Origin of the sequence: Lachnoanaerobaculum orale (genome assembly GCF_003862485.1) — a bacterium.
GTDB classification, from domain to species: Bacteria; Bacillota; Clostridia; order Lachnospirales; family Lachnospiraceae; genus Lachnoanaerobaculum; species Lachnoanaerobaculum orale.
Genome location: NZ_RRCM01000001.1, coordinates 1,255,341 through 1,297,364 on the forward strand (window position 1 = coordinate 1,255,341; position 42,024 = coordinate 1,297,364).

General features: G+C 37.2%; 36 protein-coding genes and 1 riboswitch (1 of these 37 cut by a window edge). Of the genes, 1 reads left to right on the plus strand and 35 read right to left on the minus strand.

Going from position 1 to position 42,024, the window contains the following annotated elements:
* The 35 genes from cbiD to EHW90_RS06260 form a co-directional block, all read right to left on the minus strand.
* A protein-coding gene (gene cbiD / locus EHW90_RS06095; RefSeq protein ID WP_124952003.1) for a cobalt-precorrin-5B (C(1))-methyltransferase CbiD crosses the window boundary here: on the minus strand, window positions 1-801 show its 5' portion. It extends 393 nt beyond the left edge of the window; 801 of the gene's 1,194 nt are visible here — the first part of the coding sequence; it begins with the start codon at window positions 799-801; its stop codon lies off the left edge, out of view.
* Window positions 798-2,333, minus strand: a complete 1,536-nt coding sequence (locus tag EHW90_RS06100) for a sensor histidine kinase (protein WP_124952004.1) — start codon at window positions 2,331-2,333, stop codon at window positions 798-800. The genes cbiD and EHW90_RS06100 overlap by 4 nt, the downstream gene beginning before the upstream one ends.
* 9 nt (window positions 2,334-2,342) lie before the next feature.
* Window positions 2,343-4,181, minus strand: coding sequence for an ATP-dependent helicase (locus tag EHW90_RS06105; protein WP_124952005.1), 1,839 nt, complete (start codon window positions 4,179-4,181; stop codon window positions 2,343-2,345).
* A complete protein-coding gene (gltX, locus tag EHW90_RS06110) occupies window positions 4,156-5,607 on the minus strand; it encodes a glutamate--tRNA ligase (protein WP_124952006.1) in 1,452 nt (483 codons plus the stop codon). The genes EHW90_RS06105 and gltX overlap by 26 nt, the downstream gene beginning before the upstream one ends.
* A 23-nt stretch (window positions 5,608-5,630) precedes the next feature.
* A complete protein-coding gene (locus EHW90_RS06115; protein WP_124952007.1) occupies window positions 5,631-6,308 on the minus strand; it encodes a response regulator transcription factor in 678 nt (225 codons plus the stop codon).
* 28 nt (window positions 6,309-6,336) lie between these two features.
* Window positions 6,337-8,121: an aspartate--tRNA ligase gene (aspS, locus tag EHW90_RS06120; RefSeq protein ID WP_124952008.1), complete on the minus strand. Its 1,785-nt coding sequence runs from the start codon at window positions 8,119-8,121 to the stop codon at window positions 6,337-6,339.
* 19 nt (window positions 8,122-8,140) lie between these two features.
* Window positions 8,141-9,400, minus strand: coding sequence for a histidine--tRNA ligase (gene hisS, locus EHW90_RS06125; protein WP_124952009.1), 1,260 nt, complete (start codon window positions 9,398-9,400; stop codon window positions 8,141-8,143).
* The gene (gene hemZ / locus EHW90_RS06130) at window positions 9,387-10,811 is read right to left on the minus strand and encodes a coproporphyrinogen dehydrogenase HemZ (protein ID WP_124952010.1); all 1,425 of its coding nucleotides are present in this window, start codon (window positions 10,809-10,811) and stop codon (window positions 9,387-9,389) included. The genes hisS and hemZ overlap by 14 nt, the downstream gene beginning before the upstream one ends.
* Window positions 10,808-11,470, minus strand: a complete 663-nt coding sequence (locus EHW90_RS06135) for an MBL fold metallo-hydrolase (protein WP_009444801.1) — start codon at window positions 11,468-11,470, stop codon at window positions 10,808-10,810. The genes hemZ and EHW90_RS06135 overlap by 4 nt, the downstream gene beginning before the upstream one ends.
* Window positions 11,470-13,758 (minus strand): RelA/SpoT family protein, encoded by a 2,289-nt coding sequence (locus EHW90_RS06140; protein WP_009444800.1) that lies wholly within the window; start codon window positions 13,756-13,758, stop codon window positions 11,470-11,472. The genes EHW90_RS06135 and EHW90_RS06140 overlap by 1 nt, the downstream gene beginning before the upstream one ends.
* 141 nt (window positions 13,759-13,899) lie before the next feature.
* Window positions 13,900-14,031 carry a hypothetical protein gene (locus tag EHW90_RS13620; protein ID WP_279221890.1) on the minus strand — a complete coding sequence of 44 codons (132 nt, stop codon included), beginning with the start codon at window positions 14,029-14,031 and terminating at the stop codon, window positions 13,900-13,902.
* A gap of 24 nt (window positions 14,032-14,055) precedes the next feature.
* Window positions 14,056-14,799, minus strand: a complete 744-nt coding sequence (locus EHW90_RS06145; RefSeq protein ID WP_124952011.1) for an ECF transporter S component — start codon at window positions 14,797-14,799, stop codon at window positions 14,056-14,058.
* 86 nt (window positions 14,800-14,885) lie between these two features.
* Window positions 14,886-15,002, minus strand: a riboswitch (FMN riboswitch).
* Window positions 15,003-15,082: 80 nt separating this feature from the next.
* Window positions 15,083-16,192 (minus strand): DUF4317 domain-containing protein, encoded by a 1,110-nt coding sequence (locus EHW90_RS06150; RefSeq protein WP_124952012.1) that lies wholly within the window; start codon window positions 16,190-16,192, stop codon window positions 15,083-15,085.
* On the minus strand, window positions 16,185-16,934 hold the full coding sequence (gene trmD, locus EHW90_RS06155; RefSeq protein ID WP_124952013.1) for a tRNA (guanosine(37)-N1)-methyltransferase TrmD: 750 nt from the start codon (window positions 16,932-16,934) through the stop codon (window positions 16,185-16,187). The genes EHW90_RS06150 and trmD overlap by 8 nt, the downstream gene beginning before the upstream one ends.
* Window positions 16,935-16,936: 2 nt before the next feature.
* Complete coding sequence (gene rimM / locus EHW90_RS06160; protein WP_124952014.1) at window positions 16,937-17,446, minus strand: ribosome maturation factor RimM; 510 nt, start codon at window positions 17,444-17,446, stop codon at window positions 16,937-16,939.
* A 74-nt stretch (window positions 17,447-17,520) separates the two neighbouring features.
* Complete coding sequence (locus EHW90_RS06165) at window positions 17,521-17,748, minus strand: KH domain-containing protein (protein ID WP_040457856.1); 228 nt, start codon at window positions 17,746-17,748, stop codon at window positions 17,521-17,523.
* A 12-nt stretch (window positions 17,749-17,760) separates the two neighbouring features.
* Window positions 17,761-18,003, minus strand: a complete 243-nt coding sequence (gene rpsP, locus EHW90_RS06170) for a 30S ribosomal protein S16 (RefSeq protein WP_124952015.1) — start codon at window positions 18,001-18,003, stop codon at window positions 17,761-17,763.
* A 66-nt stretch (window positions 18,004-18,069) separates the two neighbouring features.
* Window positions 18,070-19,425, minus strand: coding sequence for a signal recognition particle protein (ffh, locus tag EHW90_RS06175; protein ID WP_124952016.1), 1,356 nt, complete (start codon window positions 19,423-19,425; stop codon window positions 18,070-18,072).
* Between the two features lie 10 nt (window positions 19,426-19,435).
* Window positions 19,436-19,792 (minus strand): YlxM family DNA-binding protein, encoded by a 357-nt coding sequence (gene ylxM / locus EHW90_RS06180; protein ID WP_124952647.1) that lies wholly within the window; start codon window positions 19,790-19,792, stop codon window positions 19,436-19,438.
* Between the two features lie 74 nt (window positions 19,793-19,866).
* Window positions 19,867-20,295: a DUF6290 family protein gene (locus EHW90_RS06185; protein ID WP_124952017.1), complete on the minus strand. Its 429-nt coding sequence runs from the start codon at window positions 20,293-20,295 to the stop codon at window positions 19,867-19,869.
* 50 nt (window positions 20,296-20,345) lie between these two features.
* Entirely contained in the window at window positions 20,346-20,993 is a 648-nt protein-coding gene (locus EHW90_RS06190; RefSeq protein WP_124952018.1) for a DarT1-associated NADAR antitoxin family protein, read from the minus strand.
* A 283-nt stretch (window positions 20,994-21,276) separates the two neighbouring features.
* A complete protein-coding gene (locus tag EHW90_RS06195; RefSeq protein ID WP_124952019.1) occupies window positions 21,277-22,893 on the minus strand; it encodes a hypothetical protein in 1,617 nt (538 codons plus the stop codon).
* 95 nt (window positions 22,894-22,988) lie between these two features.
* On the minus strand, window positions 22,989-27,431 hold the full coding sequence (locus tag EHW90_RS06200; protein WP_124952020.1) for a PolC-type DNA polymerase III: 4,443 nt from the start codon (window positions 27,429-27,431) through the stop codon (window positions 22,989-22,991).
* 1 nt (window position 27,432) lies between these two features.
* Window positions 27,433-28,491 carry a flavodoxin-dependent (E)-4-hydroxy-3-methylbut-2-enyl-diphosphate synthase gene (gene ispG, locus EHW90_RS06205; protein WP_124952021.1) on the minus strand — a complete coding sequence of 353 codons (1,059 nt, stop codon included), beginning with the start codon at window positions 28,489-28,491 and terminating at the stop codon, window positions 27,433-27,435.
* Entirely contained in the window at window positions 28,488-29,525 is a 1,038-nt protein-coding gene (rseP, locus tag EHW90_RS06210) for an RIP metalloprotease RseP (protein ID WP_124952022.1), read from the minus strand. The genes ispG and rseP overlap by 4 nt, the downstream gene beginning before the upstream one ends.
* The gene (locus EHW90_RS06215) at window positions 29,522-30,661 is read right to left on the minus strand and encodes a 1-deoxy-D-xylulose-5-phosphate reductoisomerase (protein ID WP_124952023.1); all 1,140 of its coding nucleotides are present in this window, start codon (window positions 30,659-30,661) and stop codon (window positions 29,522-29,524) included. The genes rseP and EHW90_RS06215 overlap by 4 nt, the downstream gene beginning before the upstream one ends.
* 4 nt (window positions 30,662-30,665) lie before the next feature.
* Complete coding sequence (locus EHW90_RS06220) at window positions 30,666-31,466, minus strand: phosphatidate cytidylyltransferase (protein WP_124952024.1); 801 nt, start codon at window positions 31,464-31,466, stop codon at window positions 30,666-30,668.
* On the minus strand, window positions 31,466-32,173 hold the full coding sequence (locus EHW90_RS06225; protein ID WP_124952025.1) for an isoprenyl transferase: 708 nt from the start codon (window positions 32,171-32,173) through the stop codon (window positions 31,466-31,468). Before EHW90_RS06225 ends, EHW90_RS06220 begins: the two co-directional genes overlap by 1 nt.
* Window positions 32,174-32,268: 95 nt before the next feature.
* Entirely contained in the window at window positions 32,269-32,823 is a 555-nt protein-coding gene (frr, locus tag EHW90_RS06230) for a ribosome recycling factor (protein WP_009447475.1), read from the minus strand.
* A 41-nt stretch (window positions 32,824-32,864) separates the two neighbouring features.
* The gene (pyrH, locus tag EHW90_RS06235) at window positions 32,865-33,563 is read right to left on the minus strand and encodes a UMP kinase (protein WP_124952026.1); all 699 of its coding nucleotides are present in this window, start codon (window positions 33,561-33,563) and stop codon (window positions 32,865-32,867) included.
* A gap of 100 nt (window positions 33,564-33,663) precedes the next feature.
* On the minus strand, window positions 33,664-34,290 hold the full coding sequence (locus EHW90_RS06240) for a hypothetical protein (RefSeq protein ID WP_124952027.1): 627 nt from the start codon (window positions 34,288-34,290) through the stop codon (window positions 33,664-33,666).
* Between the two features lie 64 nt (window positions 34,291-34,354).
* A complete protein-coding gene (locus EHW90_RS06245) occupies window positions 34,355-35,080 on the minus strand; it encodes a ComF family protein (RefSeq protein ID WP_124952028.1) in 726 nt (241 codons plus the stop codon).
* Window positions 35,073-37,307 carry an SF1B family DNA helicase RecD2 gene (recD2, locus tag EHW90_RS06250; RefSeq protein WP_124952029.1) on the minus strand — a complete coding sequence of 745 codons (2,235 nt, stop codon included), beginning with the start codon at window positions 37,305-37,307 and terminating at the stop codon, window positions 35,073-35,075. The genes EHW90_RS06245 and recD2 overlap by 8 nt, the downstream gene beginning before the upstream one ends.
* 1 nt (window position 37,308) lies before the next feature.
* Entirely contained in the window at window positions 37,309-38,310 is a 1,002-nt protein-coding gene (mreB, locus tag EHW90_RS06255) for a rod shape-determining protein (protein WP_009447480.1), read from the minus strand.
* Window positions 38,311-38,469: 159 nt separating this feature from the next.
* Window positions 38,470-40,239: a DNA-directed RNA polymerase subunit alpha C-terminal domain-containing protein gene (locus tag EHW90_RS06260; protein ID WP_167456748.1), complete on the minus strand. Its 1,770-nt coding sequence runs from the start codon at window positions 40,237-40,239 to the stop codon at window positions 38,470-38,472.
* A 576-nt stretch (window positions 40,240-40,815) separates the two neighbouring features.
* On the opposite strand from EHW90_RS06260, the gene EHW90_RS06265 reads away from it, so the two are divergent.
* Window positions 40,816-42,024: IS1634 family transposase (locus EHW90_RS06265; RefSeq protein ID WP_124952648.1), on the plus strand; the 1,209-nt coding region annotated here is incomplete at its 3' end.

Sequence of the window (42,024 nt, forward strand, 5' to 3'; positions counted from 1 at the left end):
CCCCATATCTCCGCAAAGCACTATCTTTTTTGCATCATGTGATATGGCATAGTCAATACTCTCTCCGATAAAGTTACTGATAATTGCAACTGTAGAAGCGTCTGTAGCAAAATTTTTCTCCAAGTATTTCGCACCTATATTTCCGGGTGACATATATACGGTATTTGTATCCGAATTTTGTATTCTGAACTTTATATCCGCTTCTATCGTTTCAAGCAGCGCGGTCTTACTCATAGGCAAGACCATACCTGAAGTGCCGAGTATTGAGATACCTCCTATTACACCAAGCCTTTCATTAAAGGTCTTTTTTGCAACCTCCATACCGTTTTCAACCATAACTGTAATGTTTACTCTTCCGGTCAGGTTATTCTCTGCAAAAATTTTACTCAGATTGTCAATCATCATTTGCCTTGGAACAGGGTTTATGGCGGGTTCACCCTTTGGCAGCGCAAGTCCGTTTTTTGTAAATGTACCGACTCCCTCGCCCGCAAAAAAATGAAACTCAAGCTTATCGCCCTTTATAAATTCCAATTTAGTGCTTATCAGGATGCCGTCTGTAACGTCAGGGTCGTCTCCGGCATCCTTTCTTACACGACAGATATATTCGTTATTTTCCACTTTCGAGTACTCTATCGGAATACTAAGTGTTATGCCGTAAGGTAAATCCACATCCACAATCCGCTTTTCTTTTTTAAGATACAGATACGCCGCACCTATTGCTGCTGCGGTTGCGGTTGTACCTGTTGTGAATCCGTATCTTTGTGTATATCCGTTTTTATTGTTAAACTCATCAATTGTCATTCTTTCATCCTTGGTATTTTAAAACCAAACTCCACTCCGTCAGATTTGTTGACTACTTTTACCGCTCCGCCATGAGCTTCTACTATAGCCTTTACTATAGAAAGTCCTATACCGCTGCCACCATAGCTTCTTGAGTGTGCCTTGTCCACCTTAAAAAACTTCTCCCATACATTGGCCAAATCTTTTTCAGGTATTTGATTGCCTGTATTGTATACACTAAAATATACATTGCTTTCATCTTCAGATACATCTATTTTGATAGTACCGTTATCGTTAACGTGATGAATGGCATTGCTTATATAGTTTGTTACAACCTCCTCTATCTTAAACTCGTCGGCATATAAAAATACATCCTTTGAATTATCAAAATCAACTTTCACATTTTTTTCACCGATAAGAATAGATATGGAACTTAAAACACCCTCTGTCAGTGAGGTCATATTGAAGTTTTCTTTATGTAATATACTGTTTCCGGACTCAAGAGATGATAGTGTTAAAAGCTGCTTTACCATCTTGTTCATCTTCTCACTCTCATCCATAATGACTTCGGTATAGTACTTTCTGCTCTCTTCATCCTCACAAAGTCCCTCATTAAGCCCTTCCGCATATCCTTGTATCAGTGCAATAGGCGTCTTTAACTCATGTGATACATTGGCTATAAAGTCTTTTCGCATCTCATCAATGGCTTCTTTTCTCTTTATATCCTCTTTCAGTACCTCATTGGCTTCCTGAAGTTTGCTTATTGCTTTTTTCAGTCTGTCTGACATATAGTTCATATTTTGACCGAGAGTTTGTATTTCATCGCTTCTCTTACCATCATATCTGGCGGTAAAGTCAAGCTTTCCCATCTTATTTGAGATTTCCGCCAGTTGAAGGATAGGGCTTGTAATCATCTTTGTGATAAGGAAGGTGATTATTACCGTTATAATAAATCCTATTATTGCAACATATATAAGAAACTTGTTTGAGATATTCACACTCTCTTTAAGTCCCGCTACCGGTGTGGACATTATAACAATGGTCTGATTGTCACTGCAATATCCGAAACCTTCTATAAAAGAACTGTTTTTTTGTGTATTGTGAAGTATTATGGTATAGTTGTCACTTTTATACAGTATATCTTTCTTTTTAATGTTTTTATTACCTATAAAGCCTTCCTGTATCCTGTCAAGGAACATATCCCCCTCTCGTTGAGAAGAGTATATCGCCTTATTCGTCATTGAATCCACCAAAGCGATAGTTATATTGTGTTTGTTTGAATAATCCAATATAATATTTGATACCCTCTCATTGACAACAGACTCGCTGTCTTCACTTTCTCCGATAACAGTCTGTCCGTCTTCTGAAAGCTTTTTTACTTCATTATCCAGTTTAAGATATGCTTCATGTATTTCACTGACCTTTTCATTCTGATAATACCAGGTCAGACCGAAATTATTTAAAATTCCGATAGACAAAAGCAGTATGGAAATAAGGAGCAGTATTATAAGAGTTATCTTCACACGCAGTGAATGACTGAATTTTTTAATCATATATATCCCTTACTTAGATTTGGAGGAAAGCTCTATGACAAAGTCGGATTTGCCGATAGATTTTCCGAAATTTTCCACGCAATAACATATGAAGAGCTTTTTTCTTGCTCTTGTCATTGCAACATAAAACATTCTTCTTTCTTCTTCAATCTCGTCAACCCCCTTCGCCTTCTTATAAGGTACACTGCCCTCGTTCACATCAATTATATAGACTATATCAAACTCAAGACCCTTTGATGAATGAAAAGTCATAAGTCTTACACCTTTATCGTTTTCATTTGACTTCTTTCTTGCCTCTATAAGCTCATCTTTGTACTCATCCATATGTACAAACCAGTCATTAAAGGTGTTATACTCTGCGGCGCTGTTTTCAAGATCGCCAAGTATACTGTAGCAGTCATCACTTTCAACGCCGTTCATATCACAGTACTCCTCTATATATTCATCATAGCCGACCACATTTCTTATATATCTTAGGGCTGTAGCAGGTTTAAGATTCTTTATAGTCCTTAAATGCTCTCTAAGTTCCACTATTCTTTTTATCATATAACTTTTATCATCGTAATAGTCAAAAAGTGTCTCTATATTTGCTCTTGAAGAGGAAAGCGAATCTCTGCTTATATACCTGTTAGGCTTGTTGGAGATGCGAAGTAAATCACTTTTATCTCCTGTTTTCATGGCAAGCTTTATATATGAGATAATATCCTTTGCTACCCAGTGGTCAAACAGATTCGGTATGGCATCTCTTATAGTAAAAGGAATATTGTTTCTCATAAGTCTTTCTATCAAAAGTCTCGGTGAAAGGTTGGTTCGATAAAGTACGGCTATACTGTTTATATCCTGACCGGATTTTATATAATCCTTAATATCCTTTATTATAGAGTTTACCTCAAGGAAAGGATTTTTAAACTCTATCAAGGATACAGGCGCACCGTCTCCGTTCTTTGCCTTAAAGTTTTTTGGAAATCTCTTACTGTTAAATGATATAAGCTTGGTTGAAGCATTCACTATCTGTGTGCTTGATCTGAAATTTATATCAAGAAACACCTTTTTTACATTTCTGAAATCTCTTTCAAAACCGAGCATTATCTCAGGTCTTGCCCCTCTGAATCTATAGATGGACTGGTCGTCATCTCCTACTACTGTAATATTTTGTTTCTCACCTGCCATCAGCTTTATTATATTGTATTGTAAGAAGTTGATATCCTGAAACTCATCTACCAGTATGTAGCGATATCTGTTTTGAACGGCCTTTAAAATATCACTCCTCTCACTTAAAAGTTCATAGGTAAGTGAGAGCATATCTTCAAAGTCAAGCTTTCCTCTTGCCTCAAGTTCACTTTCATAATCTATGTAGATTTTTTTGAATGTGTCACTTGATATACTGTTTGAGTAGTAGTTTTTTATACTGATATTGTCCTGTTTTACAAGCGCTATCTCATTTAACAGATTGCCGGCAAGTGTATTTATATCCTCATTTTCTATGGCGTTTCTTTTTATAAGTTCTTTAATAAGAGTGTACCTTAACTCATCTGAGGCTATCTGCTCGGAGCTGAATCCGTAAGCCGTTTTCAAGAGATTAAAAAAAACTGAATGGAATGTTCCGAATGTAACTAAACTTTTTTGGCAGAGTTTTTCAAATCTGTCTTTCATCTCTTTTGCAGCCGCCCTTGAAAAGGTTACAACTAAAATATGGGCCGGGTTTATACCCGGCCCCTCTATAAGATATTTTATTCTATGTGTGATAACGAAGGTCTTTCCGGAGCCGGGTCCTGCCAATACCATAAGGGGACCTGCCCCATGTTCTATGGCTTTTTTTTGATTACTGCTGTAATTTGTCAATTCCAATCTTAATCCTTCTTATTGATTCATCTTTTCCGAGAACTTCCATAATCTCTGTAGCGCCTGCAGGAGTCATCTGCTTTCCTGAAAGTGCGGTTCTTATCGGCCACATAATAAATCCTGTCTTATACTCATGCTCTTTGCCGAATGCTGACAGTATACCAAAGAGATTGTCATTTGAGTAGTCATCTGTAGCTTCCAAAATAGGCAATACCTCTTTTAAAAGTGAAAGTGAATTCTCAGAGTTTGTCTTCATCTTCTTATGTGTGTACATTGAGATGTCGTAATCAGGAAGCTTCTCAAAGAAATCTATATGGTCTGCAATCTGTGGTAAAACCTCTATTCTTGTCTTTACCATATTTGCAATCTTTCTTATATCAAGCGGCTTTGTAATAACCTTATCTATATACGGTTTTGCAAGCTTAAAGAAATCGTCCTCATCCATCTTTTTAAGGTACTCACCGTTCATCCATGAAAGTTTTACCATATCAAAAACGGCAGGTGACTTTGAAATATGCTTATAATCAAAAGCTTCTACAAGCTCTTTAAGTGAGAATATCTCTCTGTCATCTTCAGGAGACCAGCCAAGCAAAGCTACAAAGTTTACAATAGCTTCGGCAACATATCCCTGCTCTATCAGATCCTCAAATGATGAATGACCGCTTCTTTTTGAAAGCTTCTTATGATCTTCATTTGTTATAAGAGGACAGTGTACATAGGTAGGGATTTCCCAACCGAACGCCTCATAAAGTCTGTTATACTTCGGTGAGGATGAAAGATACTCGTTTCCTCTAACTACATGTGTGATACCCATAAGATGGTCATCTACCACATTTGCAAAGTTGTAGGTAGGATATCCGTCAGATTTTATAAGTACCATATCGTCAAGCTCCGAGTTATCCACTGTGATATCTCCGTATATGTCGTCGTGGAATGTAGTGGTTCCTGTAGTAGGATTGTTTTGACGGATAACATAAGGAATACCGCTCTCAAGGTTTTTTCTTATCTCTTCCTCAGACAGTGACAGGCAATGTTTGTCATACTTCATTATCTCTTCACCGTTTACATTTGAGCGAAGTGAATTAAGACGCTCTGGAGTACAAAAGCAATAATAAGCCTGCTTCTTATCTATAAGCTCTTTTGCATACTTCAGATAGATACCCTCTTTTTGTCTTTCACTCTGTACATAAGGACCGCAGCCTCCGTCCTTATCAGGACCTTCATCATGTGTAAGGCCGGTTTCTTTAAGTGTATTATATATTATCTCTGTAGCACCTTCTACATATCTTTCCTGATCGGTATCTTCTATTCTAAGCAGGAAATCTCCCCCTGCGTGCTTTGCAATCAAGTATGCATACAGTGCCGTTCTAAGATTTCCAACATGCATTCTTCCTGTTGGACTTGGTGCATATCTTGTTCTTATCTTTGTCATATTGACTCCTTATCTATATTTAATCATGGTGTAATTTCAAACTTATAGCCCATGCCCCATACAGTCTTTATATAGTCACCTCGCTCACCCATCTTTGCACGAAGTTTTTTTACATGAGTATCAATGGTTCTGGCGTCACCGAAATAGTCATAGTTCCACACCGAGCTTAGAATCTTTTCTCTTGACAGTGCAATACCTTTGTTTTCAATAAAATATGTCAAAAGCTCATATTCTTTAAAGCTTAAATCTACAGGCTTTTTGTCGATATATACACTTCTGGCAACCTTATCTATCTCTATGGCACCTGCTATAAGTCTGTCCTCGGCTTCGCCCACAGTCCTTCTAAGTACGGCTTCAACTCTTGCCACAAGTATCTTTGGAGAAAACGGCTTTGTGATATATTCATCCACACCGAGCTTATACCCTTCAAGCTCATCTCTTTCTTCACTTCTGGCAGTCAACATCATAACAGGTACTTTTGAATACTGTCTTATGGCCTCCAAGACTTCAAAGCCATCCATTTTCGGCATCATCACATCCAAAAGTATCAGTTTGACATCCTTGTTGGCGTCAAATACCTTAAGTGCCTCTTCTCCGTCTTGTGCTTCCAACACTATGTAGCCCTTAATGCTTAGAAAGTCTTTTACAAGCTTTCTCATTCTGGCTTCATCATCCACCACCAATATTTTTATATCTTCCATATAATCTCCAAATCAGCAGACCTATGTATTATTTTTCTTCTATCTTTATTCCAAGTTCCTTTAACTGTGCATCATCCACTTTATCAGGTGCATTTGTCATAAGATCCGATGCGTCCTTAACCTTAGGGAAGGCAATTACATCTCTTATAGAGTCCGCACCTACCATAAGCATTACCACTCTGTCAAGACCGTATGCAAGGCCTGCGTGAGGCGGAACACCGTACTTAAATGCTTCCAAAAGATATCCGAATCTTTCATTGGCAACTTCTTTTGAAAGTCCGAGTACATCAAACATCTTTGACTGAATATCGGCCTGATGGATTCTTACCGAACCTCCTCCGATCTCTGTACCGTTAAGTACTATATCGTATGCCTTTGCTCTCACTCTGCCCGGATCCGAGTCTATATACTGCCAATCCTCATCCATAGGTGCGGTGAACGGGTGGTGCATTGCCTTAAATCTGTTCTCTTCATCCGACCACTCAAGCAGAGGGAACTCTGTAACCCAGAGGAATCTGTAGTCATCTTTCTTTAAAAGTCCAAGCTGGTTTGCAAGCTCAACTCTCAAAGCTCCAAGTGTATCCCAAACTATCTTATTGGTGTCTGCGGCAAAGAAAAGCATATCTCCGGGCTTTGCATCAAGTGCCTTCTTTAAGCCCTCTATCTCTTCTTCCTTCATAAACTTTGCAAACGATGACTTGATACTTCCGTCAGCTTCAACAGCCATATATGCAAGTCCCTTTGCCTTATAGCTCTTTACAAACTCAACAAGAGCGTCAATCTTCTTTCTAGGCATACCTGCCTGTCCGTTTGCATTGATACCGCGAACGCTTCCGCCGTTTGCAAGTGCATTCTTAAATACGGCAAACTCGGAGTCTTTTACAATATCCGAAACATCCTTTAACTCCATACCGAATCTGAGGTCAGGCTTATCCGAACCGAATCTGTCCATAGCTTCCTGCCATGTCATTCTTTGAATAGGAAGCTTTACATCGATATTAAGTACATCCTTAAACAGTCTTTGTAAGAGTCTCTCATTTACATCTATAACATCGTCAACATCTACAAATGAAAGCTCCATATCTATCTGTGTGAACTCAGGCTGACGATCAGCTCTTAAGTCCTCATCTCTATAGCATCTTGCAAGCTGGAAGTATCTGTCATATCCCGATACCATCAAAAGCTGCTTAAAAAGCTGAGGAGACTGTGGAAGTGCATAAAAACTTCCCGGATATACACGGCTCGGTACAAGGTAATCTCTTGCACCCTCAGGTGAACTCTTTATAAGTGTAGGAGTTTCAATCTCCAAAAATCCGTTCTCTGCAAGGAAGTTTCTTGTAGTTGTAGCCACCTTACTTCTGACCATAAGATTTCTTTGAAGATCAGGTCTTCTAAGGTCAAGGAATCTGTACTTTAATCTAAGTTCTTCCTTAGTCTTTGAATCCTCTTCGATATGGAAAGGAGGTGTCTCGGATTCTGAAAGTATTCTAAGTCCTGTTGCTCTTACCTCAAGCTCACCTGTAGCCAGTGACTCGTTAAAAGCTCCGCTCCTTTTCTTTAAGATTCCGGTTACGGCTATACAAAACTCCTGTTTAAGCTTCATAGCCTTATTAAACACTTCACTTCCGCACTCGTCCTCTTCAAATATTATCTGCAATATTCCCGAACGGTCTCTGAGGTCACAGAATATGATTCCTCCCTTGTTACGGTTCTTTTGAACCCAACCCATTACAGTAACTTCACTTTCAAGCGGTGCGTTTACCACCTCTGCACATCTATGACTTCTCTTTAAGCCAAGCATTGATTCTGCCATTTTTATCTCCTAACTGTATTTATTTTAAGGCTTCTCTATAAAATTCCTTAAACTCCGTATAGCCCTGTTTTTCAAGTCCTTCTTTTTGGAACTTCTTATTTTTATTCATCTTTGAAACCAATACAATATTTCCGTCTTCACGAAGTGATGCGGCTTCCTTTAATATGTCCTTTAAAACATTGCCGTCTATATTCTTTTCATATAAGAAAGCAATCTTCCTGCTCTCATCGGGGATCTTAAAGCCTGCATCCAAAAGTATGGTGATGATACGCTCAAAACCTATAGAAAATCCGCAAGCAGGTGTATCGTTACCTGTGAATCTTCCAATCATCTTATCATACCTTCCGCCACCGGCAACAGAGCCTGAAAATCCTTCCATACTGACTTCAAATATGGTTCCGGTGTAGTATCCCATACCTCGAACCAAGGTAGGGTCAAATACAAGTGAAAAATCATTTGTATTTACTTCAAGCACCGTATCCATTATTTCACAAAGACTGTCAAGTACTCCGTCTTCAATAAATCCTTTAAGCTTATCTTTTAAAGATAAAACAGCCTCGGTATTATCTTTAAGTCCCTCAAACAGGCTCAGATATTTTGAACATTTTTCCTCGCCGTCAAGCTCTGTCAGCTCCTTTTTCACACCGTCCATGCCTATTTTATCCATCTTGTCAAGGATTATAAACACATTACCTATATTATCCTCGTCATAACCTGCATAAAGCGCCATAGCCATAAGGATTCTTCTGTCATTTATTCTTACGCTGAAGTGCTTTCCTTTTGCTATCTCACTAAGTGCCTTTGTGGTTGCAAGTATCAGCTCTATTTCCGCAAGATTTGAAGCTTCACCGAGAATATCTATATCACACTGTGTAAACTGTCTGAATCTGCCCTTTTGAGGCCTGTCGGCTCTGTATACATTACCTATCTGCAATGCCTTAAAAGGATTCGGAAGATTTGCCTGATTGTTTGAATAGTATCTGGCAAGAGGCAATGTAAGGTCGTATCTTAGACCGGCATCAACCAAATCGTTCTCATCCTTTATATTTTCAAGTTTAAGTTTTTCTCCTCTTTTTAAAATCTTAAAGATAAGCTTTTCGTTGTCACCGCCTTGCTTACTGAGAAGATTTTCTATATGCTCCATAGCCGGAGTCTCTATAGAGGTAAAGCCGAAGCTTCCGTATGTTTTTTTAATAATATTTATCAAATAATCTCTGATAAACATCTCTTCAGGAAGAATATCCTTCATTCCGGTGACACTTTTTTTAATCAATGCCATGCATATTTTCCTTTCTTTTTATCATTTCATCAAGTCTTTCAATATATAATTTCGGGTCCTTTACATTTTCAATTCGCTCGATTCTACCGTCATTAAAAACAATCTTGCTTGAAGTACCCGCGCCACAAGCTATGATAGTCTGTTTTTCTTCCATAATCAATATATTATAAAGACATTCTTTCCCCGGCTTTGAAAAGCCTATATTCTCAAGGTTTCCCGCCATGTTTTTTTGACGATACAAATAGTAAGGCTTAAGCCCCAGTTCATTGCAGGTTTCTGTTGCCACATCAATCATAGATAACATCAAGTCATTGTCCATGATTTCTCTTTTATTTTCCGTGTTTAATCTTGCGGCTCTTTTCAGTGCCAATGAATGTATGGTAAGCGATTCAGGCACAAAGTCTTTTACCTTTGTAAAGCTGTCCTTTATATCGGATAATGTCTCACCGTTAAGTCCGATAATAAAGTCCATATTTATATTGGTAAAGCCCACCTTTCTTGCCAGTTTGAAACTGTTACAGATATCCTCTACAGTATGCTTTCTGCCTATCAAATCCAAAGTCTTTTGCTGCATAGTCTGCGGATTTATAGAGATACGGTTTACTCCCATATCTCTAAGCGCAATAAGCTTTTCTCTTGTTATGCTGTCAGGTCTTCCGGCCTCTACAGTCAGCTCCAAAAGGTTTGAAAAATCAAAGTTTGTCTTTACCGTATCCAAAATCTTTGTAAGCTGACAGCCTTCAAGTGAAGTAGGTGTTCCACCTCCCATATATATTGTTTGAAGTTTCTTTCCCTTATACATCTTTGATACGGCAACAAGCTCCTTACAGAGTGCCTCCACATAAGTATCCGTATCCTTTTTCCACTGTGCAATAGAATAGGAAGTAAAAGAACAGTAAAGGCATCTTGTAGGACAAAACGGTATACCTATGTACAGGCTGTAGCCGTCTTTGTAATCAATTTTTTTTAGAATATTGAACTCTTTAAAAACCGTATCTATGCAAAGATTCATTCTCTTATCGCCTACCATATATACCTCTTTGAGATGCTTTTTTATTTCTTCAAGCGGCATATTTTTTTCAAGCAAATCCATCACTATCTTGGTAGGTCTTATACCTGTAAGTGTACCCCAAGGCAACTCTTTGTTTCCGAGTTTTAAAAGATTCTGATAGATATTTCTTTTCAACTCATTTTTGGTATCAAATTTGGTATCTTTTATCTTTGAACAAAACTCTAAAACTTCACTGTCTGTATTTATCCCTATATGATACTCATGCTCTTTCTTATATAAATGAAGTCTTAACACAGCGGTATCGTCTGTATAAATATACTTTTCACCCGGATAAAATGCCATTAAAAGCTCTCTTATATCCTGTTCAAAGGTCATATCCTCTAAAAGCAGTGAAATCATCTGTCAATACCATGCTTTTTTACATATATTGCTACGGGATTATACTTTTTTTCATGTGCTACGGTAGTCATATCCATATGCCCCGGCAGTATATTGACATCATCAGGCAAAGTCAACACCTTTTCATATATCGACTTTATAATGGACGGATTGTCGCCCCCATAGAGATCTGTTCTTCCGCAGTCTTCTCTAAAGACCGTATCACCTGAAAACAGCAGTTTTTCATCCGCAATATAGTAGCAACCCGATCCCTTTGTATGTCCCGGAGTTGCAATAAATACTATATCCTTATCAAGCAGATGTAATACATCACCGTCATTTAAGAGTACATCAGCCTTTGTAACATATCCGCTTCCGATAAAAGAGCTTCCTCCTGATTTGCGGCTGTCATAAAGCATCTCATCGTCAAACTTTGAAATATAAACCTTAATATTATATTCTTTTACCAATTCATTTACCGCCATTATGTGGTCAAAGTGACCATGTGTCAGCAAAATCGCAACCGGCTTTAAATTGTGTTCTTTTATTGTATCTATAATATTCCCGGCCTGTGCGGACGGATCCACTATAAAACATTCCAGGCTTTCCTTATTATATGCTATATATACATTGGTCTGTACCGGACCGAGTGTCAGTACATATACTCCGATTTTATTCATTAACCTGCAGTCCTTTCAATATCTATTACTCCGCTCACCTGTCGAAGTTTTCCTATAAGCGAGTTGAGTTCCTCTCTTCCCTTTATATCAAAAACAAGATTTATAGTTGAAATATCGTTTTTATTTGTACGAACATTGATAGATGTAATTGAAATATCATTTTCGCTATAAATTTTGGTTATATCCATAAAGAGCCCTGTACGATTATGTGCAAAAATTTGAAGTTCTGTCTGATACTTTTCTGCAAGCTTTGAATCCTCAAACTCCTGCCACTCGGCAGGTATAATTCTGATTCTGTCATCTGAAGGCAGATTCATAATATTTATACAATCTGTTCTGTGGATGGATATACCTCTGCCTCTTGTGATAAATCCTACTATCTCATCTCCCGGTACAGGATTACAGCATTTTGAAAATCTCACTGCAAGGTCGTCAATACCTTTTACGGTAATACCCGATTTGGAATTCTTTACAATAACTTCCTTATCACTGCCGTCACCTATGCTCTCAAGTATTGCACTGTCATTGAATTCCTTCTTTGCAATCTTGTTTCGCTCTTCCACCATCTTGTTGATGATCTGACCTTCCTTAAGTCCTCCATGACCCAAAGAAGCCAGAATGGAATCCCAGTCTTTGATGGCGTATCTCTTCATTACCTTTTCCTGGAATTGCGGCTTGTTGATTTCAGACCAGTTTATACCCTTTGCCTTACAATATCTTTCAAGCATATCCTTTCCACGAAGGATATTGTCCTCTTTTAATTCATTTTTAAACCACTGCTGTATCTTTGATCTGGCCTGATTTGACTTTACGATATTTAACCAGTCTCTGCTTGGTCCCTTTGAGTTTTGTGAAGTGATTATCTCGACTCTGTCACCGCTTTTAAGCTCGTAGTCGATATTTACAAGTCTGCCGTTTACTCTGGCGCCCACCATCTTATTTCCTACAGCTGAATGTATGGAATATGCAAAATCTATAGGGTTTGAACCTGCAGGAAGATTTTTTACATCTCCGTCAGGAGTAAAGCAGTATACATTGTCTGAGAAAAGGTCAAGGTCACTCTTTATCACCTTCAAAAATTCGGCGTTGTCGGACATATCCCTTTGCCATTCAAGGATTTGTCTGAGCCAATTCATCTTGGCATCTTCAGCTCCCTTGGCTACAGAGCCGCTTCCGCTCTCTTTATACTTCCAATGTGCTGCAATACCGAACTCGGCGGTTTTATGCATCTCTACAGTTCTTATCTGTACCTCAAAAGGCTGACCTGTATCTGATATCAAAGTCGTATGAAGTGACTGATACATATTCGGCTTAGGCATAGCAATATAATCTTTAAACCTGCCGGGTATAGGCTTATATATCTCATGTGCCGTGCCCAGTGCAAGGTAGCAGTCCGTAACGCTCTCTACAATAATCCTGATGGCAAATACATCATAAATCTGATCAAGTGTCTTATTTTGATTTACCATCTTTTTATATATTGAAAAGAGGTGCTTCACTCTGCCGTTGATTGTAAATTTCATTCCTGTTGCGGATAAATGTTGTGAAAACTTCTTTATTATATCATCTACAAATTGCTGCCTTTGTTCTTTTCTGAACGCCAGCTTTTCCGATAAATCATAATATACATCAGGATGCAAATATTTTAATGAAAGGTCATCAAGTTCCACCTTTATCTTTGAAATACCCAGCCTTTGTGCAATAGGAGAATATATATCCATAGTCTCCCTTGCCTTTTCTTTTTGCTTTTCAGGCTTCATATATTGAAGAGTACGCATATTGTGGAGTCTGTCCGCCAGCTTTATAAGTATGACTCTTATATCCTTTGCCATAGCAAGGAACATCTTTCTAAGATTTTCAGCCTGCATCTCAATCTTGTCATTCTTCAGTGAGAGCTGTGTCAGCTTTGTAACACCGTCTACCAAATTTGCAACATCTACCCCGAACATATCTGCAAGTTCGTCATATGTTATGGCTGTATCCTCTATTACATCGTGCAAAAGCCCTGCAGCTATCGTCTCTTTGTCAAGTTCAAGCTCGGCAAGGATTATTGCAACACAAATAGGGTGAATTATATACGGTTCACCTGACTTTCTCTTTTGATCGTTATGTGCTTTTTTTGCAAGTTCATAAGCTTTGGTTATCATAGAGATATCATCTGACGGATGATAATGCAATATGATTTCAATAAGCTTTTTGTGTAAGCTTTCCGGTGATGTAAAATCAGCAGGCTTATCAATCTGAGTTTCTATATCTTCATTTAGAAAATTAAAATTGTCCTCTTTCATCAAACTCCTTACTCTTAGGCTAAATATTGCAACTTGTTGTATATTTGTCTAAGATTCCATTATACGAATATAATGTAAAAAAAGCAATAATACCAAAATAAAAAACCGGCAAAAATATGCCGGTCTTAATCGTTTCAGATATTATCTTCTTTTTTCCATCTTACAAAGCTCAAGTAAAACATAAATCGGTAATGCTATTATTATAAGTAAAACCATACTGAAAGTGTGTAAAGCCTTGCCGAAAGCCTGTGATGATTTACTGTTCTTAAACATATAACCCCCTAAAAGCTATAAATATTATTTTGCCATATTCACTTCTCTGAAGGCTTTGCCTTGCTTTAAGACAGGTGAAAACTTCTTGTACAAAACTATAGTAAGTGTTGATATCAAAGTACCTTTCAATAAATTTACCGGTGCCACAATCATAAGTGCAAATGTTTGAATATTGCTTACTGAAGGATTTATCGCACTTCCCATACCTATAATAGCATTTAAATCCATTCCGAAAAGCTGTGCAAACTTAGGTAAAAGATAAACTGCATTAAACACAGAACCAAATACGGTCATTATAATTGTACCTGTGATACTGCCTACCAAAGCACCGTTTCTTGTCTTGTTAAAGATATAGATAATACTTGCAGGAAGAATAAGTGAAGCACCTACACAGAAGTTTGCAAGCTCACCTACAAAGGCTGTGGATGTAGACTTAAACATCACCTTAAGTAAAATCTTTATAAACTCTGTAAGCACGCCTGCCACCGGACCGAAAGCAAAGGTAACTATCATTATAGGCAATTCTGAAAAGTCAAGTTTATAAAATGCAGGTGCAAAAGGAAGCGGAACCTCAAACATCATAAGTATTGTACTTATTGCACCGAAAAGACCGATCATGGCAATCTTTTGAGTGGTAATAACAGGCCCGTCATACCCCGACCTTTTATTTGCTATCTTTTCAAAAACAAATGCGACTACAAATGTGGCAAATACAATTCCAAGGAATTCAGCCACAAAAACCAAATTATCAACTACTGCTGTTAACATAAACTACCTCCATAGCATATGCTTCGGAGTGTGTTTTCCAAAATAAAAACCCCCTAAGAATAGGGGGCGATTAAACGAATCTTGAAAACACTCTTCTCTCATCCAGACTATACTGTCGGTTTTGGAATCTCACCAAATCAACTGCTATGCAGGTCGCAGACTATACTGCCGGTAGGGAATCACACCCCGCCCCGAAGAATTATTATTTTATTTCTTTAATCTTAAAACTTTTTGTAAGAAAAGTCAATATGAAAATAGTTTTTCACAGCTTGATTTTGTGAATTTACGCTTTTACAGGCATTCCGTTTACTTCCACATCATCCTCAATAGGCACAAGCAGATATTTTCTGCCGTCTATCACTCTGGTTTCAAGCTTCTCAATTGAATCCGTATCAGTTTTTACGGTGATACCCGGCGTCTTTACCTCAAACTTTCTTGTATCGACCACATTGTCTGCGAGTACCTCAATATCCGCATCCGCGCTTTTCTCATATGATTCCACAGCCTCATCGGAGACACCGCTTTTTGATATAAGTTTTACCATATCGTTTTTGGTAAGTACAAGCGGTTCGGGATTATCTGAATTTTCTGCAATAAGATCAAGCATATTTGAACTCAGAGCCGACATCACAGGCATTGTAAGCTCATCTCTTAAAACGTCATACAATACGGCTTCAAAGGTCTCTTTTTGCATCACTGACGACATCGGAGGGTTTACACCTATAATCTCGTTTATAAAACTCTCATTCAGAGCATCGTTTTTCTTGCTGAAGTATAGTGCAGCATGTATATCTGTAGTTCTGTCCGTAAATGCAGGGAATAAAAATCCGTGCATAGGCATACCTACTATCCAATCTCTGATTCTGTTTGCAATTACACCCTCATTTGCAAAGTAGCTGAGTGCCGGCTTTGACAATGTAACAGGGCAGATACTGCAAAGCAGACCGTGATAAACTTCATTTGAAGCATCATCCATTTCTAGCCTATCACTTGACTTACCCGGTATGTCATACATCATATCTACAAGTATAATGTAGTAGTTTTCAGCATACTCATATGCGTCAATAACTTTTCTGAAAAATTCATCCAAAATCAACTCATCGTCAAGTCTGCTCTCTCTAAGTTTCATAAGAAATGCATGCGGAGTATCTTCACCTTCCTCACCAATAGAAAAATCCAAAGTCAGCAAAGATTTTCCAACAGCACCTGATAGAGTTTTTCTGAAAATCTCTTCATATTTGAAGGCGTCTTCCTCAGGCAGTGAGTAAAAAGCATCCTTTGTCATAAATTTTATATTTTTTTCAGCATCAACATAGCATCCTGCATACTTTGTAATAACATTTGTATCCTTATTAAACTGCTTTTTTATCTCATTTATCTCTTCTCTAATCATTACATTCACCGCCTTCCTTTTTTAACTCATCCAGATACTCCAAATCTTTTTTTGAAAGATCGGCATTTTTTAATAAATCCGGTCTGTTAAGATAAGTCCTCTTTATAGACTCTTTTCTGCGCCATTCTTCTATATTTTTATGATGCCCTGAAAGAAGCATATCAGGCACCCTAAGTCCTTCATATTCTACAGGTCTTGTATACTGCGGATATTCAAGCAAATTGTCTTCAAACGATTCAAAATCCGCACTTTCATTATTGGTAAGCACGCCGTCCACCATCCTTGCAATGGCATCCATCATTACAAGAGCCGGAAGCTCACCTCCTGTAAGTACATAATCACCTATGGAGTAACACTGCGCGTTTGTAAGTTCAAGTGCTCTCTCGTCAACACCCTCATAATGACCGCAAAGAAATACTATCTCATCAAGCTTTGCAAGTTCTTTGGCATCATTTTGATTAAATACCTTGCCCTGTGGTGAAAGATATATAAGCTTCGCTCGCTTACCAAGCCTGTCACATATACTTTCATAGGCTTTATGTATAGGTTCCGCCTGCATTACCATGCCTGCACCGCCTCCGTAAGGATAATCATCCACTCTTCTATGTTTATCAAGTGTATAATCACGAATATTTATAGCTTCCATTGATAATAAATCGTTTTTTATGGCTCTGCCGACTATACTTGTGTTCATACACATTTCTATCATTTCAGGAAATAATGTTAAACAAAAAAACTTCATATCTATAAATCCAAAAGTCCGTCCAAAACATGGACTTTAATTTTTCCCTCGTCAAGGTTTACATCCAGTATACATTGTCTGATATATGGGAAAAGTACTTTCTTTTCACCCATATCAACTTCCATTACATGGTTTGCACCTGTAGGGAAAACATCTGTAACCTTTCCTATCTGAGTATTGTTTTCATCTATCACATCAAGCCCTATAAGATCCGCAATATAGTTTTCATTCTTTTTTAGCGGTGTGGCATTCTCTCTGTCAACAAAAAGGTCTACATTTCTTAAAGCCTGTATTGCTTCAGGATTATCAAACTGCTTGAATTTTACAAGTGCCATATTCTTTTGAAATCTGACACTTTCAATATCAAGTACTGTCTCAACTCCCTTGATATTTGCATATACCTTTTTTATCTTTTTTAATCTGTTTGAGTCATCGGATGTAGGATAAACCTTCGCCTCACCCTTTATTCCGTGAGAACTTGTAATGACTCCCACTCTAAATCTATCTGTCATTTTATTCACTCTCAAAATTATTTAATAAGCCTTTAGATAACAATAAAGCCACTACATATGTAGCAGCTTGCTTGTTATTTTATCTCTAATACTACTTTCTTTTCAGCCCTTATGGATGCTGACTTTATTATGGAACGTATAGCCTTGGCTATCTTTCCTGACTTACCTATAACCTTGCCCATATCAGCCTCGGCTACAGACAGTGTACAAACAGTAGTATCACCGTCAATTGTCTCTTCAACCTTTACTGAAGCCGGGTCGTCAACCAAAGCTTTTGCTATAACTTCAATGACTTCTTTCATATTCAGTCCTTATTATAATAAACCGGCACTCTTTAAAAGCTTAGCAACTCTGTCTGTAGGCTGTGCACCGTTTGAAAGCCACTTCTTTGTGCTCTCCTCGTCAAATTTGATTACGCTTGGATCAACTGTAGGATCGTATGTACCTACCTCAGCGATAAATCTACCGTCTCTTGGTGAACGAGCGTCAGCAACTACTACTCTGTAGAAAGGTGCCTTCTTCTGTCCCATTCTCTTTAATCTCATCTTAACTGCCATTTTATTATCCTCCTAATAGCTATAAAAATCTATATATGATCAATTCTAATATTTAGAATAGAATCCTTAAAAACCTAACTTCCCGCCGAAAAGACCTCCGAGGGCTCCTCGCTTTTTGTTATTCTTCATCATTCCCGGGAACTGCTTCATCATCTTTTTCATCTGTTCAAACTGCTTAACCAGACGATTGACTTCACCGATATTTACTCCTGAACCCTTTGCAATCCTGTTTTTTCTGGAAGGGTTTAAAAGACTCGGATCAAGTCTTTCTTTTTCAGACATACTCTGTATTATGGCCTTTATCTTTACCATCTGTCCGTCATCCACCTGCGGCAGTGAAGCCTTTCCTCCGATTCCCGGTAGCATACTGAGTATACTTGCCATTCCGCCCATCTTTTCAAGCTGTTCAAGCTGGTCTAAAAAGTCGTTAAAATCAAACTCGGCCTTGGCAATCTTTTGTGAAAGTTTCTTTGCCTTCTCAGAGTCCATATCCATCTCGGCCTTTTCAATAAGCGAAAGTATATCACCCATACCGAGAATTCTGCTTGCCATTCTGTCAGGGTAAAACTGCTCCAAATCGGAGAGCTTCTCGCCCATACCTACATAGAGTATCGGCTTACCTGTAACTGCGCGTACTGAAAGAGCCGCACCGCCTCTGGTGTCACCGTCAAGCTTTGTAAGTATTACTCCGGTGATATCAAGCTTTGCATTGAAAGTCTCGGCTACATTTACAGCATCCTGACCTGTCATTGCATCCACCACCAAGATGATGTCGTCAACATTTACATTGTCCTTGATTTCAATAAGCTCGTCCATCATATCTTCATCTATATGCAGACGTCCGGCGGTATCAAGGAATACAATATTGTGGCGATTCTCTTTAGCATACTCTATAGCCTTTTTTGCAATCTCTACAGGCTTATGATTTGTTCCCATCTCAAAGACAGGTACATCCACCTTTTCACCGTTTCTTTTCAACTGCTCTATAGCGGCAGGTCTGTAGATATCACAACCTACAAGCAGCGGAGAATTGCCTTTTTTCTTTAATTTTGCGGCAAGCTTTGCGGTAGTGGTTGTTTTACCTGCACCTTGAAGACCTGCCATCATGATAACGGTTATATCACTTGAAGGTTTTATCTTAAGTTCTGTAGTCTCACTTCCCATCAGTGAAACCATCTCATCGTTAACAATCTTTATAACCTGCTGAGCCGGTGTCAGTGAATTGAGTACATCGCTACCTGTCGCCTTTTCTTGAATACTCTTTATAAAATCCTTCACTACCTTAAAGCTTACATCAGCCTCAAGCAGCGCAAGTCTTACTTCCTTAAGTCCGATTCGTACATCGTCCTCACTAAGTCTGCCCTTGCCGCGAAGATTCTTGAAAACATTTTGAAGTTTTTCGGATAAGCTTTCAAAAGCCATTTAAAACCTCCTATACATCCAGTATCTTGGACGAAAGCTCATCAATCTTTGCAACAAGTCCCTCATCCTTTGTGTCCTGATATATCTTAACAATCTTTTGTATCTCTTTTACATAAGATTTTGTTTCATCAAACTTTCTTATCAATCCAAGCTTTTCTTCATAAGACACCAGAGCCTTATTGCATCTCTTTATAAGATCGCTGACCCCCTGCCTGCTTATGCCTTCATTCTCGGCAATCTCACTCAGTGATAAGTCATTAAACACCACATCCTCATAAATCCTTTGCTGATGCTGCGTTAAAAGCTTGCCGTAAAAGTCATATAAAGTACCTTGATTGATATATTTTTCAATATCGTTATTTTCCATACTGTGAGAGTATAACAGCATAAAAAGAAGCTGTCAAGTGTTTTTACTTGACAGCTTGGAAAAGTTGGAACAAATTATTGATCCGGATCATTTATTTTAAGTTCTTTCCAAAGTTCTTCTATAGGACGTGTGGACAAAGTACCTGCTTCTTTTTGCGACTCGTACTCTTCAAATATTTGGGTGTCATATTCATATTTATCGAACTTTACACTTACATTATCTCCATCAAGTATATAGTCTACAAAAATATACATATCATCCCATCTGTCACTGTCCCATATTTCTTTATCTTTTCTGCCCAAATACAGAGCTTCAAACTCATCTGCCTGATCAAATGGAACAAGCCATCCTGCTAAATCACATACTTCAATATCTTCAAGGTCTAAATCTCTTCCTTCACCTGTTTCAGAAAAGAAAACTCCTCCAAGTCTTTTCGCCTCCTCTTCTATAATAGCAAAGTATTTTTCAAATTTAGCCCCTTCATTTGTTCGCAGTCCTCTCATAAGCTACTTCCTCATACAAATTTATAATATTTTAACAGTACTACTATCCCTTAACTCTCTACCCTATACACCTCACTTAAGAAAACTTTTTCATCCGAAATGCATTTATCCAATATACCTGCTTTTTTTAATCCGACTGCAATTGCAACAGATCTGGCCTGGCAGTTGATGGATTTTTTCGGATTGAACTCAATATCTGTAAATGCCTCATACATATCAAGTTCTTCCAAATATTCCTTATTTTTGGCTAAGGCATTTATATAAATCCAATTGTAGAAAAAATCCTTAGGTTCACTTTTAAATTCTTTTCCGAACAAATTGAAGCCTATCACTTTTCCACTTTCTCGCAGGCGGCTATCTTTCTTTGCCTCCCACGGTTTTACATCATATAAATCTGTATACGGTCCGCCATGTTCAAACACTTTGCTTCCTTGAAAGACACATTCAAGTTTATATTTACTCCCGTTTATACAGGTCAACAGGTTAAAGGCGCTTAGGTTTATTCCAAGATTATTATCTCCCTTTGTTGAAATCTCTAAAACATTACCTCCACCTTGTTCTTTATATGAATTGTGAAGTGAGTTAATTGATTTTTTCTTTTGAATTTCAGAAAATCCTGCAAAATACTCAAATTCAATTAATCTTTCCGTATAAAAAGGATACTTATCCTTTGAAATAAATATGGGTCTTTTTGCCATATATTCCCCCTTTAATTATTATCATATTTTTTTATATTTAAAAATTCAGTAAATGAATTCGCTCCTATTGTTTAAATATAGAATCAATCAAGCGCCATAATACCACGTGTAGTACTTATAGTACCTTATAACAGCTTTGTTTGCTTTAAGTGTATTATTGGACTTATTTGCAAAAAAAATAAAATAGATTTATTCCAATAATGTTAAGTTATAAATACTTACTAAAATATATTAAAAACATATATATTCAAATACAAAGAACTTAATTATTAAACATATCTCTCTATAATTCATAAAATCTTTTTATATTCTCCAAATGAAGTACTATTTTATTTTTTTTAATATCATCTACACTTATTAAACTATAACTAATTCCCTTATTTATAGATTCAAAAACATAAATTAAATTACTATCTATTTCTTCTTTTGAATAATAATCTTCTTTATTTAATTCTTCTACTTTATTAAAAAAACTCTGTATTTCTTCTTGTTCTAATCTAAAATATTCACTATAAAAAAACATGTTATCAACATAATCCAATAGTGTTTTTTTTCCTTCACATGTTTTAAGTATGTTCACAATTATATTGTTAATTATATCATTATTTTCAGCTGAATATTTAATTATTTCACCTATTTCTATATTTATTGGACTAAATCTTTCCTCCATTTCATCTATTCCTTCATTGATTTCATTTACCTCTTCATTATTCTCATTATTCTCATTTTTAAAATTATTATAATGAAAAGTGTAATATCTTTCGAAAGCCTCCTTTTTTTCTTTAGAAAAATATATTTTATAAACAATAAACTTGTACAAATCTCTGAATATTGCTATATTCTTGTTTTTAATATACAGTAACTTTTTATTACGATATTTATTATATTCATTTTCAATTATCTTGTTATTTAAATAGAGTAATATTTTTTTGTATTTTCTTAAATATGCTTTAATAATAAATTTAGATTTTAAAATTTTACTATGAAATTTTATCTTTTCATTTTTGTTACACTTCATATAATCATTATTTGAGCACAAAAAATTTCCGCCTATATTATTAAAAATATATAATTTATGGTTATTCTCTTTCGTGTTAATATATGCATATGAAAGCTTTGTTTTGCAATAATAACTTGAAAATATCACTTTATATACGTAGTAATGAAATATAGTTATTATAATAAAAAAGATGAACACTAATTCTAAAGTAGAAATGAAATTCATTTTTCCGCTATTTTTCAGAATGTAAACAAAAACAATATAAAACGATAAACTTACCCCACCAAAAAAAACAGATACTATTTTCTTAAACATCATTTTTTTTAAATAATAAATTAAAAAAACAAAAATCAATGATAATATAATAGATTTAAAAATAATACTTAATATATTTTTTATATTAATATTACAAAAACTATTTAGAACAAAATTTGTACTTACATATAATATATATGTAAATACAAAACATAAAACTATTCCTATAAATTTAGATTTATAAATAAAATCGAAGAATAAATCTGTAATCTTTATTGGAATAATTAATAAGGTAAGGCTTGATATAAAAAATGTATTAGCAATAATAATACATATATAAGAAAAATCTATAAAATTTTCCTTATATGAGGAAATATACACATTATATAAAATAAAAATCAAACTACATATAATAACGAATATGCTTATTGTAATTAATATTGAACGTGAAAGTATGTTTTTTAGTTTTGTCTCTTCCTCTTCAAATATATAATAAAAAGGATCTACTTCACTTGATTTTTTTATAATAAAAATCATTGTACCCAATGCACCTAAAATTACAACTATTGATGCTAAAATACCAAAAAAATAATTAGCTTGTTCTAATGTAATATTTAATCTCTCTGCAGCATTATATCCAATCATTTTTATACCACCATTACCTTTCTATAATTGTATTTTGTCACTTTTATAAGTTTTGCCAATTTATTCTTGTAAAATACACAACAGATAAACATATCCTATCCCATCAAATCAAAAAACGATATCTGATTGCTCTCAGGCAGATCTCCCAGCAAGTTCAAACTGTCCAAGAGCTCACAGGTGCTCTTTCCTACCTTGGCTCTGGACATGAAATCATCCTTTGATATGAAAGGTCCCGCCTTTGTTGCATTTACTATGGATGTTGCGGCGGTCTCACCGAGTCCGTCAATACATGAAAGTGAAGGCATTATCTTGCCGTTATCCATTATTTGAAACTTGGTAGGATGAACCTTGAAAAGGTCAATCTTTTCAAACTCAAAGCCTCTGGCATACATCTCCTGCACTATTCTCATATCACGCAAAGTATCGGCATCCTTAGCCGTAGGATCGGTTTTTTTCTTATATTCCGCTATATTGTATTCAAGCTTTTCCTTGCCCATACACATAAGCGAGTAGTTAAAGCCTGTAGCTCTGATAGTATAATACGCCGTATAATATGCCAAAGGATAAAAAATCTTACAGTATGCTATTCGCCATGCCATCATAACATAGGCGGCGGCGTGAGCCTTAGGGAACATATACTTAATCTTCTTACATGACCATATATACCAGTCAGGTACGCCATGTGCTTCCATATGTTCCACCCACTCATCGGTCAGTCCCTTACCCTTTCTGACACTCTCCATTATCTTAAAGGACTCTCCCTCATCAAGTCCCTTTTCAATAAGATAAATCATAATATCATCTCTGGTACAGATAGCGGTTCTGATGGTTGCCTTGCCCTCCAATATAAGAGTCTGTGCGTTTCCAAGCCAAACATCGGTACCATGTGCAAGTCCCGCTATTCGCACAAGATCTGACAGTCCTTCAGGCTTGGTATCAAGTAACATCTGCATAGCAAAGTCGGTACCAAACTCAGGAACGCCTAGTGCTCCAAGCGGACAGTCAAGAATATCCTTAGGCTCAATACCAAGTGCCTTGGTATTTTGGAAAAGGCTCATTGTCTCCTTTGAGTCAAGCGGAATATCCTTTACCGGGTCGATTCCTGTAAGGTCTTGAAGCATCCTTATCATAGTAGGATCCTGATGTCCAAGTATATCAAGTTTTAAAAGGTTGTGGTCAATAGCGTGGTAATCAAAATGAGTTGTAATAATATTTGTGGTCATATCGTTTGCAGGTCTTTGTACCGGAGTAAAGGTATATATCTCCTCACCGTGCGGCAATACTATAATACCTCCGGGATGCTGACCTGTTGTCCTTCTTACACCTTCACAGCCTGTAGCGAGTCTGTTTATCTCACATTTTCTCTTACTCTCATTCTTATCGTCAAAATAATGCTTTACATATCCGTAGGCGGTCTTATTTGCAAGTGTTCCAACCGTTCCGGCTCTGTAAGTATGCCCCTTACCGAAGATTACCTCAGTATAGGCGTGTGCATTCGGCTGATATTCTCCTGAGAAGTTAAGGTCGATATCGGGCTCTTTATCTCCTTTAAATCCGAGGAAAGTCTCAAAAGGTATATCAAAGCCGTCTTTTTTAAGCTTCTTGCCGCATTTCGGACAGATTTTATCAGGCATATCACAACCTGCTCTTCCTGCAAAAGCTTTAACCTCAGGAGAATCAAAATCCACATATTTGCAGTCACAGTAATAATGTGCAGGAAGCGGATTTACCTCTGTAATTCCTGAGGTATATGCCGCAAAGGAAGAACCTACGGAACCTCTTGAACCTACCAGATAGCCGTCTTCATTACTCTTTTCCACAAGTTTTTTTGCTATAATGTACATAACGGCAAAACCGTTTGAGATAATTGAGTTCAGCTCTTTTTTCAGTCTGTCCTCAACTATTTTAGGCAGATTTTCACCATACTGTTCATGCGCCTTTTTGTAGCAGGCATTGGTAAGATCCTCATCCGAGTTTTCAATAACAGGCGGGCATTTATCAGGTCTTACCGGAGATATAACCTCCACCATATCCGCAATCATTCTTGTGTTTGTAACAACGACTTCATACGCTTTTTCACTGCCGAGGTACTCAAACTCATCAAGCATCTCTTTAGTTGTACGAAGATATAGAGGCGGCTGTGTATCCGCATCCTTATAGCCCTTGCCGTAGAAAATAATTCTTCTGTATATCTCATCTTCAGGATTTAAAAAATGCACATCACAGGTGGCAACAACAGGCTTTTCATATACATTTCCAAGCTCTACAATCCTTCTGTTGATATCCTGAAGATCTTCTATAGAATGAATATCATTTTGTTCATCTTCCAAAAGGAACATATTGTTGCCTATAGGCTGTATTTCAAGATAGTCATAGAATGATACTATTCTGTTCAATTCATCATCTGTAGCATCATCGAGGATTGCTTTATAAACCTCTCCCTGTTCACAGGCACTGCCTATAATAAGTCCTTCTCTCATCTTTGCAAGAATTGACTTCGGAATTCTGGGTCTCTTGTTAAAATAATCTATATGTGAGAGTGAAATCAACTTATAAAGATTTATTCTGCCTATATCGTTTTTTGCAAGTATAATAACATGATTGTATTTGGTTTTCTTTACAATATCCGCATTGGTCTCTCCTAAGCTTGCCACATCCGAAAGCTTGCTTAACCCCTTGTCTTTAAGCCTTTTTATAAACTCCACCCAAATCTGTGCTGTAGCCTCGGCATCATTTACAGCTCTGTGGTGTCCTTCAAGTGAAATATTCAAAGCCTTACATACTGTATCAAGCTTGAATCTGTTAAGATCAGGCAAAAGAAGCCTTGCCATTGCTACAGTATCTATAATGGACGGATTGTACTCTGTATTTATTCTCTTTGCATTTTCTCTGATAAATCCCGTATCAAATCCTGCATTGTGAGCCACTATAATATAGTCTTCACAGAAGTCCAAAAACTTAGGTAAAACCTCTTCTATTACAGGTGCATTGACCACCATGGCGTCACTTATATGTGTAAGCTCCTCAATCCTGAAAGGTATGGGTCTTTTCGGATTGACAAATGTGGAAAATCTGTCCACTATCTCACCGTTTACCACCTTTACGGCACCTATCTCTGTAATGGCGTCATTTTTAGCTGAAAATCCGGTAGTCTCAATATCAAAAACTATAAATCCGTCATCCAAAGTCTTATCTGAAGGATTACTTACAAGCTCCTTTAAGTCGTCTACCAGATAACCTTCCACACCATATATAATCTTTGGCGGATTCTTAACATGACTTGCTTCCGTAAAAGCCTGTATATTTCCGTGGTCTGTAATGGCTATAGCGTCCATTCCCCAGTTCTTTGCCTGATTTATAATATCCGAAGCCGATGAAACACCGTCAAAATCACTCATTTTAGTGTGACAGTGAAGCTCCACCCTCTTTATGGGTTCATTGTCTACACGAATATTATCTTCAAACTTCTCACACTTTTTGATGCCCTTTACAGATGATATGGTCAGCTCACTGTCAAACTTATCAACCAGTGCAAGTCCGTTTATCTTTACATAGTTTCCCTTTACTATGTTCTCTTTGATAACATCAAGTTGCTCACCGCGGACAAACATTTTTACATAAATAGAATCGCTGAAGTCTGTAATTGCAAAAATATAAAGTGTAGAGTCACTTCTTTCAAGATATCTTGAATCCACCTCTATTATCTTACCTCTTACAACGACCTCGCCTATTTCACCTACCAGATCCGAAAGTTTTATAAAGTTATCGTCAAAATCCCTTCCGAATATGACATCAGGATTATTTGTCTTTTGATACTTAGGTGTAAAGCCTTTTTTATCAAATCCTTTTTTATTAAAGCTCTTTTTATCAAAGCTCTTATTACCTTGTTTTTTACCGGTTGAATCACTTTTGTTAGAGTCCTCTTTACCGGAATCTGTGCTTTCCCATGTCGTACTGCCACCGCCTACAAACTCGGTTGTATCTGTTTTTTTGGCTACAGTCCTTGTTGCAAACTCTATCTCTTCACTCTTTTCTTTAGCGGCGATGAACTTATGTCTAACTGTACAAAGTATTCCGCATCTTTCATTGAAGATTTTTTCAAGTATTCTTACAAGCTCATCTATAACGCTTTCATTTATCGGATTCTTTTCCACAGTCATATCCATATATGCGCCGTCAAAGCTTATAGTGGCGTTGTTTAGAATCAAATATTCCGATATCTTATAGTTTTTTATCTCAAGCAATATACTGTCCTTGTATGCGTCAAACAAATTTTTTGGAGTGTACTGACTTGAGAGTTTGAATTTTTCAAATATTTTTATTTTAATATTCTTTTTGGGAAACATAGTATCTTTTATAAGTGCTTCCAACTCCAGAATAGTTCTTTTCTCAATTATTCTTTCTGCAATGATATTTACCTTTATCAAAGTCATATCACTGCTTGCAGTTACCTTTTCAACAGAAACAAAGTTTAAAAGCTCATCCATATGCGGTGCACATTCCAAACTTTGAAAAACATCTTTGAACTTTTTAACCATTCTATGCCTCTTTTGACAACATATCCAGTTCTTCTTTTAAAGCAGGCAAAAGCTCATCCTCAGGTAATTTCTTTACCACTCTACCCTTTTTTATAAGCAAGCCCTCGCCTATACCGCCTGCAATTCCTATATCGGCTTCCTTAGCCTCTCCGGGTCCGTTCACAACACAGCCCATAACCGCAACTTTGATATTCAAATCATAGTTTTCAACCAGCTTTTCCACCTTTCCGGCAAGCCCTATAAGGTCAATATTGGTTCTGCCGCAAGTAGGACATGATACAACTTCAATACCGCCTTTTCTAAGCCCCAGATTGTTAAGGATAAGCTTTCCTGCAAAAATTTCTTCCACAGGGTCTCCGGTTAATGAAACTCTGATAGTGTCACCTATTCCCTGATATAAAATAATGCCAAGTCCGAGAGATGACTTTATCATACCCCTTTTTACGGTACCGGACTCCGTGATGCCTACATGAAGCGGATAATCAGTCTCTTTTGATATAAGCTCATGCGCCTTTACACACATCATTACATCTGAAGATTTGATACTTATAACCAGATTGTTGTAGTCCATATCCTCTATTATCTTTACCTTATCAAGTGCGGACTCCACAATACCCCTTGCAGTCACACCGCCGTATTTTTCTATAAGATTTTTTTCGAGAGAGCCTGAATTTACACCCACTCTTATCGGAAGATTTCTTTCCTTACAGGCGTCTACAACCGCTTTTATTCTTTCACTGCTTCCTATATTTCCGGGATTTATCCTTATCTTGTCACAGCCCGACTTGATAGCCTCAAGTGCCAATCTGTAGTCAAAGTGTATATCAGCTACAAGCGGAATATGTATCTGTTTTTTAATCTCTGCTATTGCTTTTGCAGCCTCGCTGTTTGGTACCGCAACTCTTATAATATCACAGCCTGCATCTTCAAGTCTTAATATCTGATCTACGGTAGCACCAACATCCTCAGTCTTTGTATTACACATTGACTGTATCAGTATAGGATTACCCGCTCCTATTTTTTTATCTCCAATTTGTACTAATCTTGTTTTCTTTCTCATAATATTATTCTTCTTATATCGTTAAACATTACAAAAACCATCAAAAGCATCAAAAACGCAAAACCTGCCAAATGTATATACCCTTCCACCTTTCTGTTTAAAGGTCTTCTGAAGATACCCTCCAAAAACAAAAAGATAAGTCTGCCTCCGTCAAGTGCCGGCAGCGGCAAAAGATTCATAACACCCAGATTGGCACTTAATAAAAGTACCATCTGTGAAAGTGATAATAAAACCACAAATATGCCGTAAGGCTTTGACTCATTCACAGTGTTACCGATCATTGAAACAATACCTACAGGGCCGCTTATTTCATTTGCATTTGCCTTACCGTGAAGCAGGTACAAAAGTGAATCAACAGTTGTAGAAACCGTATACTTCACCTCAAGCAGCGAATACTTTAATACCTCAATGGGACTACTAAGTTTTTGATATCCCGAACTTTCAATACCTATCATATACTGAGAATATTTTTCATTGTATACAGGAGTTATTGAAATATTCTTCTCCTCATTTCCGTTTCTCTTGATACTAAGTGTGATGTCCTTTCCCTGATGTAAAAAAAGATATGTGGACAAATCTCTGTAAAAATCAACATGTCTGCCGTTTATTTTTTCTATAACATCTCCTTTTTGAAGCCCCGAACTTTGTGCAGGCAATCCGTCCATAAGTCCGCTTATAACAGGCTTATCTACACCTACATTTCCGACTATAAATATGGCAACAAAAAATGCCAATATAAAGTTGAAAATCGGCCCTGCCGCCACGGTTGCGATCCTGCCGATAAGCGGGGCTGAGTTGAAACTTCCCGGCTCGTCCTCATCTTCATCCTCTCCGTACATCTGACATGAACCTCCAAGAGGCAAAAGTTTCAGTGAATACTTTGTCTCCTTTCCTTTGATTGAAAAGAGTCTCGGACCCATACCTACGGAAAACTCAACCACTTTTACACCTGAGAGCTTGGCAAACAAAAAATGTCCAAACTCATGTATCAATACTATTACTCCAAAAATAATAAGCGCTATAACTATATTCAAATCTTTATCCTTTCCAGATACTCCTCAGTCCATTTTTTCAGTGAAAGAATATCAGAAATTGATGGATTTTTTGTGAACTCATGAGCATCCAATGCCTTACCTATCAGATAAGGTATATCTGTAAATCGTATTTTCTTTTCCAAAAACTTTGCAACAGCCCACTCGTTAGCCGCATTCAAAACTGTAGGAGCACTTCCGCCTCTCTTGCCTGCAAGCATGGCAAGCTTAAGTCCTTCAAACACATCCAAATCCGGTTTTGAAAAGTTAAGTGTAGCCAGACTTGCAAAGTCAACCCTTTCATCAGATATATATCTTCTTTCAGGATAAAACAGTGCATATGAAATAGGAAGTCTCATATCGGGAGTACCAAGTTGTGCAATGATACCGTTATCCATAAACTCCACCATAGAGTGGATAATGGATTCTTTTTGAATTACCACCTCTATATCATCTATATCCACATCAAAAAGATGTGAGGCCTCTATTATCTCAAGCCCCTTATTGACCATTGTAGCCGAGTCAATGGTGATTTTTTTGCCCATGCTCCAATTCGGATGTTTCAGTGCATCCTCCAATGTGACTTTTTGTAAGTCTTCTTTAGTGTATCCTCTAAACGGACCGCCTGAAGCTGTAAGTAAAATCTTCTTTATAGGATTGTGCTTATCAAGGCACTGGAATATGGCACTGTGTTCCGAGTCCACAGGATATATATTTATACCTGTCTTTTTTGCAAGCGGCATTATAATATGACCTGCACATACCAAAGTCTCTTTGTTTGCAAGTGCAATATCCTTTTTTGCATTTATTGCGGCAACGGTCGGCTCTATTCCGATCATTCCCACAACTGCGGTTACTACAATATCGGCTTCTTTTACGGTAGCCGCTTTTATAAGTCCTTCCATACCGAAGTACACCTTGGTATCGGTATCTTTTATCCTCTCACAAAGAAGTTTTGCGTCCGATTCTTCCCATATGGCAGCCACTCTCGGATGAAACTCTCTTATCTGCTTTTCAAGCAAATCTATATTTTTATGTGCGGTGAGCGCCTCCACTTTTACATCATTATTTAATCTTACTATATCAAGTGTCTGTGTTCCGATGGATCCTGTAGATCCCAAAATAGATATTCTTTTCATTATCTTATCCTAAAAAATATATTGCAAAAAAGACTGCAGGGGCTGTAAAAATCATACTGTCAAATCTGTCAAGTATGCCGCCATGCCCCGGAATCAAATTTCCGTAGTCTTTTATATTGTGATTTCTCTTTATAGCCGAGGCAAGAGCATCTCCCACCTGTGATATAACGGAACCGATACCGCATGAAACGGCACAGGTAAATGCAGGCGATCCTATATTTACAAAATGCTTGGACAAAATAAAGCCTACTATGCCTCCTATAAGAGCCGCACCCAATACTCCTCCTATGCTTCCCTCTACAGACTTTTTAGGGCTTAGTACAGGAGCTATCTTGTGTTTTCCTATAAGCGATCCAACTACATAAGCACAGGTATCCGAGCCCCAGCTGGATATCAGTATAAGCCATGCCAGATATTTGCCGTCGGCATATGTTCTGGTATTGTATACATAAGAAAACAGTACCGGAATATAAATCACTCCCATAAATACAAGTGATATCTCTTCAGTCTTATACTTCGGAAATGTAAAGACATATATCGCAAATATAATCATTAAAAATGCAATTATTGAAAAGAAAATATATTGATTCAGCTTAAAATATACCAGGCAATAGTATACAAGTGAGTATATATATCCCAAATATGCAATATTTTTCTTATCCAAACCAAGAGCCCTGTAAAACTCAAAAAGACCTATGATTGAAACAAGCGCAGATAACACTGCAAGCGGAATACTTCCGATATAAAAAGCCGAAACGGCAACTATCAAAAGGCCTATTCCGCTTATCAGTCTTTTAAAAAACATTAACGACCTCCAAATCTCCTCTGCCTATGGCTATAGCTTTCTATAGCCTTTAAAAGCTCTTCCTTGTCAAAATCAGGCCACAGTGTATCTGTAATATAAAACTCACTGTAGGCTATCTGCCAAAGCAAAAAGTTCGACACTCTAAGTTCTCCGCTTGTTCTGATAAGCAAATCGGGGTCAGGCAAATTCTTTGTATCAAGATATGATGATATAAGTTCTTCACTGATATCGGACTTTGAAATCTTGCCCGATTCCACATCATCTGCTATATTCTCCACAGCCCTTTTTATCTCATCTCTGCCGCCGTAGTTTATAGCAAAGGCAAAAACCATTCCCGTATTATTCTTTGTGGCTTCAATAAGCTTTTTTATTCCCTTTCTTATATCGGGTTCAAATCTGCTCTCATCGCCTATCATCACCGCTTTTACATTATTCTTATTGGCAACATCAATAAGCTTGACCATATAGAATCTTAGAAGCTTCATAAGTGCACCCACTTCAAGCGCAGACCTCTTCCAATTCTCGGTGGAAAAGGCATATACTGTAAGGCACTCTACACCCAGACGTACACAGTCTTCCACAGTTTTTTCAAGCGTCTCACATCCTGCTTTATGCCCCATTGCTCTTGGCAAATTTCTTCTTTCTGCCCATCTTCCGTTACCGTCAAGTATTATGGCGATGCTTTTTGGTATAACTAAGTTCTCCATTGTACTCCATTCACTTTAAACTATAAAACAAGAAGGTGGAAGCCCACCTTCTTAAACTCTAGAAACCTATGTCCCTACTATATAAAGTCGGCTAATTAAACTGTTAATATTTCCTTTGATTTGTCTTCAATAGCCTTATCTACTCTTTCAATAGCCTTATCTGTGATCTTTTGTATTTTGTTTTCGCCGTCCTTTACATCATCCTCTGTAAAATCCCCGGCCTTCTCAAGCTTCTTTATGGCATCTATAGCGTCACGTCTGATATTTCTGACAGCCACCTTACATGCCTCGCCCTTTTTCTTTACATCCTTTACAAGCTCTTTTCTTCTCTCCTCTGTAAGCTCAGGGAAAACAAGTCTGATACATGAGCCGTCATTTGTAGGATTGATACCGAGGTCCGACATATTTATAGCCTTCTCTATTTCCTTTAAAAGAGACTTCTCCCAAGGTGAAATCTGGATGATTCTAGGCTCAGGAACCGAAACATTACCTACCTGCTGAAGAGGTGTAGGTGTTCCGTAGTACTCCACCTTTATTCTGTCAAGTACATGAGGATTTGCTCTTCCGGCTCTTATGGAAGCATACTCCTCAAGCAAAACTTCGATAGACTTATTCATCTTCTCTTCAAACTTTTTGATACTCTCTTGCATAAATTCTCCTTAATATTATGTTTACTATGCATAAGCAAAGCTTACACTGTCACAACTGTTCCGTTTATTTTGCCTTCAAGTGCATTCTTTATTGAATTCTCTTCGTTCAAATCAAATACCGCAAGCGGCATCTTATGTTCAAGGCACATAACAGACGCCGTCAAATCCACTACGGCAAGTCTCTTGTCAATAACCTCTTGAATAGTAAGCTTATCATACTTTTTGGCGTTAGGGTCAAGCTTAGGATCTGCATTATAAACTCCGTCTATAGACTTTGCCAAAAGTATCATATCCACATCCATCTCGATAGCTCTAAGCACAATGCCTGTATCTGTAGAGAAATACGGATGTCCTGTACCGCCTCCAAAAAATACCACCTTGCCTTTTGAAAAGCTCTCATTTACCTTGTCCTTTGAGAAAAGCTCAGCCATATCTCCACAGGCAAATGCCGAGTATATAGCGGTATCTATTCCTTCAGAACGGAATATTTCAGACACATAGATACAGTTCATAATAGTTGCAAGCATTCCGATCTGGTCAGCCTTTGTTCTGTCAATAGCTTCAGATGTTCTGCCTCTCCAGTAGTTACCTCCGCCGATTACAATACCTATGTCACACCCCTCAGCCAGTGAAGGCTTTAACTGCCTTGCAATGTCTCTTACCTTTTCTTCATTGTAGCCGCCCTCAGGCTTTGCAAGGGCCTCGCCACTTAATTTCAACATTACTCTTTTATTTTGCATAGATTCCTCTATCCTTTACTTGTAATATGTGTCAAGTATACCATAGGGGAAATAGTTATACAATGTCAAAATAAACCCTTGGAGTTTGCAAGTAGAAAATTTATTTCCATTCAAAACTCTTTGCCATCAGCTCGGCCGCCTTATTTACAGATTCATCACCGTCAAAGTTTGACATAAAGACCATCACATATTTTTTATCTCTTAATATATAGTATTGACGATCTATCTCATCACTGTCATTAAACTTTATATCAAAGATATACATTATATCGCCTACATCGGTTTTTCCTGATGAACCGTAAACTGAAGCATCCATACCGTATTGTTTTATTTGTGTATTTAACTGCCATGTGGTAGACTGTGCAAACTTTTCACTTTCATCAAGATTATAATTTTGATGTCCCTCATTTATTGAGATATTATCGGGTCTCATATCATGTTCATGTCCCTTTACCACATAAAAATATCTTCCGTTTCCCGACTGCTCCTTAGCTTCCCCAAATCCGTCAGCCACAACAAAGCTTCCAAAATCCTTATCGACTCTTTGCCCGTCTTTGGTAGTGTTATTATCCTTTTGTGAAGCTTCTTTTGTGCTGCTGTTTTCGTTTTGTGAAGTATTTACAGTGCTGTCTTCTACCTTGGCAGATGTCCCCACATCTGCCTGTTTATTTCCACAAGCAGAAAGCATTAAAAGCATAACCGGTAACAGATACAAACTCTTCTTCATAAAATATGTCCTCCAAAAAGTAAATTATTATGTCTAAAACTACTGACCTATGGATATTTTACTACTAATTTATGCCTCCTGTACATATGGTTAAGAAATAAATTTCATTTGCTCCCGCATCTTTTAAGATTTTCGCACATTTTTCTATGGTAGTACCTGTGGTATAAACATCATCCACAATCAAAACATTTTTGACTTTATTAGGAAATTCCTTTACTACAAATGCATTGTCAAGATTATGAAGTCTCTCCGCTCTGCTTAGTCCCTTTTGGTCCTTAGTCTTTTTTATCCTGTATAAACATTTTGTATATACAGGAATATCAAGATACTTTGAAAGACATCCGGCAAGTATTTCAGACTGATTAAATCCTCTCTGTCTTAGCCTTGACTTATTCAGCGGAACGGGCATAATACAGTCAATATTTGCAACATACAAAAACTTTTTGTATCTGAGAGCCAGAAGCTTTGCAAACCCTTCAATATACTCCCTTTTATTGCCGTACTTTATCTTAAGTATAATATGTGCCAAATCATCGGTATAATTACAGAGAGCTCTTCCGGCTGTAAACTCTCTTTCCCCTTTACAGTCGTCACAGTAAGCATCATCTTCAGAAATCATCTCCTTACCGCATCTTATACAGTAGGGGGATTTTACAAAAGGAAGCTTTTTAATACATTTTTTGCATATCAGATGCCCCTTTTCTTTTACGATTTCACCACATACCGGGCATCTTCTAGGGAATACGGATTCAATTATCTCATCAATTATTTTACCTAAAATATCAGTCATCTTCCTGGAGCGCCACAAGCTCTGTTATCCTTTCTTTCAGTCCGGTGTACCTTGCCATCTCCTTTGTATTTTGTACCATTGTATAAAATACTTCAGGTATACCGACAAGTACCACACATTTTTTAGCTCTGGTAATGGCGGTATAGATAAGATTTCTGTTCATAAGCATGGCAGGACCCTTATATATAGGGATAATCACTGCCGGATACTCACTTCCCTGTGACTTATGTACTGTAATGGCATAGGCAAGCTCTATCTCGTTAAACTCTGAAAATTCATATTCACAGACCTTACCGTCATCAAAGCAAATGCAAAAACTTTCAGAGAGCATATCTATTTCACTTATAGTGCCGATATCGCCGTTGTATACACCAAGTCCCTTATCTACAGGCATCTTTTTATCATTGTATACAAACCACTCCTTTTGGTAATTGTTCTTTATCTGCATTACCTTGTCGCCTTCTCTAAAGACTGTAGCATCGTACTCTTTTTCCTTTTTTTGCTTACTTGAAGGATTTAAGCTTTTTTGCAAAAATGAGTTTAGGGCTTCCACACCTAAAGGACCTTTTCGCATAGGTGTCATTATCTGAAGCTCATTGCTTGCAGCATTTACATAGGAAGGTAACTTGTCGCGAACCAGTGATATAACGGACTCCATCACATTGTCGGGATTGCTCTGCTTGATAAAGATAAAATCATTACTCTTTTTAGAGAGGTCAATCTCTTCATTTGTCATTATCTTATGGGCATTTATTACAATATCACTTCGATTTGACTGTCTGTAGATTTTATTCAGTCTCACAACATTAAAACAATCAGACTCTATAATATCCTTAAGTACGGTTCCCGGTCCTACACTTGGAAGCTGGTTTATATCTCCTACAAGAATAAGTCTTGTACCTATTGCAACGGCTTTTAATAAAGCATTCATAAGGAAAATATCCACCATACTGACCTCATCTATTATAAGTACATCGGCTTCAAGCGGGTTGTCCTCATTTCTCTCAAAATGTGTGCCTATGCTTGTCGAATTTTCATTGCTGTTTGGAGTGATTTCAAGCAATCTGTGAATAGTTTTGGCTTCATAAGAAGTCGCCTCGGACATTCTCTTTGCCGCCCTTCCTGTAGGAGCAGCCAAGGAGATACTCTCTCCCTCACTTTCAAAGTACTTTATAATAGTATTTATAGTGGTTGTCTTACCTGTGCCGGGGCCTCCTGTAATAATTATAAGACCGCTGCTTATAGATTCTATTACCGCCTGCCTTTGCAAATCGTCGAGGACAATGCCCTCTTTTTTCTCAATAGCAAGTATTTTTTCTTCCACTTTGTTTGAATCATACTTTTCTTTGATATTGATATCCACAAGCATCTTTGCAACGGCAGCTTCCGTATAGTAGGACTGTGTAAGATATACATTATTTTCAGTGGATTTTTTTACAACAATTCTTTTTTCCATCTGCATTTCAATAAGAAGCGAAGTAAAGTCAAATATATTCTCACCAAACAGCTCCAAAAACTCATTTTGCAGTATACTCTCAGGCAGATAAAGATGACCTGAGAGCATGGCATTTGAAAGTATGTACTCTATACCTGCAACAGCACGAAACTTTGAATCTGCAGTAATTCCCACCTTTTTTGCAATATCATCCGCAATCTTAAAGCCGATACCGTCAATATCATCCGCCAACTTGTATGGATTGGTCTCTACGATATTGTAGACTTTGCTGCCATACTCAAGATATATCTTTGCCGCAAGCTTCATGCTGATACCGAATTTTTGCAAATAAATCATGGCATCACGCATCGACTTCTTTTCCTGTATTTGCTCACTTATAGACTTGGCAAGCTTGGCACTCACTCCCTTTACTTCCACAAGTCTTTCAGGCTCTTCTTCCATTACTCTTAGAGTGTCCAGTTTGAATTTTTTAATAATTCTCTTTGCCAGTGCCTCGCCGACTCCTTTTATTGCGGAAGATGCCAGATACTTCTCAATACTGTCAAGCTCTCTCGGCTCTATGATTTCGTATTCATCGACAAAAAGCTGCTCTCCATAGTTTGGATGCAGCTTCATATTTCCTTTTGCCTTTATAAATTCGCCCTCAGCGATATAGTTGAAAGTCCCGACAAAAACATAATCATCACCGTCGCCTTCCACGCTGAGTACAGTATAGCCATTATTCTCATTTCTATAAATGATTTTTTCAATATAGCCCGATACTGTCTGCATATTATTTTTTTAATTCTCCCTTTACACCTTCGATGAACTTACCTGTACCGATTGCAACGGCTGTCAAAGGATTGTCCGCAATAACGGTATTGATACCTGTCTTCTCTTCAATAAGTGCATCAAGACCTGAAAGAAGTGAACCGCCGCCTGTAAGCACGATACCTCTTTCATATACATCGGCTGCAAGTTCAGGTGGTGTTCTCTCCAAAACATTGTGAACTGAATCCACGATCTGCATTGCAGGCTCACGAAGTGCCTCCAGTGTCTCGTCTGAGTTTACCTCTATAGTCTTTGGCAGACCTGTTACAAGGTTTCTACCCTTTACTTCCATAGTAAGTACCTCAGGTCTTCTGTATGCGGCACCGATAGTAATCTTTATATCCTCGGCAGTTCTCTCACCGATCAAAAGATTGTGCTTCTTTCTCATATATCTTACGATAGCTTCATCAAAATCATCACCTGCTATCTTTATTGAAGTACTTACTACAGTACCTCCAAGTGAGATAACCGCAATATCTGCAGTACCGCCACCGATATCAACTATCATATTTCCGACAGCCTTTGAAATATCGATTCCGGCACCGATAGCTGCCGCTACAGGCTCCTCAATAATCTTTACTTCTCTTGCACCTGCAGAATATGTAGCATCCTCTACAGCCTTCTTCTCAACCTCGGTAGCACCTGACGGAATACATACTGCAATTCTAGGTTTTCTGAATGTCTTCTTGCCCACTGATTTATCTATAAAATATTTGAGCATCTTTTCTGTAATAGTATAATCTGATATAACACCTTGACGTAGCGGTCTTACGGCAACTATATTACCCGGTGTTCTACCAATCATAAGTCTTGCCTCTTCACCGATTGCCTGTATCTTTCCGTTCTCTCTATCTATAGCAACAACACTTGGCTCTTTAAGTACAACACCCTTGCCCTTGATGTATACCAAGATGCTCGCTGTTCCAAGATCTATACCAATATCATTGGATGTAAACCCAAACATATTCTCCTCCAAACTACTCTTAAAAATTTAATTTAATACACTGACTTCTATTCTACAACAAATAATCAATTTAGCCAATATCAATATTTAGAAATAATTTATAAAGAAAAAAATATATTTCTATGTAAATCCGCTTCTAATTGGCCTACGAAGCAAATTTTAAAAACCTATAGCTGTTTTCTTCCTATTAAAAACGGTTATATCATTAAAATCTTCCTTTTTTAATATGTATTCAATATTTTCAGCCGCTTCATCACCCCCGTAATTTCTAAGTGCAAAGTTTAAAACAGCCTTTTCTACAAGATTTCTGCAAAATCTTCCATTACCGTTTTCGATATTCCCAGTAGAGCTTTCACATATTTCTTTGATAAGCTCCTTTGCCTTCACATCTATTAAAAATCCTCTTTTACCGGCTTCAAGCTCACAGATATCACTAAGTTCATCTGTCGTATAGTCATCAAATCTCACTCTAAAAGGTACTCTTGATCTAAGACCCGGATTTCGCAAGAAAAACTCATCCATCTCATCAGGATAACCTGCAAATATTACTATAGTATCCTTTCTGTTATTTTCCATTTCCTGAACAATCGTATTTAGAGCTTCATCACCGAATCTTCCATTTCCTTTGTCTAAAAGAGAATATGCCTCATCTATAAAGAGCACTCCTCCCTTGGCCCTTTGAAATACACTCTTTACCATCGGGGCTGTTTGACCCACATACTGTGCCACAAGATCGGCTCTTCCCACCTCTATGAACTCTCCTGATGTTATAATGCCGATTTCTTTTAATACCCCTGCCACAATCCTTGCTACAGTGGTTTTGGCTGTACCGGGATTTCCTACAAACTCCATATTCAAAGTTATAGGTTCCAATTGTTCTCCCTTTTCTTCCATAGCCTTTCTCATCTTTGCAAATGCCAAAATCTTTTTTACCTGATCCTTTGCGGACTTTATACCTACCAAAGCCTGCAATTCATCCATATAGTTACGCTTATCAACTATATCATCAAAAATGTCTTCAGGTATTGGATGAAATTCGAGAATTTCCATATTTTCAAAGAATTCATCTTCACATGAACTTATATAATTCTTTTCAATAAGCTGTGTTCTGATCTCTGCAACATTCTTTCTGCCAAGGTTTCTGACCTTAAGAAGTTCCTCATCGGACATCTCAAGAAGCTTCTTTATAGATGTTATATTCGCTTTTTTTAATGCATTGTAGGAGCGAACTCCAAGTTCAAGATTGTCGATGGAGTCTTTATCCAACTTTTGTTGCAAGCCAAGTATTTTCAAAAGAATAATAATATAACCCCTTAAATTATTTTTACTTATACTATTATCACTTACTTCATCCCTCACTTCTTCCAAGACACAACCGTAAAAGACCATACTTATAAGTGATTTAAGCTTTTTGGATATTCTTTGCGGAAAATCAAAGATAATACTTCCGGCATTACCGTCTTTATTTCCTCCGGCTTTAATAATCACACTGATATGTCCGCCAACCTCGCTTATCTCTTTACACATTGCTTCAAAATATTCGGATTTGTGACTCGTATACAGTATATCTTCATCTATAAAATTCATATTCATACTCTCACAGGCAACCGCTCTATACTTTATTCTATCATTTTTTGGTGTTTTATCTTCCAAAATATACTTATCAGGAATTACCTTTGCATAATTACCGAAAATCCAGTCAAATTCATCTGCGCAGACCTCCTTGTCAGAATCCAAATATATGTAGTTTTTATAAGGCTCACCGGACTTCATTACAATCTCAAATCCCAAAGTCTCACCTTCTTTTAAATACATCCCATAGGTCATAAACCTGTCACTGACATTGTATACCTCACCGTTAAATGCACCTGTATATACTATTGATGTTGAACTTAAATATTCTTTACGTATTTCATTTGTTTTATTCATTGCCATACCTCTTTTCGTTTTTAAGTTATTTTTTAGTCGCAGTCTGCAATGGCGCTTCCTTGGCATGCTCACTGTCTGTCATCGCATACTTCCCCGGCCGGACGTCATTTGCATCTGCGGATTTAATTTTCAAGGTGCAAAAAAGCACAGCAAAAAGCCATTGCTTTTAAAATTGACGCACTACCCCCTGGGTAGTACGATTCATTCTAAAAACAATGGCTACAAATATACCTGTTAAATTTTACTACTCCATACTAGCACAAATCCGGAGTTAATACAAGTAGATCTTATTATTGCACTTTTTATATTATGTATTTTGTTATATAATCGTTAGAATAAAATTAGAGGAGCATCAATCATGGATTTTGAAAAATTGAAATCATTTAGAAATATAAACAACAACTTTGCAAAATTACTCGCGGGTCTTTGACAGTTTGTTTACATAAATAAGCTTCAAAAAAGTCTCACAACCCGCATATAGCCTATATTTCTTAGTTGAAAAATTTGTCAAAATTTTCGTTTTATTATATAGTATTTTATAGTATTGTGTGGTATAATAGGGGTTGGAGGTTCCCTATGAAAGTTACTACATCAAAATCAAAAAATGCTGAGTCATTCTATATTTCTAAAAGTTTCATTAATGACAAAGGTGTTAGCACCTCTGTTAATGTACGCAAACTTGGTACGCTTGCTGATTTATTAAAAAAGCACGGACCTACCAGAGATGATGTAATGGAATGGGCTCGTGCTGAGGCAAGACTTGAAACACAAAAATATAAAGAAGAAAAAACAGTAAATATTTCTTTTAACTCCAATAAAAGACTTCAACCTCAACAACAAGTCTTCTATCGTGGGGGATATCTGTTTTTGCAATACTTTTATTATAAACTTGGCTTGGATAAAGTTTGCAGAAAAATAAGGGATAAATATAGCTTCAAGTTTGATATCAACTCGATATTATCAGATTTGATTTACTCAAGAATACTTGAACCTTCCAGTAAACGCTCAAGTTATAAATGTGCACTGGACTTTTTGGAGCCGCCGTCTTACCAACTACATGACGTGTACCGTTCTTTAAATGTACTTGCTAAAGAATGTGACCTTATACAATCTGAAACTTATAAAAACAGCCACTTATTAGGAAAACGCAATGATAAGATTCTTTTTTATGATTGCACCAATTATTATTTTGAGATTGAAGATGAAGACGGAATTAAGAAATATGGCAAAAGTAAGGAACACAGACCAAACCCTATAGTACAAATGGGGATGTTTATGGATGGTGACAGCATTCCTCTTGCTTTTTCTCTATTTCCGGGTAATGCTAATGAGCAAACTTCTATTAAACCTCTTGAAGAAAAGATTTTAAACGAGTTTGACTGTCAAAAGTTTATTTACTGTAGCGATGCAGGACTCGGTTCGGAAAAAATAAGAAAATACAATCATATGGGCGAAAGAGCCTTTGTCGTTACACAATCTATAAAAAAGCTTAATGCACAAGATAGACAATGGGCTTTAGACACTAAAGGATTTAAACGTTTGTCTGATGATAAAGTAGTAGATTTATCAGAAATATCAAGGGATGATGAGGCTATATATTACAAAGATGCTCCGTATACGCCTAAAGATTTATCTCAGAGACTTATCATCACATATTCACCTAAATATGCCAAATACCAAAAAACTATTAGAGAAAAACAAGTTGACAGAGCTAAGCTAATGCTTGAAAAAGGTAGCATCAAAAAAGAAAGGCGAAATCCTAATGACCCTGCCAGGTTTATTAGT

Excerpts from the sequence above, each read along its gene's own strand:
- ylxM (WP_124952647.1), bottom strand. The coding sequence starts at position 19,792 with ATGGAAAATAACGATATTGAAAAATATATCAATCAAGGTACTTTATAT.
- ffh (WP_124952016.1), bottom strand. The coding sequence starts at position 19,425 with ATGGCTTTTGAAAGCTTATCCGAAAAACTTCAAAATGTTTTCAAGAAT.
- EHW90_RS06225 (WP_124952025.1), bottom strand. The coding sequence starts at position 32,173 with ATGGAGAACTTAGTTATACCAAAAAGCATCGCCATAATACTTGACGGT.
- EHW90_RS06150 (WP_124952012.1), bottom strand. The coding sequence starts at position 16,192 with ATGATTAGAGAAGAGATAAATGAGATAAAAAAGCAGTTTAATAAGGAT.
- mreB (WP_009447480.1), bottom strand. The coding sequence starts at position 38,310 with ATGTTTGGGTTTACATCCAATGATATTGGTATAGATCTTGGAACAGCG.
- EHW90_RS06200 (WP_124952020.1), bottom strand. The coding sequence starts at position 27,431 with ATGGTTAAAAAGTTCAAAGATGTTTTTCAAAGTTTGGAATGTGCACCG.
- EHW90_RS06220 (WP_124952024.1), bottom strand. The coding sequence starts at position 31,466 with ATGTTTTTTAAAAGACTGATAAGCGGAATAGGCCTTTTGATAGTTGCC.
- EHW90_RS06145 (WP_124952011.1), bottom strand. The coding sequence starts at position 14,799 with ATGTTAACAGCAGTAGTTGATAATTTGGTTTTTGTGGCTGAATTCCTT.
- ispG (WP_124952021.1), bottom strand. The coding sequence starts at position 28,491 with ATGAGAAAGAAAACAAGATTAGTACAAATTGGAGATAAAAAAATAGGA.
- EHW90_RS06185 (WP_124952017.1), bottom strand. The coding sequence starts at position 20,295 with ATGAGAGGACTGCGAACAAATGAAGGGGCTAAATTTGAAAAATACTTT.
- recD2 (WP_124952029.1), bottom strand. The coding sequence starts at position 37,307 with ATGCAGACAGTATCGGGCTATATTGAAAAAATCATTTATAGAAATGAG.
- EHW90_RS06100 (WP_124952004.1), bottom strand. The coding sequence starts at position 2,333 with ATGATTAAAAAATTCAGTCATTCACTGCGTGTGAAGATAACTCTTATA.
- EHW90_RS06165 (WP_040457856.1), bottom strand. The coding sequence starts at position 17,748 with ATGAAAGAAGTCATTGAAGTTATAGCAAAAGCTTTGGTTGACGACCCG.
- gltX (WP_124952006.1), bottom strand. The coding sequence starts at position 5,607 with ATGACAAAGATAAGAACAAGATATGCACCAAGTCCAACAGGAAGAATG.
- rimM (WP_124952014.1), bottom strand. The coding sequence starts at position 17,446 with ATGACAGATAGATTTAGAGTGGGAGTCATTACAAGTTCTCACGGAATA.
- frr (WP_009447475.1), bottom strand. The coding sequence starts at position 32,823 with ATGCAAGAGAGTATCAAAAAGTTTGAAGAGAAGATGAATAAGTCTATC.
- hemZ (WP_124952010.1), bottom strand. The coding sequence starts at position 10,811 with ATGATTTCACTGCTTTTAGAGGATATGACCTTTGAACAGGATATAAGA.
- EHW90_RS06140 (WP_009444800.1), bottom strand. The coding sequence starts at position 13,758 with ATGAAAGAGGACAATTTTAATTTTCTAAATGAAGATATAGAAACTCAG.
- EHW90_RS06260 (WP_167456748.1), bottom strand. The coding sequence starts at position 40,239 with ATGAATAAAACAAATGAAATACGTAAAGAATATTTAAGTTCAACATCA.
- trmD (WP_124952013.1), bottom strand. The coding sequence starts at position 16,934 with ATGAAGTTTTTTTGTTTAACATTATTTCCTGAAATGATAGAAATGTGT.
- EHW90_RS13620 (WP_279221890.1), bottom strand. The coding sequence starts at position 14,031 with ATGTTTAAGAACAGTAAATCATCACAGGCTTTCGGCAAGGCTTTACAC.
- EHW90_RS06215 (WP_124952023.1), bottom strand. The coding sequence starts at position 30,661 with ATGAAAAGAATATCTATTTTGGGATCTACAGGATCCATCGGAACACAG.
- rpsP (WP_124952015.1), bottom strand. The coding sequence starts at position 18,003 with ATGGCAGTTAAGATGAGATTAAAGAGAATGGGACAGAAGAAGGCACCT.
- EHW90_RS06115 (WP_124952007.1), bottom strand. The coding sequence starts at position 6,308 with ATGGAAGATATAAAAATATTGGTGGTGGATGATGAAGCCAGAATGAGA.
- EHW90_RS06240 (WP_124952027.1), bottom strand. The coding sequence starts at position 34,290 with ATGAAGAAGAGTTTGTATCTGTTACCGGTTATGCTTTTAATGCTTTCT.
- EHW90_RS06135 (WP_009444801.1), bottom strand. The coding sequence starts at position 11,470 with ATGAATAAAATCGGAGTATATGTACTGACACTCGGTCCGGTACAGACC.
- aspS (WP_124952008.1), bottom strand. The coding sequence starts at position 8,121 with ATGGCAGAATCAATGCTTGGCTTAAAGAGAAGTCATAGATGTGCAGAG.
- EHW90_RS06190 (WP_124952018.1), bottom strand. The coding sequence starts at position 20,993 with ATGGCAAAAAGACCCATATTTATTTCAAAGGATAAGTATCCTTTTTAT.
- pyrH (WP_124952026.1), bottom strand. The coding sequence starts at position 33,563 with ATGCAAAATAAAAGAGTAATGTTGAAATTAAGTGGCGAGGCCCTTGCA.
- EHW90_RS06195 (WP_124952019.1), bottom strand. The coding sequence starts at position 22,893 with ATGATTGGATATAATGCTGCAGAGAGATTAAATATTACATTAGAACAA.
- EHW90_RS06245 (WP_124952028.1), bottom strand. The coding sequence starts at position 35,080 with ATGACTGATATTTTAGGTAAAATAATTGATGAGATAATTGAATCCGTA.
- hisS (WP_124952009.1), bottom strand. The coding sequence starts at position 9,400 with ATGGCATTGATTAAAAAAAGTGTCACCGGAATGAAGGATATTCTTCCT.